Here is a 57671-nt window from a genome sequence, read left to right on the forward strand (position 1 = left end):
GACGTATATTATCTCAAAACAAGGAAAAGTGGTTTATAAAAAGGAGGGCATTGCCGATTACAGTTCGACTAATTTTGCCCAGTGGATGATCGATCTGGCTGAACAATAATTAGTAGGGGTTACCTTTCTTGCGGACCCTATCATCTTAAAATTACTTAAAACCAGCGTCGCACTTCGGCTTTATACTTTTGATATTCATCCCCGAATTTTTCGTCCATCACTTGTTCTTCGGGAGCAATCTGATAGCGATTCATATATGCTACAAATATCGGGATCATCACAAACACCAACACATTGCCAAGGTAAAAACCAAAGCCCACTAATATCAGCAATAATCCTGCGTACATAGGATTTCGGGAGATGCTATAAATACCGTTTGTCACCAAACTACTGGTATTATCCGGTTTATGTGGATTGATGGACGTGGATTCTTTGTAAAATTCGACCAGCCCCAATAACCCAAAAGCTCCACCCAGACCTAAAAAGAAAACCGTTCCCCACCATTTGGTATCAAAAACCGCCCAACTCAAATCAAGATACAATGCAATCCACCACATGGCGGCAGCAATAATCAGGGCATTAGCTACAGGTGGAATCTTTAACTCTAATTTCATGAGTTATTCATCTAATTTTTCTTAACTACCTGTGATACTAACTTAATAAAAAAGCCTGATTCAAACAGCACTAACATTTAGCGCAAAACAGATTCAAAACCAATAACCATCAATAATCATGCGAACTGCACAAGAGGCCAAGCAATTTTGGGACGATCGTTATTCAAGTGGAAACTATATTTACGGCACGCAACCTAATCGCTTTTTCAAAGAACAAATTGACCAATTAGAACCGGGTCGATTACTCTTACCGGCTGAGGGCGAAGGTCGGAATGCTATTTACGCCGCTCGCGAGGGTTGGCGGGTTGATGCTTTTGACATCAGCGAAAAGGGCCGTAAGAAAGCCCTGGAGTTGGCAAAACGTAATCACGTGACCATTAATTACACCATCTGCAAATTTAACGACTTTGAAGTAGAAGCAGAATCCTATGATAGCATTGCCCTTATTTATGCACATCTGCATACATCTCAAAGAAGAGAGATTCACCAAAAGCTTATTGAGGGGTTAAAACCGGGCGGACACTTACTACTGGAAGCTTTCTCAAAAGACCAACTTGGCAATGATTCTGGAGGCCCGAAAAATCTCGAAATGCTTTACGATTTATATGAACTGCTTGAAGATTTCAAAGCCCTGCAAATTAATCTTGCTGAGGCTACTGAAATAGATCTGGAAGAAGGGAAACACCACGAAGGTACCGCCGATGTTATTCGTATCCTTGCCCAAAAGTCAAAAGCGTAGAATTCTCCTTAAGCCATAACTAAACGATAAAAATAGGGAGCCCATCTGTATTGAGCTCCCTATTCCAAATTTCGCAATCAATTCGGCGGGAAGTTGTTATTTCTTGCTTTCTACGCCTGCATCTACCAATTCCTGGAAACCGCCAATATTATATACATTCTCAAATCCGTTTTTCTTCATCAGCTCCGTGGCCTGTCCACTTCGATTACCTGTTCGGCAGTAAAGATAATACGTTTCCCCTTTATCAAGGGAATCCAAGGAAGCCTCAAAATCACCATTGAGCAAATTAAATTGGTGATCGACGTTGGCCAGATGACCCTCGTCGTATTCTTCTTGGGTACGCACATCAATAACTACCCCGGGCGTTTCTTTAACTTTTTCCTGAAATTCCGTGGCACTTATTCGTGAACTATCAGCATCACTTTGCGCACAAGCCTGAAATGCAAGCAAAGCCATTAATACCGACAAACTAACTGTAAATATCCGTTTCATCATATCATTTAAATTTTAAGCTAAAATTTGTTATTCCTTCTCAAATCCTGCACTTACAAGACTCTGTATTCCACCTATATTATACACATTTTCGAAGCCGTTTCGTTTCATAATCTGTGTAGCGCGTCCACTGCGTGCTCCGGATCGACAGTACAGAAAATAGTTTTTACCTTTGTCGAGCTTTTGGAGATTCTGCTCAAAATTAGCAGAGGACAAATCGTAATTATAATCTGTCTTTTTAATATGACCATTTTGGTATTCTCCCTTCGTTCGCACGTCAATAATAACGCCCGACTCTTCGTTTAGCAATTCTTTAAATTTCTGTGGTGGTATCATGTTTTTTGAGTTTTTCAGTTTATTGAGATAAAAAAGTGCCACTGCAACACCTATTAGTATAATTATTGTTAATGCATCCATTATTCGATGGTTAAATTGTGTTTTAAATATTCATAAAGATGATGTAGCCCCCCATCAACACTAAAAAAACGGCAAATCCTTTCTTCAATCGTTCATTTGATATTTTACCCGCCACTTTGTTACCGATTAAACTGCCAACGGCACCAATCAAACTAAAAACCAATACCAATTGCCAATTTATACTCAACCCCAATCCATCAAGAACATCAATATATTTATAAAATCCACTGAAGCTCTTTAGCGCAATAATCAAAAGACTTGTACCTACCGCTAATCCCATCGGGAGACCACCCAGTAACACCAGTGCCGGTACAATCAGGAAGCCGCCACCGACCCCAACAAGTCCCGTTAACACTCCAACAGCCAAGCCTTCGAGTACAATCTTCCACCAGGCATGTGATATTTCAATTGCACCAGCCGATTTCAAATTGTTCTTATCACGAAACATCATGACGGCTGCCACCAGCATCACGACCGCAAAAAGAAGCAATTGAAAAGTGCCCGATACAAACTCAGCAACTACGGCTCCGCCGTAGGTTCCCGCCATGCCGGGCAGTCCAAATAAAATGACACTGCGCCAGTGTACTTTCTGCTTTAACGCATAAGGAATAAATCCCGCGAAGCTAATAGTGCCAACGATGCCGAGTGATTCGGCAATGGCTACTTTTTCTTGCTCTCCCGCCAGATAAATAAGCACCGGTACTGTCAATATTGAGCCGCCCGATCCCAACAGACCTAACGAAAGGCCAACCAATAAAGCCCCAATCCATGGTAATATCATAATAAACCTAATATACAATTAATTCGGATGGCCGGCTATCAACCGACCATCCGCAGGTTAGGGGATCTATCAAAAACAGAAGTATCTATCTTTGTGGTTAACTTTCTGCTTGTACATGGGAAATTCTTGCTCTTATAGCACAGAAACTGCCCCAAAACCCATTCCATTACCTGAACAACAGATTAGCCTTTTGACTTTGCACCGGTTTGGGAATTTTCCTCCACCCCTATTCCCAGCTTGGCAAAGATCTGTTCGGCCAGGCACCAGTTTGTAAGAGATGACTGAAATAAATTTAATCCTACAAACAGGGTTAACAAAAACCAGTAGGGACTTACAAAATATCCCAATGCCAGACTTACCGTTACCATCGTACCGGCCAGCATTCGTATTGCTCGTTCCATGGGCCGCATTGTTGAACAACTTGGATTTTGATTACTCATAATATTGCTTTGTTAATTATTGAAATTTAAATCGTAATTATGCTGATTCTTCGACACTCAGCGAATAAGCGTGTATTGGGTTCTGTTTCTCAGCGCCCGTTTCTTTGTTATAGGCTTTTACTTCATCGATAACCCGCTTGACACACTCTCCATTTTGTATGGAAAAAAAGAGCGTGGAATACACACCGTGTTCATCCTTCGCAAACCAGTTAGAAATATCCGGCTGATACTCTTCAGTTTTAAAACCGTGCACATTCGTTTCGCTGTAAATCGGCACCTTTTGTCGTGCTAAAATTTTACGTACGTCATCGGTATATTCGTCGATACTAAGTATGATTAATAACTTCATAATGTGATGTTTTTTGATTATTGATAATCACGACCGGGCTCACAATCCCAATACCCGGCCGTGATACCTGCTTAACCTTACGTTTGCTCTCCTTTGAGCTCCTTCACTTTGTTCTCTACCATAAAATAGATCAACGGGATCATAATCAGTGTTAATGCTGTGGATGCTACCGCACCGCCCATCAGTGAAATTGCCAGACCCTGAAATATCGGATCAAACAATATCACGACTGCACCAATTACCACGGTACCGGCCGTCAACAGAATGGGCATACTACGTACGGCCCCCGCTTCGATGACCGCCTGCTTGAGCGACTCACCGTCATCAAGCCGTATGTTGATAAAGTCGATCAGCAAGACAGAGTTTCGCACCATAATACCGGCCAGGGCAATCATCCCAATCATTGAGGTCGCCGTAAAGAATGCGCCCAATAGCCAGTGCCCTACAATGATACCAACCAGCGAAAGCGGAATAGCGATCATCATAATGATAGGCACTTTGAAATCCTGGAACCATCCAATAATTAACATATAGATGATCACCAGCACAACGGCAAAAGCAATTCCAAGATCACGGAATACTTCGTAGGTAATCTGCCATTCACCGTCCCATTTAAGGGTATAATCGTCCGTCATAAACGGCTGTCCCGCAAAGATCTGGGAGAGGTTGTAGCCCTCGGGCATTTCAATATTGTCGATCTCTTCCCCGGTGTCGAGCAGAGCATAAACCGGACTTTCGATTTCGCCGGCTACCTCAGCCAGCACATAGGTTACGCGCCGCTGGTTTTTGCGGTGGATACTGGTTTTAAGAGTATCCTCAGTTACCGTCACTAAATCAGCAACGGGTATCATTGCCCCTGATGCCGACTTCATGTGCACTTGCTGGAGCTTTTTGATATCAGAGCGACCGGCTTTGGGTAACTTCACCGTAATAGGCACATCGTTCAATTCTTTCTCGCTGTAAAGACGTGACACATCTTTTCCGCGAAGCGCCATCGTTACAGTCTGTACCACTTGCTTCGATGAGATACCCGACATCATTGCCTTTTCGGTATTCACATCCAACTTATATTTGGTCTGCGGTGCTTCGATCATCCAATCTACATCGACAATGCCTTCCGTTTTTTCAAAGATGTCTTTCACCTCTCCACCGACCCGCTTACGCTCATCGGTATCGGGACCGTAAACCTCAGCTACAATCGTGGACTGTACCGGAGGTCCGGGCGGTACCTCTACAACTTTAACATTGGCATTATACTTTTCGCCTACCTTTTGCACCATGGGGCGCAGACGTTTGGCAATAGCGTGACTTTGATCACTACGTTCGCCTTTGTCAATCAGATTCAGCTGGATATCCGCCACATTGGGACCTTTTCGCAAGTCGTAATGTCGCACAAGTCCATTAAAATTAATGGGTGCATTGTTACCGGCATAAATCTGGTAATCTTTAATTTCAGGCACATCCTTCAAACTCAGGCCTACCTCACGAGCAACCGCATTGGTCCGCTCTAACGTTGTACCTTCGGGCATATCAATAATAAGCTGCACCTCATTTTTGTTATCGAACGGAAGCATTTTTACCTCGACCATTCGGAACACAAACATCAATGTTGAGGCCAAAAGCAATACTGTTACCCCAATAATGAACGCCCACCGTTTAAACGTACTTTCGAGCAGGGGTTCCATGGTACGTTCGTACCATTTATATATAAAGGTTTCTTTAAGATCATATTTCTTCTCTTCCCCACTTTCATCTTTCTCAGAATTACCGTGAGGCAATAGAATATATGCCAGCCAGGGGGTGATGACCAACGCTACAATCAGGGAGAAAATCATGGCCAGCGAAGCACCTATCGGCATAGGACTCATATAAGGCCCCATCAATCCCGATACAAAAGCCATCGGCAGTACCGCCGAAATTACGGTAAACGTTGCCAGAATAGTTGGGTTACCAACCTCACTGATGGAGGCGATAGCAGCCTGCTTAAGTGGTAGTTTCTTCATCTTAAAGTGCCTGTGCATGTTCTCGGCAATAATAATCGAGTCATCAACCACAATACCCGTCACAAAAACCAGCGCAAAGAGCGTAATCCGGTTCAGGGTATAGCCAAACATGTAGTATAAGAAGAGGGTAAGCGCAAAGGTCACCGGTACCGACAGAAACACCACCAGTCCACCCCGCCAACCCAAAGCAAGAGACACCACAAAAGTCACGGCCAGGATAGCTACCAGCAAGTGCTCAAGGAGTGAAAATACCTTAGCTGAAGCGGTTTCTCCATAATTACGTGTAGTAGTAACATTTACATCGGCCGGGATTAAGCTACCGTCAAGCTTGTCTACTTTCCGTTGAATTTGTTCAGCAATCGCCATCGCATCCGCGCCGGAGCGCTTGGCTACCGAAATCGTTACTGCAGGATACGACTCACCCGCATTTAAGCCAGCCTCCTGTGCTTTTTGATGCCCAACGCCATACGAAACATACTCAGAAGGCTCCTCCGGTCCGTCGCGAATCTCAGCAATGCTGTGCAAATAAATGGGATCACCATTTTGCACATCTATAACAACATTTCGTACCTCTTCGGCTGATTTAAAAAAGTCTCCGGTATTAACCAGGTACTCGGTATCGTTATTGCTAAATGATCCAGACGAAAGCTCTTGGTTGGCCGCTTGTATTTGCCCCACCACCTGCATCGGATCGATGCCATAGGAGGACATTTTATTCTTGTCCAGATTCACCGAGACCTGTCGGGTACGCCCGCCGTGGATATCGGTCTGCGCCACATCTTCGATCTGTTTGATATCCAGCGCCAGTTCATCGGCCACGCGACGTAAATCAAAATCACTGTATTTATCGCTCCATAATGTCAATGTCATGATCGGGACGTCATCAATGGAACGGGTCTTTACCATGGGTTGGGTGGCCCCTTCGGGAAACCGATCCATGTTCTTCATGATCTCATTATAGAGCCGTACCAAACTGCGCTCTACATCTTCACCCACATAGAAGCGGGCAGATACCATCGCCTGATCGGGCATGGATGTAGAATACACATATTCCACCCCTTCTATATTTGAGAGTACCTTCTCCAGAGGGATCGCAATATTTTTTTCCACCTCCTCGGGCGTTGCTCCCGGATAGCCGACAAAAATATCGGCCATCGGCACATCAATTTGCGGCTCTTCTTCGCGCGGGGTCAAATACGTTCCGTAAAATCCCAGCGCCAGAAATACAATCATTAACAAGGGCGTTAACTTTGAGTCAATAAACCCTTGCGCTATTTTTCCTGCAATTCCAGTCTTCATAATGATATATCTAAATAATTTCTATTTACTGCGTACTTACTTTGCGGCCTTCGCGTAGCGGCTGATCAACCGAAGCCACAAACAATTCGCCTTGCGACAAGCCGGATAAGATTTCTACACCATCGGCACTTTCATCGCCAAGGCGAACCCAGCGAAGCACAATTTCAGAGTTATCATTCAGCGTATATAAACCGGTTAGCTGTCCGCGCTCAATAATGGCAGACTTAGGCACCACGATCGAGCGATCACTCTCCGTAATCAAGCCGACCTGTGCGAACATTCCCGATTTTACGCCTGAATTCTTTTCCAGCTCGGGCAACATCACTTCAACAGCAAACTGTCGGCTGCCGCGATTTCCAGCCTGATTAATATTCCTGACTACCCCAATACCATCTTTATAGCCAGCAGCCTTTATATCCACCGAAACGGTATCATTATAATTAAACAGCGAAATGTTGCTTTCGGGAACGGTTATATTCACTTTCATGATGCCTTCTTGCTCAAGCGCAATAATAGGCTGTCCCGGTGCGGCCATATCTCCTTCGGTAGCCATCTTCGATACCACATATCCGTTAAAAGGGGCCGTCAACCTGGTATAATCGAGCATATCTTCCACTTCCTGAAGTTTGCTCTCCAAGGTTTTCACTTTGGCTTTGGCCATCTCGTACTGAGTGCTCATATCATCCAGCTCCTTTTTAGTGGCGCTTTCCTGCTCATACAAATTTTTGATACGGGTATAATTGGTCTCCGCATTTTGCAAAGCAGCCTTGGCCTCTATCAAACTCGATTCAACCTGATTCTTCTGCGCCTGCAGGTTATCATCTTGAATCTGAATCAATACATCACCCTTGCTGACGTATTCCCCTTCTTCAAGATCAAGTTGGGTGATTCGTCCCATCACTTTCGTACTCATATTGACCGTACGATCACTACTTACGGTACCGGAGAAACGGTGTGATGCCGTTCCCTGCACGTATTCTGCGGTTTGAGTATTTACCGTTATGGGCTGATCATCTGCGGGCTGCTCACTTTCAGTAGAGCTGCATGAGATCCCCACCAGCATTAGCACTGCAAGTGCAGATAATAGTCTTCCTGATATGTTCATGATGCTATATTTCATTGTTCTATTTGTTTTGTTATTAAAATCTTTTTGGAAAATTAGTAAGGCATTTCACGCTCAAGCAGCAACTCCAGTGTTGCCACACTTAAATTATATTGATAGAGCGCATTGAGTCGCTGCAGCTTACTTTGGAGCAACTGGGTTTCTGCCTGTAGCAGATCCGTCGTTTTTTCCATGCCTTGCTCAAAGCGATTATTGCGAATGCGAAAATCTTCATCCGCCTGCTCTACTGATGCCTCAGCAAACTGAAGTTGTTCTTTTGCCTGATTAAGTGAGCGTTGAGCCTGCTGTATTTCCATCTTGTTCTTGAAAAGACTGCTTTCGTAAGCCAACTCTGCCTTTTTTAACTGGGCTTTTGATTCCATTACCTTGCCCACATTTTTAAATCCTTTAAACAGATCCCACTTGAGCGTTGCCCCTATCATATAACTGTCACCCTGCGTTCCGAATGGCACTTCGTCATTAAATTCGTAGCTGCCAAACAGGTTTATACTGGGAATAAAATTGAACTTTGAGGATCGCTGCATCTCTTTCGCCGCCGACATCCGGTATTTCATGGCTTCCAATTTAGCGTTCGTGGAATTCTCGGCGTCAATCATCTCATCCGAAATTCCGGGGCGCATCTGCAGGCTATCCGTAGCCTCAATAGCGATCTCCTCATCAATATTTAGCAAGTAGCGAAAATTATCCTGCACCGTCTGCAGTTGATCACGAACTTTTGACTGTCGACTTTTGAGCTCCAGCACACGTACCTTGGCTGCAAGATAATCGGCCTTGTTGATCATATCCTGCTCATAGTAGTTCTTGGCCTGACGTTCATTTTCGCGTGCAACTTCAAGCGACTTCGTAATAACCTGCTCCTGCTTCTCCATCAGTTGAAGCTGATAATAGGTATCCTTCACCTGGTAGCGGACATGCTGAATAGTCCCCTCCATCTGTTTTTTGGCGGCTTCCAGCTGGTTTTTTACCGCTCGGCGCTGAAAAATCGCATCCGCATTAAAAAGCGGCTGCTGTGCCTTAAAAGCAGTAGTAAAGTTATCGTAGGCATCAGGATCATTTAAACGCGTTGGATTAAAATCAGCCTGTGTTACCGCTTCCTGCTTTAATTTAAAGCCAAAAACATTCAGCGGATCATTCGTTGAAACGCCCGTCTCTTCTATCGAAAGTTGCGGTAAAAATGTAGCATTAGTTTGCCGATACTGCGAGCGGACCTTCTCCATATCGGCCTCAGCCATTCGAATTTCGAAACTGGCCTCTTCAGTAATGGCAAGCGCCTCTTGAAGGCTCATCTCTCGAACATCCGTCGTGTCAGTCGCAATCGTCTGTGCCAGTATGGGCTGGAACGAAAACACCATCACCCCGGCCAAAAGCACTAATATTTTGTTTCTTATCTTGTCAATAATTTGCATTGTATTCGATCTTATTTAATGATTTCTAACCCTGAAAATTTCAGGGAGCATTCCTATCAGAATATTGATTTACAGCTGGTTGATTACTTTTTGCAACTTTGATCGCACTTCATTTGCAATGGGATGCAATTCCTCATTCTCAACCGCCTGCATCGAGGCTACCGGATCTACGGCCGAAACCTCAACCTGTCCGTCCTCATGTTCTTCCACAATTACATTGCAAGGTAGCATGACTCCAATTTTATCTTCGGAAGTAAGCGCCTTATGCGCAAAATGTGGATTGCAGGCTCCCAGAATTCGATACTTCTTAAAATCCACATCCAGCTTTTTCTTCAGCGTCTCAGTAACATCAATTTCGGTAAGTACCCCAAACCCTTCTTCTTTAAGCAGGGCTGTCACCGTTTCAATAGCTTCGTCAAATGATTGATCGGTTGTTGCAGAGTAAAAGTATTTCATAACACTGTTGGTTTGATTGTTTTTTGTCATGCATGAATATAGGGACAGAATCTATGGTTGTCAATACAAGTAAATACATATATTCAATTGTACTGATATATTTCCTCTATAAGCGTATTTTAAAGCTTTATACAGCTTATAAGCTTACAGATACCTGGCAATACAATCAAATAAACTTGTATTAACAGGTATTTGATTTAATCCTAATTTTGATTAATTTCTGATGCGAACAATTTAATAAGCATGCAATTATGGACTTAAAGGACGGAATAGCACTCCACAAGCAGATCAGTGACTGGCTAAAACAGCAAATTGAAACAGGAGCACTGGCATCAGATGAAAAATTGCCCTCGGAAAATGAGTTGAGCAAAAAATTTGATGTGAGTCGCGTAACGGTTCGGCGGGCTCTGCAAACTTTGGAAAACGAGCAGTTGATTTATCGCTGTCAGGGATTGGGTTCGTTTGTTACTGATCAGCGCACGCATCAGTCGTTTTCGATTCTTAATGATTTTACCGAAGAATTGGAAGGGTCTGGTTTGGAAGCGAGCTCGAAACTGATATCATTTGAACAAGTCGATATTAGTGATCAAAAAAATCTGCTCTCTTATCTCGATATCGAAAACAAGAAAATAGCAGTTCAAATAGAGCGTGTTCGACTGGGCGACGGCGAACCGATTGCTTACGATATCACCTGGATGCCCATATTTTATGGACAGCTTATTGAGGGATATGACCTTGAAGAAACAACGATCTTTACAATCCTGGAAGAGGAGTTTGATATCCCCATTGAAAAGGGATGCTATCGCATTGAGGCATCGATGGCCGACGAAAAGTTAGCAAAACATTTAAATATTGATCCCCAAACACCCCTGCTGTTAATGAATCGCATCTCCTATACGATTGGGGAGAAACCGGTGTATTATCAAAAGAGATATTACCGGAACGATAAAATGGTGTTTGAACTTATGGCTGAACGAAGAAACTCTAATTCTGAGAGTGATGAGGAACTTCCTTTTAAAGAAATGATTCCCGTTTTTAGAGATAACACCTAACTATTTGTATTAATCCCAACCAAAAAGAGTTCATATTATGAAAAAGAACATGGGAACACTTGATCGCACTATTCGAACGCTACTCGCTATACTGGTAGGTATTTTATACTTTCTGGATGTCATTTCGGGAACAACGGCCATCATACTGGGAGTATTTGCAATTATCTTTTTAGTCACCAGTTTAGTAAGCAGTTGTCCACTTTACATGCCGTTTGGGATATCCACCCGGAAACAAAAGTAACCTGAAATTCAACTTAGAAGCAGTTAAACCAATAAGGCGATCTTCAAAGGTCGCCTTATTTTATTTTACCAATCTTTTTTTTGGGCGTATAAACCTATCTCTTCTATCCATTCTGCTTATAATGAATTAACCTATAAAATTACCAAAAAATCTTGTACACTTGTTTGTTAGGTAGAGATAAATCTTTGTTAAAAAAGTATTTAAGGCTTGGATAAAAATGATCCGGAAATATCGCTTTCTCCTCTCAATATAGTAGTCATTTACCTTATCGTTGCCGGAATCTGGATCGCCTTTACCGACCGAATGCTCGAATCATGGGTTACTGATCCCCATGCGCTATCCATTTTACAAACCTATAAAGGCTGGTTCTATGTGTTGCTTACAGGTGCCGGCTTATATTGGCTGATTAAGAAACACGACCAGCAGCTTCAAAAAAAGGAAGTTCGACTCGAAAATTTGCTGGGCGAAGTCCAATCCGAAAAAGAGCTCAAGGACGTTTTATTTGAACGGATTCCCATTCTTATTACCATTTACGACCCCGATCTGGAACAGTTCGAAGTCAACAGGGAATTTGAGAAAGTAATCGGATGGACAAATGAAGAAATTAAAGAAAAGAATATTGATTTATTAAAAGAAGTCTATCCCGATTTAGGAACCCGAAAAAATGCCGTTCAGTTTATGAACAATCCGGGTCTCGGCTGGAAAGAATTTACCATAACAACAAAAAACGGGCATCAAATACCAACAAGCTGGACTCAGATTCGATTAACGGATAACACCTCGGTGGGCATCGGTATCGACATGACCGACATTAAGGCTTCACAGGCTAAAATTCGGGAATCACGGGAACTGCTCAAAAAGATTTTCGAAAGCCTGGAGTCGAGCCTTATTGTTGTTGATCCCCAAGACAGAACTATTGTTGACTGCAATAGTGCCACAGAAAAAATCTTCGGATACAGCCAAGACAAGCTTCTCGGAAGCTCCACAAAAATGCTTCACGTTGATGAGGAGAGTTACCAGAAATTTGATGAGATGAGTGCTCAACCCCTTGCAAATAAAGGCGTTTTCCAAACCGAGTTCCAAATGCAAAAGAAGGACGGTACCGTTTTTTATTCCGATCATACGGTAACACTGGTTTATGACGAGGATGGAGAAGTCAACAAAGTTGTTAGTGTGGTTAGAGATATTACCGAACGAAAAAAATCAGAAAAAGAACTTCAAAAACGAAAAGAGTTCATTGAAAAAACGATTCAGAATTTACCTATTGGCGTTGCAGTCAATAATATTGATAATGGAAAAGTTACATTAATTAATAAAAAGTTCACGGAAATTTACGGCTGGCCTCAGAAAACACTGAAAGATTTCGAGTCCTTTTTTAAGAAAGTTTATCCTGAGGAGGAATATAGACAACAAGTATTCGATATGGTTAATGCCGATATTGCTTCAGGAAATCCAGACCGTATGCAATGGAAGGGCATGCGAGTTACTACCCAAGAAGGGAAAGAACGGATTGTAAACGCTAAAAACATTCCCCTTTATGATCAAAACCTAATGATCTCTACCGTAGTTGATGTTACCGAACAAAAAGAACTTGAACAAGAATTAAAGAAAGAAAAACAGCGCTTTCAGCTTGTAGCAGAAACTACGAGCGATATTATCTGGGATCTGGATTTCAAGACTGAGGAATTATGGTGGAGTGAAGGATTTGAAGAAGTCTTGGGATATGAACGTCATTCCCTAAAAGAAAATTATCAAAAATGGAGTGCTTACATCCACCCTGATGACAAGGATAAAATTACTGAAAGCTCGGAACAAGCGCTCAACTCCGCCTCCCGTAAGTGGAAAGAAGAATACCGCCTCATCAAAGCCGACGGCTCTATTGCCCACATGGTCGATCGGGCCATCATAATTCGGGATAACAATGGTAAAGCCATCCGCATGGTGGGAACGATGGATGACATAACTGAGCGGCGCAAGGCTCAGAAAAAACTACGGGAATCCGAAGAAAAATACCGGCACCTGTTTGAGAACAATCCCGAGCCCATGTGGATTTATAATCCCGAAACACTGGAGTTTATAGAGGTAAACAAATCTGCAATAAATCACTATGGATATACAGAAGAGGAATTCTTGAAGATGACTCTGCTTGATATTCGCCCCGAAGAAGATGCAGATGCCCTCAGAAAAAATGTGGAGCAAAATAAAGGTGAAAAATCCTACTCAGAAGAATGGGTTCACTTAAAAAAGGACGGAAGTCCTATTACAGTAGAACTCTCGGCCGCAGATGTTCAATATGGTAACCAAACCTACCGGTTAGTTCTGGTAAATGATATAACCCAACAAAAACAAATGCAGGAAAAAATCATCCAGTCGCTTATTGAGGGCGAAGATCGGGAACGTAAACGTATTGCGCACGAACTACACGACGGCCTTGGACAATACCTGGTAGCCGCCAGCATGAACCTGCAATCCGCCAAAGCTGATATCGAAGAATTAAGCAATAAACGGCAAAACCAGTTTAAAACAGGCCTTTCGTTGCTGAAAAGTGCTCTTTCTGAAACCCGTAGCATTGCTCATAACTTAATGCCTAAAGCTATTGCGGATTACGGGCTTACCGCTGCCCTTGAAAACTTGGTTAATAACTTCAAGAAAAGCACTGATATTGAATTTAGCCTTACCCATAACTGTGATCAGCTAAAACTAAACAATCAGACTGAAATTAACATCTACCGTATTTTCCAGGAAATTATTACAAATGCCATCCGACATGCAGAATGCACAAAAATAGATATTCGATTGCAACTGAAAGACGATTCACTTACACTGATAATCAAAGATAATGGGATTGGGGCAAAACTGGATGAACAGGATGAGGAAACGGGCTTGGGATTACGAAGTATAAAAACAAGAGTTCGCAGCCTGAAAGGATCCCTTGATATTCATTCAGAGCCTGGCAAAGGGATGAAAACATGCATCACCATTCCAGAAATTGATAATCTAAAATCTAACAAAACGGATCATGGCTGATATCAAAATTTTGATAGCGGATGACCATGACATTGTTCGCGATGGGATAAAAATGTTACTTGAGGATGAAGTAGGATTTTCTATTGTTGCCGAAGCTGAAAATGGCGTTAAAGCTATTGAATCCTGCGAAAAAGACGATGTCGATCTTATCATTATGGATATTAACATGCCCGAGATGAATGGTATTAAGGCGACCCAAAAAATCAAAGAATCGTTTCCGGAAGTTAAAGTTTTGGCGCTCACCATGATGGATGAAGATCAACATATTCGCCAAATGATTGAGGCCGGAGCATCGGGCTATATCCTTAAGAGTTCCGACAAAATTGAACTTGTTGATGCCATTAAAACAATATTAGATGGCAAACACTATTTCAGTGAAGATGCCACCCAAAGTGTGATGATGGACCTTGTAAAAGGTACAACAAAAAAAGACCATACTGATCCCGGAAATATTACCGATCGAGAAAAAGAAGTACTTGAACTGATTGTAGAACAGTATACCAATCAAGAAATTGCCGATGAACTTTTTATAAGCTCACGGACGGTTGATGCCCATCGCCGAAACCTGCTGCAAAAAACGGGTGCTAAGAATACGGCCGGCCTTGTTACCTATGCCATCAAACATGATTTGGTAGACATCCAATAGATTTCGCTATCTGGGTGTGGTACGCTCGCACACACCCTTTGTACCATTCCCTTCCATATCTATTTTTCCTTCCTTTATATAGGCTTTTTCACCTATATCAAAAATAGGCTTTTTAAGTCATACCCATACCCTGTGAAAAATAGTAGGTTTAGCTATATCATCTAAAACACAACGGCATGCAGATATTACTCGTTGGCAAAACATCTTCTATTACTACTACTATAAAATCGATGCTCAAATCGATGGATAATTGGTCGGTACAGCTACATTCAGACTTAAATACCTTGGATAGATACGAAGAAGAAAAATCTGAATTTGACCTTCTCATTACCAATTTGGAGGATTTTGACAAAGCTTCTACCAAAATTGTTGCTCAAATTCGTACCCATTTCCCCGAAACCCCATTACTTGTCATTCACTCATACCTTGACAATATGCTTATTAAGCCGATAATTAATGCTGGGGCTACGGGCTACATCCGTAACAATCTTTCGGAAGATCAGCTAATTGAAGTAACACAGAAAGTCGCCTCAGGTACTAAGTACATCATTGCGAAAACTACCTAAAACGCAATACGTCTTAAAAGGTATTTAAAATTTAGGCTTTTTAGGTGTTTTGCAGGCACTTAGAAATGATGATTTTATTGCCGCATATTCATTCATCCCAAATATTATGGCTGATTCAAATTTCTCAGACGTCAATATAACAACAACATTTCTTGATAGCCTGCTTGCACATGTTGCTATTGTTGATGGGAGTGGCATTGTTATAGATTATAATGAAGCATGGCAAAATTTTGATGATGCATCTACCGTAATTAAGCGTCCCGATACTGGCGTAAATTATTTTGAAATTCTGCAGAAGGCGATCGAGATGGGAGATGACTATGCCCTCAAATTTCTATTGGGATTAAAGAAAGTTTTAAATGGAGACACAAAGTCTTTTTCGCTGACCTATCCCCTAAAGACTGATACAAATTCGTTTTGGTTTAACGTGACCATTCGTCCCTGCAACGATAATCATTCGCATTTTTTGATGATGCACGAGGATATCACCGCCTCAATGCACGCCAAATACGAAAAAAAGGAGCATGAAGATCGCTTTCAGGTCAAATTCAAGCAAAGCCTTGATGGTATATTTATCACGGATGCCGAGGGGAATATTTTGGAAGCCAATCAAATGGCCTGTGATATGTTAAAATGGAACCAGCATGAGCTTGTCGAACGTTCTCTTGAATCAGTAATAAATAGTCAAGATCCTAATTACCGATCAGCTTTAGAACAGCGAAAAAAATCTGGGACCTATGCCCTGGAGCTGGATTTTATTGATAAACAAGGCAATATTATTCCTACCGAAACAACCTCGAGGACGTATAGAAACCCCGAAGGTAAGCTGCGCGCTATTATCACCTTTCGTGATATTAGCCGTCGCAAAGAAATAGAACGTGATCTCATCAAAACCGAACAATTTGCTAAATCTGCCTTAAACAGCATCCCAGGCATATTTTTTGTAATTGATCGAAGGGGCAATTTCATGCGGTGGAATGAAAACATGATAACAACTCTGGGATATAGTGCTGAGGAATTAAGCCGTTTGAAAGCTTCTGATTTTGTTATTGATGACTATAAAGAACAAGTACCTTTAATGATCCAGCACTGTATTGAGGAAGGGGAAATATCTATTGAAACAAAATTAATTGGTAAAAATGAACATATAAAAGACTATTCCATTTTTGCCAAACGCTTTGTTGAAGATGGTACAGTATATATTGCAGCTACCGGCATTGATATTACCGACCGCAAAAAGATAGAACGCGAAAATCGCCGCCATCAAATTATGATGGAACAGCTTTTTGATAATGCTCCGGTGGGCATTACCATCGTCGATAATAACAACAACATCCAAAAAGTTAACAATAGCTTTGAAAATATCTTTGGATACACTCAGAAAGAGTCTCTTGGGCAAGATATCGATACCCTGTTGGCTCCCAAAAACATGCAGGATGAAGCCAATGCATTATCAATAGCAACTCAAAAGGGAGAAAGTCTGCAAACGGAGACAATTCGAATTAATAAGTCGGGAGAAGAAGTTCCGGTGTTAATCGGTAGCGTTCCCGTTAAGTTGGAAGATGATATTATTGCCATCTACGGCATGTATGTCGATGTTTCTACCCAGCACAACTACCGCGAAAGAATTAAACAAACCCTACAAGAAAAAGAAGCCCTTCTCGCAGAGTTACATCACCGGGTCAAAAACAACTTGGCCCTCATCAACAGCCTGGTAGAGCTTCAACTTTTTGAAGCAAACAGCAAAAGGTTGAAAGAAGAACTGCAGGATATTAAAAATCGCATTATGGCGATTGCTACTACCCACGAGGTGCTGTATCAGAATGGGAGTTTAACAAGAATTCCCTTTAACAACTTTCTGCAAGAATTTGTGAATACCCGATTCGTTCAACACCAAAAAGATGCTAATAATGTTGTAATTAATTCACCCACTCAAGAACTCTTCCTAAACATTAACCAATCTATTCCAATCGGATTGTTGTTTAATGAGCTCTTTACACTAATATGTAATTTTTCTGACGAAGGCGAACGTTGCTCCATCGATATCCGGTTACGCGAATACGGTAAAAAAGTACATCTGATTATTGAAGGAATCCAAATCATCAACTGCCCCGAAGAAGTTAAAAACAACAAATCACTACATAATATCCTGATAGATACACTGGTTATGCAACTTGGTGGTACGCTTATTTGGCCCAACCCGGGAAGTGAATATCAAAAATTCGAGTTTATCTTTACCAAAGAAAATAGCTCCAGTCCGGCAAGTGAATACCTCGAAGTAGCTGAATAGCAATTTTTTTTAACACACTATGGATATATTCTGATCTACAGTCTATTACAATGGCTCACACAATCCCCATTAAAGGCAGATCTAACCAAAGGTCTGCCTTTTAATTTTGATTGAAAACGATCAATATCTCATTTCTCAATAAATATTTATCACAAATGGGTTTTTGTCGGTCAATGTTTATCATAAACCTGATGAATGAATTTATCCAAAGAGTTTGGCAATCAACCCTTGTTCGTTCTACCTGGCGACGAGTAATCCATCTCTGGAAGCCAATGTTAGCGTGGACTATACTCGTATGGGGCATCATTGCTATTATTTTAGCCCCTGCTTCGTCTGCCGTATTAGGCCTGGATTTTTTTCGCAGCGGGCAACTTGTAGTCGGTAATGAACAACTCCTTTCCTGGATGCTATCACCCGTTGGTGCAAGCTATATACTGTTGGGAGCTGCCCTCACCCTCACCGGATGGATTCTTTGGTTTGTAGGGCTTTTCCAGATTGTGGCCGATGACATTAATAAGCAAACTGTGGATTTTCGAAATATTATATATCGTATCCTCAGCAAAACGTATCAATTATTCCGGTTGTGCTTGTTTATTGTAGCAATAGGCTTACTCCTTTTATTACCACTGGCGGGAGGCTTAGCATTAGTTTATGAACTACTATTGGATAACTATGATATTAACTACTACCTCTCGGCAACTCCGGTTGAATGGCACATTACGATCATTACATCTGTTGTATGGTTTTTAATCTGGCTATCGGGCATTATTTATCTGGCCGGTCGATTTCTGTTTGCGCTGCCCATGTATCTGCACAGTCAAAAATCCATTAGAGAATCATTAAGGTACGTCTGGGAAACTGGTGCCCAAAAAGCTAACAAACGGCTGAAATCCATTCTTGCTACCATCAGCTTTTGGGTGCTGATTCGATTTATAGCAGATGCCGTTCTTTTGGCTGCATCCTTTTGGATAATCAGTTGGATAAGCGACTTCGCAAATGAGGTGCGCATCATCGCACTTGCAACAGGCATCTATCTTATGGCTTCGCTATTGCTCGATACCCTGCTCTCATTTCTGGGATTTTCGTACGTATCAACACTTATCACAAAACTATACTTTCAGGATTTTCAACAGCTCAACGGTCCTTCGGCCCCACGTTCTCGATACAAATTCAGAAGACTTGGCTCCAAGATAAAAAAGGTCTTCCGTCCCCAATTTCTTTTACCGTTGGTGGGTGGTATTGCTTTTATCAGCTTTTTTTTCAGCGGATATTTGATCGAACAGATCCCAAAAACAAACAGCAGCCAGGTTAACATAGCAGCTCACCGTGCCGGTCCGTCACCAGCGCCCGAGAATACGCTACAAGCCCTTGAGTTAACCATGCAAACCAAAGCTGAATGGGCCGAGATCGATGTTCAGCTAAGCCGCGACAGCGTCGTTGTGGTGGCACACGACGTTGACCTTATGCGTATTGCCGGTAATCCGGTCACTATCTCAGAAACGGACTATAAGCACTTGCAGAAAATTCTTGGGAAGGCCTATGCTCACGATAGAAGTATCCAGCAGAGGATACATACACTGGATGATTTCTTAGCTGCAAGCCATGGCAATATTGGACTGATGATTGAGCTAAAGCAAACTACAGAAGTCTTAGCTCATAAAGTTATTGAGGCTATAAATGACCATGGGATGGAGAGTAAAGTCATGATTATGTCTCTGGACCTGGATACTATTCGGCTTATACAAAAAATAGCACCTGATATTACCATAGGCTATGTTTCCGCTATTTCGATAGGTGACAAAAGTCAACTCCCCGTAGATCTATTGGCCATAAACCATAGAGCAATTACAACTTCACTCATCAATAAAACAAAACAACAAGGAATAAAAGTCTATGCTTGGACGGTCAATCGTGCCAATATTATGGCAAAAATGATTGAATATAATGTAGATGGCATCATTACTGACAAACCGAAACTTGCTGTCCAGATACGAGAAGAACTGCAAAACTTATCTGCGACCGAACGGCTTCTGCTACAATTCAATCAGCTAATAGATGTAAAAATAGACTAGCATATCAAAACACTAATAGTAATCGTTTTTCTCCAGTAATATACCCTCCAAAAATTACTGATTTTTACGTTCCTGTATTTGATTCTGTTTGAAATCTCTTACATAATGGGGTTTATAAAGATAATTATGTTTTAAAAGTATATTCATCAGCCAAAAAGCTACTCGCACTTTAAATAAACCATCATATTATGAAAAAACTACTCTTCACCGTTGGACTCATATGTTTACTTTTTTCTACATCACTTGCCCAATCAGATGAACCATTTGCCCGATTTCCGTCAATAAGTCCTGACGGCTCTACGATTGCATTTTCTTATCAAGGCGATATATGGACCGTTCCTGCTGAAGGGGGACGCGCCTGGCGGCTTACCCTGCACGAAGCCTATGAGGCTTATCCCAAATGGAGCCCTGCCGGGAGTCAAATTGCATTTACGAGTAATCGTCACGGGAATGATGATGTTTTTGTAATGAATAGCAATGGGGCCCAGATTAGTCAGCTTACCCATCATTCAACCGATGATGAATTAACAGGCTGGACACCGGGCAACAGTATTATTTTTACCAGCAATCGACTATTTAATCAAGTGGAATGGGAGCCTGAAATACATACCGTTGGTGCTGAAGGCGGTACCCCCACTCGCTTTTTTGATTCTTTCGGGATGATGGCCGAAATGAGTCCTGATGGACGTTTTATGGTTTTTGTACGAGGATATAACAGAGAGTTTCGCAAACGCTATCGCGGATCGGCAAACAAAGATCTTTGGCTCTATGATCTGGAAAATGACTCCTATCATCAACTTACCGATTTTAAGGGCAATGACATGTACCCCACTTTTACCGACAGTCGCACTCTTTACTTTTTAAGTGAGCGTAACGGGGCACATAATATCCACAAAGTTAAAATTAATGACGACGGCAGCCCAAACTATACGCCTATCGCCGTAACTGATTACAAAGATGATGGTATCCGTTATTTCGATATTGATGATGATGAACAGCGTATTGTTTACGAGCGCAAAACTGGTCTTTATACGCTCAATCCGCAACAAGGAAACAGTCAGCGCTTGAATCTGGATGTGTCCCAAGATCAGCGATTTTATAATATTGAACAGAAAACCTTCACCGAAGATGCCCAGGAGTTTGCTGTATCACCAAGCGGAGATTGGCTGGCATTTGTAATATCCGGTGAAATATTTGTCAAACATAACGATCCGGCAAAACAACGCTCGGTTAAAGTAACTGATCATCCCTATCGCGATCGGGATGTAGCGTTTTTGAATGACTCAACCCTCATTTTCGCCAGTGATCGCCATGGACAATACGACCTGTTTTCTGTCCGTCCATCGCAAAAAGAGGTCAACGACCTATTTGAAAGTCTCCAGTTTCAAACCAAGCAACTTACCGATACCGAACTCAGCGAACGCAATCCAGTTGTTTCACCTGATGGTAAAAATGTGGCTTTTAATCGTGGTCGCGGACAATTGGTCGTTACTGGAATTTCAGGCCGAGATAACCTACAAGAAGAAACCATCTTAGTTGATAATGGATGGGCAGAAGCCAGCGATGTGGCCTGGAGTCCGGACAATAAATGGCTCGCATACTCCATGCCTGATCTCAACTTCAACCACGAAGTTTATATCCATCCCGTAGATAATTCAAAAGAACCGGTAAATATCAGCAAGCATCCCCGTCCGGATACCGATCCGGTTTGGAGTCCTGATGGAAGCAAGCTCGCATTTCTTTCTAATCGTAATAATGGGGATGATGATGTCTGGTTTGCCTGGCTCAACAAACGCGATTGGCAGCGTACCAAACTTGATTGGGAAAAGAGTGAACAACCTGAAGTAGTCTCTGCCAAAGATACGGTGGGTATTGATGTCTCAATTAATTTTGACGGACTATACAAACGTTTAGATCAAGTAACCTCTATGCCCGGTGATGAATCAAATATCGCCATCTCCAAGGACGGACAAACATTCTATTTTGTAGGCGACGATGCTGATGAAGACCTTTATCAAGCAAAATGGGATGGCAGCCAAATCACTGCCCTCACCGAAAGTGGTGTAAACCCAAATGATGTTCGCTTAAATACTGATTTGAATAGCCTCTACTTTATGCAGGCTGGCGGTACCATGGGTCGTTTCAACCTGGATAAAAACGAACTTGAGCAACTGCCTTATCAAGCAAGTATGAAAATAAATCACAATAAGCAACGAGAGCAAATTTTTGATGAGGCATGGAGGCTGCTAAACGTCAACTTCTACGATCCCGACTTTCACGGGCAAAACTGGAACCAGCTGAAAAAACATTACAAGCCTTGGGCTATGCAAGCATCAAACGATCGTGATTTTGAAGATGTCGTAAACATGATGCTTGGCGAATTGAATGCCAGTCACATGGGTTTTTACGGATCAGACCGTGCCGAAACACAAGATACCCAGACCGGACGTATTGGTACCGAGGTTGAACCTGTTACAAACGGAGTGAAGGTGGTTCGGGTAGTTCCTAACTCTCCGGCCGATCGTGAAGTAAGCATGTTAAATGTTGGGGATATTATCACCGCTGTTGGTGATCAACAAGTTGCTGAGGTAGAAAACTTTTACCGTTTGTTATCCGATAGAGTTGATACTCCAACCTTGCTCCAGGTTCAAAATTCTGAAGGAGACACACGTGAAGTTGTTATTGAGCCTACCGGTAGTCTCAGCGATCAACTTTATAACCAATGGGTTGAGAAGCGGAAAGAACTTACCGAAAAATATTCTAACGGACGCTTGGGCTACATCCATGTTGAGGGAATGAACTGGCCCAGCTTCGAGCGTTTTGAACGAGAGCTGGTGGCAACCGGAGAAGGCAAAGACGGCATTGTCATCGACGTACGATACAACGGCGGGGGCTGGACTACTGATTACCTGCTAACAGTACTTAAATACCGTCAACATGCCTATACCATTCCGCGCGGAGCTACTGCAAATATTTCAAAAAACAAAACTAACTTCCGCGAACACTATCCCTTTGGTGAACGACTGCCACTCTCAAGCTGGAACAATGCTTCCATTACGCTTGCCAATCAAAACAGTTACTCAAATGCAGAGATCTTTTCTCATGCCTATAAACAGCTGGATCTGGGTACGTTAGTTGGAGAACCAACCTTTGGAGCAGTTATATCTACCGGCGGTGCCGGATTGATGGGAGGCTCCTATGTTCGACTCCCATTTCGAGGTTGGTTTGTAAAAAATACGGATACCAATATGGACCGTGTTCCGGCTGTACCTGATATTGAGGTGATCAATCCTCCCGATTATAGATCAGGTGAAGACAAGCAGCTTAAAAGAGCAGTTAACGAATTGCTCAATCAAATCGATAATTAATGACATTTTGATTGATTCTTGGCTTAAGAAAAGCACCGGCTTTAAAAGGCTGGTGCTTTTTTTATGTACTGATGCGAATTCGTTCCAAAACTATATTGCACCATTGCAACACTTTTTTGCACATCCTAAACAGGGTATTAAAAATTCAAATAAAGTAGGCTTTCCTATCCACGAAATGCCCTTTTAATAAACTTAGGTTAAGAACTTTTCTGGCATATCAATTGCATATACTAAAAGGTAGAAAAAGTAATCACGCATCCCGTAAAACATTTATGAAGATGCTCTCCAACCAAAGATGAGAGGTACCCACTATGAAAGCACTCGTTTATCATGGCCCCGGCAATCGTAAATATGAAGAGAAGCCCAAGCCAACCATTCAAGAAACAACTGACGCTGTCATCAAGATTAAAAAAACCACTATTTGTGGTACTGATCTCCACATTATGAAAGGAGATGTACCTGCTGTTAAAGATGGCACTACACTCGGCCACGAGGGCGTAGGTATTATCGAAGAAGTGGGTGAAGGGGTATCAAATTTTAAAAAGGGCGATCATGTACTTATAAGTTGTATCACCGCTTGCGGAAAGTGTGATAACTGTAAACGCCAGATGTATTCTCACTGCGAAGACGGAGGCTGGATTCTTGGTCACCTCATCGATGGTACGCAGGCCGAATACGTTCGCATTCCGCATGCAGACACAAGCCTGTACCATATACCCGAAGATGCTGACGAGGAAGCATTAGTTATGCTTAGCGATATTTTACCCACTGGTTTTGAGGTAGGCGTACTCAACGGCAAAGTAAAGCCGGGTGATGTTGTGGCTATCGTTGGAGCCGGTCCCATCGGTTTGGCAGCCCTACTAACTGCTCAGTTTTATTCCCCGGCCGAAATCATTATGATTGATCTGGATAATAATCGCTTGGAAGTTTCAAAAGAGTTTGGCGCCACCGACACCATAAATAGTGGTGAAGAAAATGCCCTCGAAAAAATAATGGAACTCACTGATGATAAAGGAGTAGATGTTGCCATTGAAGCGGTTGGCGTTCCCGCAACATTTGATATCTGTCAGGATATCATTAAGGCTGGGGGCCATGTTGCAGTGGTTGGTGTGCACGGTACCAGCGTAGACTTAAAGCTGGAAGAATTGTGGATCAAAAATATTACTATGACCACAGGTTTGGTTGACACCTATACCATCCCTATGCTGATGAAAACAGTAGGATCCGGTAAGCTGGAACCCGAGCAGCTGATTACCCACCACTTCAAATTGGATGAAATAATGGAGGCTTATGATACCTTTGGCAATGCAGCTGAAGAAAAAGCCTTGAAAATTATTCTCGAAAACAAATAACTCACTCTTCAATCTATCTTAACTAAGAAGCCCGCATCCGCTGTGCGGGCTTTTTTTATTTGAAATTACTCCTTCGTTAAGAACGGTTAATCGACTTTTTAGACTTGCTCGGCAAAGAAAGTTGGTTCTATGCCACAAAAATATTCTTGGCCACGTCATTACCGATTACCTGCTCATCGTTCTCAACAAGTATGGTGACAGGCCCATCAAAAGGGGCTTTTTTCATTATCTTCACTTTTATGCCAGGCAGCAAACCGATCTTCTCAAGATAACGCAACAACTCTGGATCCTGATCTTTTACCCGACTCACTATATACTCCCTATCAGTTTCCCCATCAACAAGAGGCTCAGCATCCATCTCGGGTATGAGTCCATCCTTAGTAGGAATGGGATCACCGTGGGGGTCGTGGGTTGGATCGTCAAGCAACTGCGCTATTTTATCTTCAAATCGTTCTGAAATATGATGCTCGAGCTTCTCGGCCTCATCATGAACCTCATCCCACGAATAGCCCATGACCTCAAGCAGATATAACTCAAGCAGGCGATGGTGGCGTATAATTTCGAGCGCAATTTTCTTCCCTGAATCAGTCAGCCGGGCTCCTTTATATGACTCGTAATCAACTAAGCCCATCTGATCAAGCCGCTTAATCATATTGGTCGCCGATGCCGATGACACATCCAATGAATCAGCAATTTTAGTGGTCGATGCTCCTTTCTGATCTGTCTCAAGCGTATATATCGCTTTTAAATAATCCTCAACAGCCTGACTTAATACCATACTGAATACATTATTTGCTCCTTTGTTCTATTGCCACAATATATGAAATATCCCCACTCTGTTATATCCGTCCATTATCGACGAATATCAATTCCATGTTTCTTTAAGTATTTTTCAAACGACTCTTTTCCCGTTAAATCAGCCCCTACAAATGCAACAAGTTTATCAAAAATATGGGGCGGCAAAAATCCCGGTTGTCTACCAATAGTTTTGCCATTCTGGTCCAGGAAAATGAAGGTAGGTGTAGAACTCACCCTGAATTGACGTGCTAATTCCCGTTCCGTAATGGAGCCGCCATTAAAAATAACTTTTTTATCGGACTCGAGATCAACTTTTACCGGGTAAAAATATTTATGCAAACTATCTTGCACGGCTTGCTGGGGAAAGACTTCCGCATACATTTTTTTGCAATATCCGCACCATGTAGCCTCGGCAAACAGCATTACCTTTTTGTCATTCTCTTTCGCTAATTCCTGGGCTTCCGAAAGTGATTTCCAATTCACCTCCGACTGGGCTTGAACGGGAACTATCCCAATAAATAAGATGAATAAACCTATAACTAACCCTTTTAAACCCATTACAAAACTCATGAAAATCTATTTTTTATATCTTTCAATTTCATAACCATTATTGTCATATCATCGTGCTGTTTTGCCTTGCCAATAAATGAGTTTACATCTTGTGCTAACAAATCCAAGATTTCTTTTGCTGACTTACTGACATTGCGCTTTATCATTTTGTTTAATCGTTTAGTGCCATAAAAGTTTTGCGATTCACTCAACGCCTCAACGATTCCATCGGTATAAAGAACAAGTATATTATCATCTTCTAAGGATAATTCTACTTCTTCTAAATGCTCATCAAAATGATCCTTTGATAACCCAATACCGATACCTTTAGGTTTTAACTCTTCTAAATTTGAATTTCTATCCACTCTCAATATTGGGTTATGACCGGCACGAGCAAACGTAAACGTCTGCTTTTCGAGATCTATTATTCCATAAACCAATGAAATAAATGTCCCCCGCTGAGCATTGTCATAAAATAAGCGGTTAACCCTTTTAAGTACTTCGGCCGGGGAATCAATTTCATGGCAGAGGCTTTGTAATATTCCTTTAATAAAAGTCATATAAAATGCTGCCTGAAATCCCTTGCCGCTTACATCTCCAATAGTTACAGCCAAGCGATTTTCATCCAGCTGAATAAAATCGTAGTAATCGCCTCCTGTCTCATAAGCAGGCTTGCAGATAGCTGCTAAATCAAGTTTTTCAAAGTTTGGCCTCGTAATGGGTAAAAAAGATTGTTGTACTTCACGCGCAATTTGAAGCTCCTGTTTTATGCGCTCTTCCTGCGCCAGGGCTTCTACATATTGAGGGACATACCGTGTTAATAAATTTTCTTTTTTACCCTTTGCTATGGCAACAAATCCGATCCCTAAAAATATCGACATTAGTACAACTAAAGATACAAACAGGTATAAATCCGGTGAGTTTCCAATAAACCAGCCTTGAGCTGTATCTAACAACCCCAGAAAAAAGAAATGGGATAACAACAATGTTAGAAAATCCCACTGTAAATAAATGAGCATCATTCCTAATCCCAATACACCTGCAATTAGAAACTCAAAACTCCCCGGGCCATAACTTCCCGATACGGGAATGATGATGCCACAGCTAATAACCATCAGCACGCTGCTCAAAAGTTTATTCTTGAATTGGCCATATAGTTGGCTACCCAGCCCCACAAACACGGCAAGCACCACTCCCATTGAATATACCCCATCACTTAACGTGATATATGCCGGAGCCCAAAGAGCACGTTCCTGAACAAAAACATTTTCGATACTCATCCAAATATTGGGAAAGAGCCAAAGTAAGAACGTCCATAAACCCGCCAGTATAAAAGCCAGGGCAATCGAGCGAACCAGCATAAGCCCGATAGGTTTATTAAAAAGCATACCCTGTCGCAAATAGTCATAAGTATCTAATTTTTGCGGCCAATATTGACGAGTAACTGAATCACCAATCGAAAAGAGTACAAAAAAGGCTAATGCCGTACCAGCTCCTGATAAACCTGCGCCTACTAATGCCATTGCTATTTGGGGCCATCCTCCGACTTCTCCCAAAAATTCATTGGAAGAAAAAATTATCAGTAACACCACAACCGAAATAGCCAACCCACAAATAGTGGAAACCACCAGGGCCGGTTTAGTATCAATAGCCCGTTCTCGAATCCTAAAAAAGAAAATGATAACCGCTCCAAGTCCGAATAAGAATATGAACGTTGTCTGGACAACTTCCCACACCCCATTTTCATTGTTGGTGTTCAAAGCATCCCCATAATCAGACCGAATACTTAACAACCCACCAGTAGGAGTAAGTTCAACATCTACGGAAAGCGCAACTCCTAATGTAGAATCAGAAGAATTGAAACTGGCCGTCGCAAAGTTATAACTGTCTTCTCGATTAATTTCTACGGTATCCGGATTCAGCTTTGCAAAGTTCCAGCCGGATTGCTTCAGATAAAAGGAAGCCATACTATAAAAATCTTGCTTGATAAGTTGAATTTTTTCGCCGGTGTTCAGGGCCTCTATCAAATTACCCGTTCGATCCGGCCTTTTTTGGGCTACTTGTTTCCAATTGGGTTGTAAATTGACATTCAATCGTGAATATATTGTCTCATCATTATAAGAGGATAGAAAAGTCAGCACACTATCCTGCGGAAGATCAAATATTGACGCAATCGCATTCCTATTTACTTGCTTAAGCGGCTTTATGTTAGATTGATTGATCAATTCTATAGGATTGCCATCAGGATTTAACCGCAGAATAAGAGCATTATTATAAACAGGATTTTGTCGGCCGTTCTGATTTTCTACGGTGATCTGTTGATCATCATCTTCCTTTGGACGGAAAATGGTCTCCCAATAAAAAGGAACCATATTGGGATAATCCGATGCCCGAAGGCGTTCAATCATTTTATCCCTGCCCAAAAACTTTTGCACGGTATCAATTAAACCTTGGTTGGAACTGAATGAAGTATTGCCATTAAACCGTTGTATTGGATAGCCCCAATTACTAAGAACTTGATTGGCTTTATCTTCGGCAGTATGATTATTCAGTTTCATGTCATCAATTACTGCTCGGGGATCTTGAGAAGGATATCCCACAAAGAACCAAACCCCGGCAAGCAAAAAAAGAGCAATAAAACTATATTCCCGAAAAGATAAACTCACAAATTGATCAAACTTTAGTTACCATTCGTTGGCATTACACGTGGAATATGTGAAATAGTTATCAAAATTAATATAATGGCAGCGCTTACTCATTGATGTTTGGCCACTTTAAAAAAGTATTATGTGTCTCATTGTTTTTTCGTACAAACAACATGCCCAATACCCGTTAATTTTTGCCGCTAACCGGGATGAGCACTATGGTCGCCCTTCCCGATCCGCACGGTTTTGGGATGATAACCCAACAATTTTAGCCGGCAAAGATTTAGAAGCCGGTGGCACATGGTTGGGCATCAACAAATATGGAGATTTTTCGGCCATAACCAATTATCGCGATCCCAATATCCAAAAAGAACATCCGCCCAGCCGGGGACAGTTGGTGCTCGATTTCTTAAAAAATGACTCTGCCCCATCAACGTACCTTAACGAACTTCAATCCCGAGCAGACAAATTTATGGGATTTAATTTGTTAACCGGCTCTCTGGATGAGCTTGGCTATTACTCAAATCAGCAGAATAAAATTTTATTTCTGGATAAAGGCCTATACGGGCTCAGCAATCATCTTTTAGAGACTCCCTGGCCCAAAGTTAGGCGCGCAAAAGACAGCATGCGTGCACTTATTGCAGATAATAAAATTGCTCCCAAACCTCTTTTTGATTTATTGGCTGATGATCGAGAAGCTCCTGAAGAAGAGCTTCCTGACACCGGCATACCAAAGGAAATAGAAAAGAAAGTTTCTCCGATCTTTATCAAAAGTGATGGCTATGGTACCCGCTGTTCTACGGTGATACTAATAGATCACAATGGTGACGTTACCTTTGCAGAGCGACGATTCAAACCGGGAACAATGCAAGTTGAAGAAGAGAATCAATACGAATTTCTTATTGAAAAATAGTTTTGGTCCGTAGCTTTGCTGCGAAACCAGAAAAAATGATTTGTATTAACTTTTTAAAAAGTATCTATCCTTGATAGAGCCAAATAGTAATGCCATTGTGTAAAAGTCCGCTCTTGCTAACTTATTACTACATTCTATGAATTTAGTCCAACGAAGTGCTGGCTGCTTCTTTACCCTCAGGAGTATACTCTTCGGGATCGGGAATTTTACCAAATTGAAAGATGATAGCTACAATAATCAATACGCCAGTCGGGTAGATAATCCATGCCGGGACTCCAAGCACCATGATTGAAATTAGGCTTATAACGCTAATTGTCCCAACTATCATTGCATAGGGCAATTGCGTATTTACGTGCTCCACGTGATCGCACTGAGTCGCAATAGAGCTGAGAATAGTCGTATCCGAAATAGGCGAACAGTGATCCCCCCAGACCGAACCGGCCAACACCGAACTGACGCTTGCATAAATTATCTCGTGCGTCATTTCAAAAGGTAGGCCGGTATTATTGCCAATTTCCCAAGCAAGCGGCACAACAAGCGGCATCAAAATTCCCATTGTCCCCCAGCTGGAACCTGTTGCAAAAGCTGTTAATGCCGATAGTACAAATACAATAGCGGGTAACCAGAAAGGATTCAATGTTTCACCAAACACATTCATCAAATAATCAGCGGTGCCAAGCTCTACCGTTATAGCACTAAGTGCCCATGCCAAAACCAAAATAAGCAATCCATCAAACATCGTATGCATGCCCTCCATCATGCCTTCGAGCATATCTTCTATATCGAGCAGATTTCGATATAACGTCATAATAATAGCTATGGTGATCGAAATGAGGGACCCCCAGAGCAATGCCTTATACGAATCTGCTGTTTCGATAATAGACTGTATGGTATCACCCGAACCCGTAATAAATAATCCACCAATAGTTCCGAAGATAAGTGTCACAATTGGAATAGCCGCATTTGTCCAATGCGAAACCTTCTTCGTTTCCTCATCATCCTCGATCTTATCCTTCCACAAGTTATACGTATCAAGTTCAGGATCATGCTTTGCCTTGTAAAGATTGATACGAGAGGTGAGCATGGTCGCAAAATCACGTCCCGACCACGCGATTAAAATCACAAATAGAATGGTAAAAAAGGCATAGAAGTTATAAGGCAGCGAACCTATAAAAACGGCATACGCCGACTCATTGAAATTGGGCATCTTTGATTCCGCATCAGCAATAAAACCGACCATGGCCCCAATCCATGTACTCACTAAAGCTATTGTCGCCACCGGTGCTGCCGTGGCATCTACCAGGTAAGCAAGTTTAGCCCGAGAAATTCGCAGCCTATCCGTAAGTGGACGCATGGTATTGCCCACCACCATGGTGTTGGCATAATCATCAAAAAAAACAACGAAGCCCATTAAAGCGGTCATCAATTGACCGTGTACTTTTGTACGAACAAATTTTGTAACCCTCGCAATTACTCCTCGCGTGCCGCCGTTGTCGGTAATAATTCCAACCATCCCGCCTATCAGAATGGTAAAGATGATAATACTCATGTGACTTTCATCAGCTGTAGCAGGTACGATGTATCCATCAAGTGTCGCAAAAAAACTGGTGAAAACACCACCGAAAGAGAGATCCCCAGCCAAAAAAGCGCCACACCAAATTCCCAGAAACAGAGCAAAAAGCACCTGCCGAAAAATAAGCGCAATTCCGATAGCAACCAGGGGTGGTAAAATGCTAAGCCAACTACCGGTTTCGATACCTGTGTTAACCGCTTCTTCAGCAGCTTGGGCGGCATCGGGTGAAGCATATCCAAAATTGATTAACAGTAATACTGAAAATAGTCCGGCAATAACAAACAGTGCTTTCCGCTTCATTGAATCAATTTTTGTTTAGCTTTCTTTGATCTGTACCGAGCACACAATTGATCATGAAAATACAATCTCTGAAATAATTTGCCAGATTTTTTTTCATCCCAATTAAATTTCATTCCAAATATAAAACCCCAAGGGTCTTTAAAACCCTCAGGGTTTGAAATAAGCTACTATATTTCAAGCACTGACGCTTAAAATAGCTTTTAACCTAACTTTTCGATCGCTGTCGTAATACGACGAATAGTTGTTTCCTTACCAAGCAGTTCAATAGTTGGCGTTAAGTCGGGACCGTAGCCCATACCCGATACAGCCACACGCAATGGCATCATAACCGGCCCAAAGCCAACATCGTATTCTTCAATCACTTCTTTAATCTTATCTTTCAGCGTTTTGGCCTCGAATTTATCTTCATCGAGATCTTCTATTTTCTCGACATAGGCTTCAAGAAGCTCGGCACTATTATCCTTCCATTTTTTTACAGCCTTATCTTCGTATTCTTCGGGATCTTCAAAGAAAAAACGTCCCATCGTGACGAAGTCCTCAACCTTACTCACACGATCTTTCATCAGCGGAATAATCTGCTTCATATACTTCTCATCGGGATCGAGACCGTGCTCTTTGGCAATCTCCTGTACACGTGGCCAAAGTTCGTCAGCAGGCTTTTCACGCAGGTAGTGCTCATTATACCAGATTAGCTTTTTGTAATCGAAGACGGCCCCGCCTTTGCTTACGCGATCCAGCGAGAACATATCGCAAAGCTCATCAAGTGAGTGAATCTCCGAATCGTCGCCAGGGCTCCATCCCAGATAGGCCAGAAAATTCACTAAGGCTTCCGGTTCAAAATCCTGATCAATATAGTCTTTGGTGTTAATGGGAATACCTTCAGTTTCAGCTTTGCGCTTGGAAAGCTTCCCTCCACTGGGTGACATAATCAACGGCAGGTGTGCCATCTTGGGCGGCTCCCAGCCGAAATATTCGTACATCAATATGTGCTTTGGCGTACTGCTGAGCCACTCTTCCCCCCGAATAACATGTGAAATCTTCATCAGGTGATCATCCACCACATTGGCCAGATGGTAAGTCGGCATGCCGTCAGACTTGAGCAGCACCTGGTCGTCAAGCCCCTTGCTTTCAAAGGACACAAATCCACGTACTTCGTCTTCAAAACGAATGGTTTCGCGACGTGGCACTTTCAATCGAATTACGTATTCTTCGCCTTCTTCCAGCTTGCGTTCAACTTCCTCTTCAGGAAGAGTCAGGCTATTTTTCATCGACATGCGGGTAATCGCATCGTACTTGGGCGATGGATTCCCGGATTTTTTCAATCGCTCCCGCATCTGGTCAAGTTCTTCTGTGGTATCAAAAGCATAGTACGCATTGCCTTGCTCCACAAGCTGTTCGGCATATTGCGCATACATATCTTTGCGCTCACTCTGGCGATACGGACCTGCATCACCCGGATTTTCGGGTCCTTCATCGACTTGCATACCCGCCCAGTTCAACGACTGTTTAATATCTTCTTCAGCTCCTTCCACATAACGAGCTTGATCAGTATCTTCAATACGGAGCACAAAAGTCCCGTCGTTGCCCTTAGCAAATAAATAATTATAGAGTGCCGTACGGAGCCCACCGATATGTAGCATTCCGGTTGGGGACGGCGCAAAACGTACACGTACACTACCTTCCATAAATCTGGATAATTGGTTTAAAATAATTCCTGTTCAATGCGTCGAAAAATAAGGCTTATAGGGCACTTGTGCTAATACGAACAAGTAATGAATTAACAGATAGAGAGTAATTTTAAATTCTTATTTTTAATTCTTAATTCCTTACTATCAAAAAAACTGAATTGGCTTCGATAGCCTCTTAATTTATGAAGCTTGCTCTTTTAACGCCTCAATTTGCTCCCAATCTCTATGATTTATCCATCATGCTGCAGGCGAACCGTGTTATTTTGCAGGATGTAGAGCGCTGGTCGCGGAAAAGCCGAACTCACCGTGCCCAAATTCGCACGCCAGAAGGCACGCAGTGGATCAACATCCCCATCCGCACCGAAGACCGAAAGAAAGCTATTAAAGATGTCCGCATGGATCATTCCGAGGACTGGGTCTCTCCCTTGTTACGCACGCTTGATTACAACTACCGCAACAGCATTTATTACGATTTTTATGAGCCGGAAATCAAAGCCGACTGGGAATCTGCTTATGATTATACCTACTTGATGAAGTTTATGCTCTACATTCAAAAGCGGCTGTTTCGATTTATGGATATCAATATTGACTACGAGATGGCCAGTACACTTCCGGAGTATAATTCCAATCCTAATCTACTTTCGCGAAAGTTAGGTGCAGATACCCTATACCAAGAACATGATAGTCGACACTATCTGCGGCAGGCCGAACAAAAAAGTACTCCTGACTTCGAGCACCCCGAATATCATCAACATTTTGAAGGCTTCGAACCGTGGTGCTGTATTTTAGATGTGCTCTTTCAGTTTGGACCGGAAAGTTTTCGGATAACGGATCAACTTGTTGAAAAAGTTGAAGGTTGAACGTTAAAAGTTTACTCTTAAAACCTTCAATATTTAACTTTCTAACATTCAACATTAAGATGGATTGTCAAAAACATCTTTTTTCTCTTCCCGAGGATCGTCATTACATTAATTGCTCCTTTCTTTCTCCCTTGTTGAAATCGGTGGAAGAGGCCGGTATACGCGGTATTAAAACAAAAAACCGTCCATGGGAAACAACACCCCATCACTTTTTTGAGGACAGCAACACCCTTCGATCACTTTTTGCCCGACTCGTAAGTGCTCCCAACGCTTCGGATATTGCAATCATGCCGGCCGTTTCGTACGGATTGGCGACTGTAGCAAAAAATATCGATCCCCGTAAAGGAAATACGATTGTAATTGCCGGAGAACAGTTCCCAAGCAATGTGTATGCATGGAAACGATTTTGCAAAGAGCGCAATTGTCAGCTTAAGGTTATTGATCCTCCGAAAGGATTTAGTAATCGGGGGCAACAGTGGAATGAACGCATCTTAGATACTATTGATGAGGATACGTTATTGGTAGCCCTCGGCAATGTACATTGGACGGACGGCACATGGTTTGATTTAAAAGCTATCGGATCAAAAGCATGGGATAATGATGCTTATTTTATAATTGACGGTACGCAGTCAGTGGGAGCTTTGCCGATTGACGTACAAGAAATTCAGGCGGATGCCCTGATCTGTGCTGGCTATAAATGGCTGATGGGGCCGTATGCCATATCACTCGGATATTTTGGTCCAAGATTGCAAAACGGTATTCCTCTTGAAGAAGGATGGATTGTACGGAAAGACAGCGAGGATTTCAGCGGACTGGTGGATTATGAGGATGAATACCAGCCGGGCGCTATACGATTTGATATGGGGGAACGCAGTAATTTTATTTTAGTCCCCATGATGATTGAAGCGCTTAAACAAATTTTGGAATGGGACCCTGCAAATATCCAAGCATATTGCAAGCAACTCACTAAAGAACTGGTAGAAGGTTTACCCGACTACGGTTATCAGATTGAGGATCTGGAGTGGCGAGCGGGGCACATGTTTGGTATACGGCTGCCGGCGTCTGTATCCCTAAAAAAACTACAGCAACAGTTGAATGAACATAATATTTATGTATCGGTTCGGGGCTCGGCGGTGCGCATTTCACCGAATGTGTATAATGATGACGCAGATATTACTATGTTATATGATGTGCTTAAAAACGTTACGGGTGATGCTTAACGTAAACCCTTTGAATTGGAGATAAGTTATGGCAGAGAAAAAAACAGAGGAATCAAGCCCAAACTACTGGCCTGTCTTCTTTATGGGACTTGCCTACATCTTACTGCTGGGGCTGTTTACGTACTTCTTTAATTTCCCCATTTAATCGCTATGCACTGGATTGACTGGCTTGTTCTTGTTGCATTTTTAGGGTATACCATCTGGGACGGTACCCGGCATGGCAAGGAAAGCGAAAATATTGAGGGCTTTTTTCTTGCCAATCGCTCAATGCCATGGTGGGCAATGGGCCTTTCGGTGATGGCTACCCAAGCCTCGGCAATTACGTTTATCGGTACCACCGGCCAAGCTTACGTCGAAGATATGAAATTTGTGCAGATCTATCTGGCGGTTCCTTTTGCCATGATCATTCTGTGCATGACGCTGGTTCCATTTTTTAATAAACTTCAGAATTTTAGTGCTTATGAGGTACTTGAGGAACGGTTTGGCCTTTCCACCCGGCTTTTTACCAGTTTCCTTTTTCTGATGTCGCGCGGGCTGGGTTTGGGGATTATTATTGCGGCACCGTCGTATGTGCTTGCTGTACTGCTCAATCTTCCGCTCTCAACCACGATTTTGATTATTGGAATCACTGCCACTCTTTATACAATGGTTGGCGGTATCAGCGGGGTTATTCGCACTGATGTAAAACAGATGGCCGTAATGATGTTCGGACTTGCTTTCTGTTTTTTCTGGATTCATTATCAGCTTCCTCCGGAGGTGAATTTTAGTGATTCGCTTTACCTTGCCGGGACTTTGGGCAAGTTAGATGCATTGGATATCAGCTTTGATATCAGTGAGAAATATAACATCTGGACCGGTGTTTTTGCTGCGCTCTTTTTAATGCTTTCCTATTTTGGGACAGACCAAAGCCAGGTACAGCGATATCTTACGGCCAAATCACTGAATGATGCCCGTAAATCGTTACTGCTTTCAGCCTATGCCAAAGTGCCCATGCAATTTTTTATTTTGCTGTTGGGCGTAATGCTCTATGTGTTCTATATTTTTGGGCCGGCCCCGATAACCTTTCACAGCACCGATCCTGTAGCCGAAGGAGAGCAAACACAGATCGCGGGCGAAATGCTCCAGAAGGAATATGAAACCACGTATCTTAACCGAAAAGAAGCGGCTCTTGCTTTACTTGATAATCAAACATCAGAAAATGCCCAGGCTTTTCGCAAAGCGGACCGACGCCTTAATGAAGTACGTGAATCGGAATTGGAACGGCAGGAAAAAATCACTGAATCCAGTCGCAACGATACCAATTATATCCTGCCCTATTTTATTCTCCATGAAATTCCTATTGGAATTATCGGCCTTATTGTAGCCGGTATCTTTGCCGCTGCCCTCTCAAGCATCGACAGTGAGCTTAATGCACTTGCTACCATCTCTATTGTCGATTGGTATAAACGATTAGACTCTGAAGATCGGAGTGCAAAATGGTATCTCAGATCCTCACGCTTTACAACCGTTCTGTGGGGATTACTGGCCACCGGAGCGGCTTTGGCTCTTGGTGAAACGCGTTCAATTATTGAACTCGTAAATAAGATCGGCAGTTATTTTTATGGCTCCATTCTGGGTGTTTTTGTCTTGTTACTCTGGGTTAAAAGAGCCAATGGCGTTGGGGCTTTAACGGGGCTCATCTCCGGCATGGTTACCGTCTTTTTGTTTGATCGCTTTTTCGAACATCCCGAAACTGGCAGCTGGCAGCTCATTTTGCCCTGGCAGGAAACCCCTGAAGGATTTACCAAAGCTATTGAATATCTGTGGTTGAATCCGGTGGGCACGACGGTCGTGGTAATAGTGGGCGTAACTGTTAGCATGTTTTGGGATCAAATTAGTGACAAATCTTTACGCTAATCTCCACAGATACCCAACGTTGTCCTAATAAAAAAGCCCCGGCTATAAACCGAGGCTTTAAAACAATTATCCAATTACTTGTACTTTTTAATTGTCCGGATTAAGGATGTTTTCAATTCGTACTTCCACATCAGCTAAGTGTGCACCTGTAGCACGATCACTTACACGATTTTTGGTGTTCTGAACATCATCTAACAATATCTGTAGCTGATTTCGAACAATGGGTCGAATATCAGACTGACTGACATTAACATCGGTCCACCCAAGGAAATCCTTAAAGGCATCGGGGATGCTTGGCAGCTCTTCCGTCATCAGGTACTCCATACGTTCGAGATAGGCGCGCTGTAGGTTCCGTCGATGCACGTTGATAGCGCTATTGTTATCGAGCTCAGACCAGATACCGTTACGAACATCATCCATCATTTCGAAGGCATCATACGTATCTTCTGATGACCGGGCATCAAACTCGATGAGTCGAGCTATTCGCTGCGGATCGGTAAGATCGTTAAGCACTCTCACTTGAGCGCTTCGCATATCATCGACGACAGTAGATTGATTGACGAGATCAAGAATATCTTCTTGCAACAACCAGTCAGGAGTCATAAATCCATAGTCGATAAGGAAATCCATTGCCCGTTGTTGGGTTTCTTCCGACACAAAAGTATAAACAGGACCTTCCTGATTATAGGTTTTATGATCTTCATATACACCACCTACGTTTTTGGTGACGTGTCCCATATAACGGTTCCACTGCCCAACAACATTGTTATAAAGCTCTTCGAGCTCAGCAAAGTTTTCTCCATCGCGCTCGGTCCATTCAACCAAGTTTGAGGTAATACGCTTCAAGTTTGCAATACCAAGCTCACTGGCTTTCATTGCGTCATTTCCGAGATCTTCATTTTGCGAACGCGGATCAATTTTGTTACCGGTTTGCTGCCCATAGAAGTAACGGGGATCATCGGCTCGTTCTCTTGTCCACTCGTTAAGTTTGGCAACCTTTTCCTCTTCACTCATATACTCGGGAAACCAGGTATAACCCCATTTTATAGACCATTTATCATATTCACCGACAGCGGGATGGAACTCCTCTACCCCATCATCGGGCTGTGCAATGTAATTGAAACGGGCGTAATCCATAATTGATGGAGCCGTGCCGTGTTTCTCGGTAAATGTTGGAGACCGAAGCGAATCGACCGGATACGCATAGCTTGATCCATAGTTGTGGGGCAAGCCAATGGTGTGTCCAACCTCGTGGGAAGAAACAAACCGAATGAGTTCGCCCATTACTTCGTCCTTAAACTGTACAGCACGTGCATCGGGATTGGCCGCAGCAGTTTGTACAAAGTACCAATTACGAAGCAGATTCATAACGTTATGATACCAACCAATATCACTTTCCAAAATTTGTCCTGTACGAGGGTCGTGCACATGAGGTCCGTATGCATTTTGGATATCCGAAGCAAAATATCGGATTACTGAGTAACGAACATCTTCGGGACTCCATTCGGGATTTTCTTCCTTAGAGGGCGGATCTTTTGCAATAATCGCATTTTTAAACCCAGCCGCCTCAAAGGCTTTTTGCCAATCTTCAACTCCCTGCTTTAAATAGGGGCGCCATTTCTTTGGCGTTGCGGGATCGATATAGTAAACAATTGGATTTTCCGGCTCCACAAGCTCTCCATTCAGATAAGCTTCTTTATCACTGGGCACCAGCTTGTAGCGAGTAATATACTGCAATTCGTTTGCTTTGTGTCGCTCAGTACCGTAATCAGTTTGCTGAACGCTGAAATATCCTACCCGCTGATCATAGGAACGAGTTTCCCATTTCTTGGCTGGCAATAGAACCATGCTGTGATTGATTTTCAACGAAATTGTTCCGGTTGAAGAACTGGAAGGGGGATTAGAAGCTTCATAGGTCATCCAGTTTCGCGCTTCAATATTCTCCGGATAACTATTGATGTGCTCAATAAACGAACGGTCGGTGTCTAATCGACGTACACGATATTCTTCCCGTTCATCGCTTTGCAAGCCGAGTGCCGGAATATCACTGGCATATAATTTTGTGACATCAATAACCACACCGGCCGAATCTTTTCCAAGTGATTCGACATCAAAGGACGCAATAATAGGTTCAAAGTTTGAGTTTTGAACCGCCTCGTAAACCGGTAAAGAATCGTTGGCTACATTTTCGTAAGAAACGTGACGCAGCAACACTTTATCGTCTTTCTTTTGCCAGCGTACAACTTGGGTATTTAACTTTTCACCGCCGTAGCCTATTTCGTCTTGTGTTTCGGCTATACGCGAAACAAGCAACATTTCACGACTTAATAAGGTATCAGGAATCTCGTAAAAGTAATCTTTGTCAACTTTATGGACATCAAATAATCCGGCATCGGTTTCAGCCTCGTCAGTGATAACTTCACTGTACGGCTTAATACCATTATCTGATTCAGGTGATGGAGGGCCGCCATTTTTTGATTTGTCTTGAGCACTTTGAGTACTGGCGCATGCCCCTAACAAACCGGCACACAATACCATGATACTCAAACGCTTCAAATCCTTTAAGATAGAGTAACGCATAGATGGTTTTTTAAATTTAATGTTGGTTAACAAGAACTGATAAAGTCAGTGCTGTAATGAAATGAATCAACTATAAACAGGTGATTAGATGTAAAAAGATATTTCAACGTAATGTTTACAAACGTTTATTAATTTACAAAACAAATATTACCATAATTCCACATGCACTGATTAGTCAATTTGCCTAAGCTTTATTACCTTTATTAACTACTCAGTAATCAAAAAAATTTCATTGGAACACCTATTTTACTTTTTAAAAGACTTAAAGCGAGTAGGAGCAGTTGCTCCCAGTTCTAAGTTTTTAGCCAAAGATCTTGTGGCTCAGCTAAAGACTAAACTTGCTGATGCCGACTGTAAACCGTTAAATATTCTGGAAATTGGAGCTGGAACGGGGTCACTGACCAAACAAATTGCAAAGAATCTTCGCCCCCAGGATTCTTTAGACATCGTTGAGATCCACAAAAAGTTTTATCAAATCATTGGTTCAAAATATCGTCTCAATGATAACATCCGTATTCATCATGCTGATATCTTAAACTTCCATCCCCAGAAAAAATATAATTTTATATTTTCAAGTCTTCCCTACGAAAATATGCCCGAGGAAATAACCAAGCAGATCTGGGAGAAGAAATTAAAACTTTGCTCACAAAAAGCGTATATCAGCTATTTCAAGTACTTGAAATTCCGTGATTTTAAAAGCGACTTTGAGGAAAATATTGTCAATACCTACAAACATGACAAAAAGATTGTCTTTTTAAATATTCCTCCCGCCAAAATTTACACCCTCGAAATTAATAAGACTGATAAAAAGCAAACCGCCTTCAAAAGCTCTAACGTGGCATAATTAGAAAAATCCTAAATTCAGCAACGCCAGCAGCAGACTAAAAAGAAACGCCCAGCCAAAGCTTTTAATTTTCATTCCCTCCACGAGCTCGTCAACTAACATCAGCATAAGGGCATTAATTACCAGGAGAAATAACCCAAAGGTAATGATGGTGACGGGCAGCGTTAGAAAAACTAAAATTGGTTTAACTAATGTATTAAGAATTGCCAGAAGAATGGCAACCCCAACTGCTGTGAAGAAGCTTTTAATCTGTACCCCTTTGAGGATATAGCCTATCACAAAAATTCCGACGCTGTTTACTAATAATGACCAAATCATATTAATTATCCGTTTGGTGAGAATTTGTGTGCAATACGGATAATCCTCCCAAAGGTTATAGCCGTTATTCTCTTAATGCTTCAATTTTAGCAGATAATTCATCCAAGGCTTGATGAGACAGCTTACAGAACTCTGATATCTTTTCTTGCAGCTTATCCGATATCTCTCCTGTTTTGGCCTTCTTCTCAATATCAAGAATTAGTTCGTGGGCCCGTTCCATCCCCATATATTTTAGATTGGGCTTAATTTGATGGGCTTGCTTGGAGAGTTGTTGCCAGTCTTCATCCTTAACATACTGCTGGATATTTTCAAGAGCACTTGGCATATCTTCAAGAAATGCTTCGGTAGTTTCTATCACAATGGAATCATCACCCATTGCAATCTCACGCAAATAAGACAGGTCGGTTACTGATTTATTATCCACAGAAAAACGCTTTTGAATTTAACATTTTGGCATGCAGATTACTGCATACCAAATACGCATTTCTGCTATTGCAATACAAATTAAACTTTGTAACTAAGCCGTCTTATTTCTTATCCTGTCAGCATTACAATGCCCACAAGCACCAAGAATGTAATTTTCAAGATTAATGCCTTCCAATCTTTCATTACGGTGTCTCCAAATTTTACTATTACACTTTGTCGGAAAAGCAACTGAGAAATAATAAATCCATCTTTTAATATCAAGTTATCAACAATGATATATCTATAAATAATCGCTTATCACTTTCCGTTTCTGCATTCAAGAGATATAGGCAGGCATTTTGTTACAGATTTCCTCAGCAAATAAAAATAAGTAAGTTTTCCACATAATTATCCACATACTTCTAATTAACTTGTGGAAAGGTCAGCTTTTTGCAGGCGCCTGGAGTTAAACACCACATTAATAGAGCTAAATGCCATGGCTGCTTCGGCCAGTACCGGATGCATCATCCCCATGATGGCAAGGGGTATCATCACGACATTGTAAAAGAATGCCCAAAACAGATTTTGTTTTATCTTTTTAAACGTGGCCTCACTTAGCTTTATCGCTTGCACCACTGACTTCAGTTCTCCTTTTACAAGCACAATATCACCGGACTCTATCGCTACGTCGGTGCCCGTGCCAATAGCAATGCCTACATCAGCCTGTGTCAGGGCGGGGGCATCATTAATACCGTCTCCCACCATAATAACCTTTTTGCCGTTTGATTGAAGACGCTTGATCTCATTGGATTTTTGATCAGGAAGTACATCCGCAATCACCTGTTCAATACCAACTTCTTTTGCCACTGCGCGCGCTGTTCGCTCGTTATCACCAGTCATCATTACCGGCGTAAAACCCATCTCCTTAAATGTCAAAATAGCTTCTTTACTGTCTTCTTTGATGGGATCGGCAATTGCAATAATTCCAACCAATATCTCATCAATACCAACCAAGACTGTTGTTTTAGCCTGTTTCTCATAGGTTTCAATTTCGGTCGCAGTGTCTTCTGAAATATTGATGTTTCGCTCTTCAAAAAGAGCTTTTTTTCCAATAATGACTTGCTGTCCATCCACATCAGCTATTACTCCTTTTCCGGACAACGCCTCAAACCCGGAAATATCCCAGAGAGTAACTTCATGCTCCTCGGCGTAGTTAACGATCGCTTGTCCCAATGGATGCTCAGAACCTTTCTCGGCTGATGCCGCATATTGTAACATCGTCTGTGCATTAAGATCTGAAGTAGTAACCAAATCAGTAACTGAAGGTTCTCCCTTAGTAATCGTACCCGTCTTATCAAGCACAATCACATCCGTTTCGCGCAAAAGCTCAACAGCTTTACCTTTGCGAATTAAGATTCCGTTTTCCGCTCCAAGACCAGTCCCCACCATCAGAGCTGTGGGTGTCGCCAATCCCAGCGCACAGGGACAGGCAATAACCAGCACGGCAATAGCTGCATAAAATGCCAGGGCTACCGAACCCATATTCGGATTTATCCATGGAATGAAGCTTGAGGCCCACACCGCAATTTGGCCAAAAAATTCCGGAAAGATCATCCACGCCACCCACGTAGTAATCGCCAATCCGATAATCACCGGCACAAAAACCGCGGTAATACGATCGGCAAACTCCTGAATAGGCACTTTTGACCCCTGAGCCTCTTCGACCATGCGAATAATTTGATTAAGGAACGTCTCACTGCCCACCTTTGTGGCCTGCACTTTAAGCGTACCATTTTTGTTAATCGTCGATCCGATTACTTCATCGCCTTTCTCCTTCTGCACCGGCATCGACTCTCCCGTAGCAAGGGATTCATCCACACTACTTTCTCCGTCAATGACTTTGCCATCGGTCGGTATCTTTTCTCCCGGACGGACAATCATCACATCATCCACCTGCAGATCTTTTACCGGGATGGTCATCTCCTTACCATTGCGAATGATTGTCGCTTCTTTTGCTTCCAGCGTCATTAAATTCTTTATCGCCTCGGAAGCACGACCTTTCGCTTTGGTTTCGACGTAGCGCCCCGTAAGATGAAAAGCCATAATCATACCGGCAATACCCGCGAAGCTGTGGAAGGGCGGTCCCATCCCAAAAGTATGCAATAAAGCTACAAATCCTGTTCCCAGTGCTGCCAACGAACCCATAGCAATAAGCACATCCATGTTGGGCGATCCGTTAATTGCTGACTTCCACGCTCCCCTTAGGGTTTCCAAGCCGGGATAAAAGATCACGACCGAAGAAAGACCAATCATCATCAGCTGATATACCAATTCCCCGCCGAGCGCATAGCCGGCAAACATTTCGGGAATCATCAGCAAAATAATGGGGATGGTCAGTGCCCACGACCACCACATCTTATGGTAAGCTACATCAAGTTTTTTTTTACCGGTTATATCCGGATCCTCTTTTTCGTCCTCATCTTTAACATCGTAACCGGCATTTTGGACGGCCTCTTTTAACTTTTCACGAGTAATCTCACCGTTTTCAAACTCAACCAGCGCTTTTTCCGTAGCCAGATTAACGGAGGCCTTACTTACTCCTTCCACTTGGGAAAGGGCTTTTTCTACGCTGTTGGCGCATCCGGCACAGTGCATGCCTTCGATTTTCAGTGATTCTTTCATAGCTGTTTCTTCTAAATTCTAAATTACATCCAAGTATAACAGCTTTTAAGAAGCTACCTCTTACACTGCGTCAAAAGAAATGTGTAAAATTTTTGGATGGTTTGGACTTATATCGCATCCAACGACTGGCGACTATTCTCATCAATGTGACTGCGAAAAGAACTGACCGTTTCCCCGGTCACTTTTTTAAACTGGTTGGAAAGATATTGTACACTGCTATAGTTTAGCTTCCATGCTATCTCGCTGAGCGTTAACTCATCATATGAGAGCAACTCTTTGACCCGCTCAATCTTTAGGTTAATAAGATATTTTTCGATGGTGACTCCACTATGATCTGAAAAATATTTACTCAGATAACTATAATTATAATGCAAATTACGCTCTAAAAATGCAGACACCTTGTCGGAGTCTTCTGCGTCTTCGAGATGTTTGAGATAATCAATAAGTTGAACCTTTATCTGTTCAAGAAGTGCTTTATCATTCTTTTTGATGAGCTCGAATCCTTTATCGACCAATTCTTCGCTTATTTTTTCCAGATCTTCAGATACCAGATCTTCGGCCAAAATAACTTTGCCAAGTGCAATAGATTCGATCTCAAAATCCAAATCTTGTAACACTTGCTGCACCGTCATTATGCAACGGTCACACACCATATTTTTAATTTGTAATGTGGTCATAGATTAATAAAACGAACTAACTTTTGATATCATTTATTACCACCTTTCCAAAAATAGAAAAAGGCAAAGCTTCTCCTGCTCTGCCCTTTAAACATCCTAAAAAAGAATTTGGTTGCACTTACTCCACTGTCACACTTTTAGCCAGGTTTCGAGGCTGATCCACATTACAACCGCGATTTACGGCAATATAATATGAGAGCAGTTGCAGCGGAATTGATGTTAACAACGGAGACAGGCAATCTTCCGTCTCGGGAATGGGACAAGAAAATTCAGAGAGGTCAATAACCTCATCATTATCTTCTCCGGTAATCGAAATAATGCGTCCGTCACGCGCTTTTACTTCTTCAATATTGCTGATCATCTTCTCATTGGTATGATCGGTAGCAGCAATGACCACCACAGGCATCATTTCATCAATAAGCGCAATGGGCCCGTGTTTCATTTCTGCAGCCGGATACCCTTCCGCATGGATATAAGAAATTTCTTTCAGCTTTAGGGCCCCTTCAAGTGCAACGGGGAAATTGTACGTACGTCCTAAATACAGGAAGTTAGGCGCATAGGTAAACAGCTTGGCCATATCTTTGATAGGTTCACTGTTATCTAAAATTTCCTGTACTTTTTCGGGGATACGATCAAGCTCTTCGATCAATCGGGCCGCATAATCTTCGTCAAGCACGCCTCGTCTTTGTCCCAACATAATAGCCATCATGGCCAGTACCGAAACCTGCGTGGTAAAGGCTTTGGTAGATGCCACTCCAATTTCCGGTCCGGCATGCGTATAAACGCCGGCATCCGTATCTCGAGCAATCGTTGATCCCACTACATTGCAAACCCCAAGTGTAAGTGCTCCACGCTCTTTGGCCGTACGCAAGGCCGCCAAGGTATCTGCCGTTTCACCACTCTGTGAAATCACCAACATCACATCATCCTCATCAATAAGTGCTTCGCGGTAGCGGAATTCAGAAGCGTACTCAACCTCTACTGAAAGCTTTGCCAGATGTTCAAACAGATACTCAGCAACCAATCCGGCATGCCAGCTGGTACCACAGGCAGCAATAATCAACCGTTTGGCGTTCACCAGCTTATCGAGCACATCGGCAATACCCCCCAGCTGTATAGAATGATCTTCTACGTTGATTCGACCACGGAGGCAATCAGAAATGGCACGCGGCTGCTCGAAAATCTCTTTAAGCATAAAGTGCGGATAACCACCCTTTTCAATCTCTTCAATGCTCATCGCCAACTCGTGGACTTTCTTTGTAAGCGGCTCATCCTTGATGGTCTTTACTTCATACCCATCTTTGGTAACAATAGCCATCTCACCGTCATCAAGATAGACAACCTTTTTGGTATGCTCCACGATGGGCGATGCATCCGAAGCCACAAACATTTCATCTTCACCAATACCCAACAACAGGGGCGATCCTTTACGAGCCACGAGGATACGATTGGGTTCTTCAACATTCAAAATGGCCAGCCCGTAGGTTCCAACTACTTGCTGCAATGCCATTTGCACAGCTTGCTCAAACGTAACTTCTTCTCCATTCCCGTTTTCATAGATCTCCTCAATAAGCTGAGCAATAACCTCTGTATCAGTGTCGGTCTTGAAAGTACGACCTTTATTCTTCAGTTCTTTTTTTAAACTGTTATAATTCTCTATAATCCCATTATGAACCAGCGCAATCTTTCCCGATTCACTTACATGGGGATGAGAATTCACATCGTTTGGAGCCCCATGCGTAGCCCAGCGCGTATGACCAATACCGACCACACTCTCATTGGGATCGGCATTAACTTTTTTCTTGAGGTTCTGAACCTTTCCCTTTCCTTTCCTAATATCAAGCTGACCATTAAGCAAGGCAATACCGGCAGAGTCATAACCGCGATACTCAAGGCGCTCAAGCCCTTTTACAATGATATCGCTCGCTTGTTTATTTCCAATATATCCTACAATTCCGCACATAGATGTCTTGTATTATTGAATTTCTTTGCTGATTCTTATACTGTCTCTCTGACTGAGATTTGAACAGTACTAAAGTTATCATTCTGGTGGATATTTTGAAACAATTATAATTAATCAATTAATAGTCTCATCCATGCAACTTTGTTTCTTTGAAGATAAAAAATCAGACACCTTTCTTCCTCTCACATTAACACGTCCCACGGACGACTTGCGCATTGGGATCTTAACCATTTCCGAAAAATGGGATCAGGCCCTAAATCCTCGAAAAATTGCAAGAACATTACGCCCGGCGTTATCAGGGGTGTTTAATAAGGGAGATATTTCAACGGATGAGAACTGTATCTGGATTAACAGCCGATACCTGCCTACCCAAACGTTGATTAGGCAAATCAATGATTTAAGCGAAGGACAGTACCTAAAATTCGGTGATACCGTTATTGCTGCTAATGTTGAAGGATCAATTTCGAAGCAGTGGCTTGAAAAAGGCGAACCCGACTTTAACACTCTTTTTGTGCTAGAATCCAATAATTTTCTATCCATCAATAACCTCTGGGATCTGTTTCAGCTGAATGGCAAAGAAATTGTTCGTGATATTGAATTATTGGAAACCAATAACAATGTAAGTGACACCGTTTCGGACCATGCCGTACTCGAAGATAAAGACAATATCTATATCCAAGATGGGGCTACCATCGAAGCGGGATCTGTTCTTAATGCGTCAAAGGGTCCCATTTTTATTGGCAAAAATGCCACGGTCATGTCGGGATCTCATATCCGTGGACCTGTAGCCATCTGCGAAAATGCTACGGTTAAAATGGGAGCAAAAATTTATGAAGAAACCAGCATTGGCCCGGTATGTAAGGTGGGCGGAGAAGTCAACAATTCTATATTCCATTCTTATTCTAACAAGGCTCACGATGGATTTATGGGCAACTCTATTGTTGGTCAGTGGTGTAATTTCGGAGCTGATACAAACACATCAAACCTCAAAAATAATTACAGCACTGTACGTATTCCCGACTGGTCTGATAACCAGGAAATTGAAACAAATCAACAGTTTTTCGGGACCGTAATGGGTGATCATTCCAAAACCGCCATCAATACGCAGCTAAATACGGGGACTATTTGCGGAGTGAGCTGCAATATTTTTTCCAATGACTTCCCGCCCAAACTTCTACCCTCATTCAGCTGGGTGGGATCAAACGTCATTCAAACATATCGACTGGATAAAGCCTTTGAAGCAATGGAAGCGGTGATGGCACGTCGCGATGTAAAGATGTCTGAAAGCTACCGCAAAATGATGGAAACAATTTCCAAAAACAGTCAACACCCATCTCGTTAACCCCACAAATTACAGCCTTTAATTAATCCATTCGGGAAGTACACCAACCTCGATACCAAACACATAATTCATCAACGTAAAAGTACCTACCGTCAAAAGCAGTACAAATACAAGGTTTAACCAAAGCCCGGCCTTTGACATTTCCGGGATACTTATTTTACCACTGCTATAGACGATGGCATTGGGAGGGGTAGCTACGGGTAACATAAATGCGCAACTTGCACCCAGGGCTGCAGGAATAGCCAAAAGCATGGGATTTTCTCCAAGCCCAATTGCCACCGAAGCCAAAATAGGTAAAAAGGCTGCTGTAGTAGCCGTATTGCTCGTAATTTCTGTTAAAAAGATAATCAATAGTACGACAACTCCGACTAACAAAATTATTGGCCAGCTACCTACAACACCAACTCCCTGGCCGATCCATTCAGCAAGTCCGGTACTGCTGATGGCGGAAGCCAGACTTAATCCTCCTCCAAATAAAATGAGCACTCCCCACGGCAACTCTTCGGCATCAGACCAGGAAAGTAAAAACTCTCCCTCTCTCAAATTAACAGGAATGATAAACAGTGATACTCCCGCCATAATAGCGATGCCCGCATCAGATAAACCCGGAATGTAAGTACTCAATAAAGGACGCGTAATCCATAACACGGCTGCCCCAATAAAAACAAAAGCTACTTTTTTCTCGGCGTTGTTTATAGCCCCCAAGTTACCCAACTGCGATTCTATTATTTTTTTACCCCCCGGCAACTCTTCTAACTTTATGGGATAAATGACTTTCACCAATAAAAAGTACAAAATGGGCAATGACACCAGCATAAGCGGTACGCCCACCATCATCCACTGGGCAAATCCTATTTCATATCCATAATTTTCGCTCATAAATCCAGCCAGCAACGCATTGGGCGGTGTTCCGATAATAGTTCCCATTCCGCCCACATTACAGCCGTAAGCGATACTCAATACCAAAACAATTTCGAAGTTCAATTTGTCGGCAGTTTCTTTTTGATTTTCTACCAGCTTTAATACTGATAGAGCAATAGGCAGCATCATCAAAGCGGTGGCCGTATTACTGACCCACATGCTTAGGAAAGCCGACGCAATGATAAATCCCATAATTATAGAAGAGGGCTTTATTCCTACAAAGCTGACGATATTCAGTGCTATTCTTTTATGAAGATCCCATCGCTCCATCGCCTGTGCTATTATAAATCCACCCATAAAAAGGAATATCAAGGGATTAGCATAAGGAGCTGTGGCCTCATCAATGGTTGAAATATTCAGGACGGGCAACAACACGATCGGCAAAAGCGCTGTAACTGGAATAGGAAGGGCTTCGGTAATCCACCAGATTGCCATTAACATCGCTACTGCAGCGGTATGCCAGCCTTCGAGGGATAACCCTTCTGGCGCAGGAATTAAATATGGGATCAAGAAGACCACAATGCCAGCTATAAAACCTAATTGTTTTTTCCTTTCAAATTGACCATCACTCATGATCCCAATAGCTAATTATAAAATTTGAATTCTATCGCCCCACAGCGAATTTCTGACCATCCAATATAGTAGATACTAAATATTAAAAGATATGTATTCACCCAAATGGTCGTAATTCCCACCATCAAATTCACCAATATATTTAAGTTGTAAAAAAATAAATAGGTATTGTCCTCAAATAATCCTACTTTGGATCGTTATATTTAATTACCCACCCAGTAAGTTACTTCTTTGAAACGACGCGTTAACTCAACTCCTTTCATCAGATAGAGCAGACAGGTGTACACAAAGACACAGTTATAGTTATGAAACAAGGAAAAATAAAGTTTTTCGACACTAAAAAAGGATTTGGATTTATTGCACCTGATGAAGGCGGCGATGATATTTTTGTCCACAGAAACAATGTCGAGAACCTCGATTACAACCAAGGACTTGAAGACGGCGAAGCCGTTGAGTTCGAGGTAGAAGAAACTCCCAAAGGCTTAAGCGCTACAAACGTTACCAGTCTGGATTACAAATAAGTCCGAAGATTTTTATTGGATTTTAAAAGCCCGCTTTTTAGCGGGCTTTTTTGTTTTACGCCCTTTCTTTTTCCAAGCCAAGCATCCCATTTTTCTCCCCCTCAGCTTGATGATCCTTATTCTTCAATAACCCATCAATTCGTAAGTTGTAGCTTTTAATCCAATGTGGTTCGTTCGCTAATAAATCATGTGATACATTCATCTACAAACATTCACTTAAAAGCCCTCTCCCATTCGTATATAATCGGATGTATTTTCTTAATCGAAAGCATATTGATAAAAATTGGTCAAGATCATTAACGAAGGGGATATCGTCATGTGCCACAATCAGGGAGCAATAAAAACCATTTGCAATTATTTCAAAAGCATCCTCATTACTACAGGCGCCCTTGCAATATTAATAGCAGCAGGCTGTAATGAATCACAACTGCCCGGACTTGGCGAATCACTGGAAGAAACCCCATCTCCCGTACAAGTAATAGAAACACACCCCCCGGATAATGCCCAAAACGTCGAACTGAATCACCAAATACAAGCCAGTTTCAACACTGCTATCGATTCGGCTACCATTAATGAGTCCACTTTTATTATCCGCGAAGATACCTCCACCATAGCCGGATCCTTCTCATACAGCGACAGTATTGTTACCTTTATCCCTTCAAAAGAATTCAATAGAAATAAAGTCATCAATACGACTATATCCTCCGAGATCGCTGACACCCAAGGCAACAGTATGGCACAAGATTATGAGTGGAGCTTTGCCACCCGTCCACCAACTACTGAAGAGCTCACCCCGCCATCTGTAGCAGATACAGATCCAAAGCACCGCGCCAAAGACATTTCCATCAGCACTAATATATCCGCACGCTTCAGCAAAGCTCTGAATCCAGAAACGATAAATAGCAACACATTTTACCTGCAAAGTAACAGCAGCATCGTTTCTGGCTCGGTCAGCTATACCGACTCCACCGCAACGTTTAATCCATCCGGAATGCTCCGCAACGGCACTGAATATACCGCTACCATCACCAGTACTATTCAAGACCTTTTCGGAAATACCCTTACTGACAATTATCAATGGAGGTTCACAACCAAAGAACGAGATAGAACTTCGCCGCGTGTTCTTTCAACGAATCCCCGAGACGATGACCGTAACGTCGAAGTTGATACTGAAATTACCGCTACCTTTAATGAAGCCATGGACCCGGCAACGATCAACGACGAAACATTTTTACTCTACGAGCGTCGGCGCAGTGGATTTCGACAAATATCGGGATCGGTAAGCTACTCAGGAAATACTGCTCGTTTCACACCAAACAGAAATCTGCGTGACAAAAAAGACTATGTTGCAGCTATCAGTGCTTCCGTGACCGACCTTGCCGGCAATTCGCTGACCGAAAGATACCGTTGGAATTTTGAAACTGAAGACGATTAATAACATCGGCGTTCAAAGCAAGCCTACTGCCAAGTAAACTCCAAATAAAAATCTGGAGGCGTGTTTCAATTTAGTAAGGAAAACCCCTATATTTGTCACGCTAAAATTAGTCGGCATTTGCCCAAGTGGCGGAATTGGTAGACGCGCATGCTTCAGGAGCATGTGGGGATCTTCCCCGTGAAGGTTCGAGTCCTTTCTTGGGCACTATAAGAGCTTCATTTATAACCATAACCCGTTGGCGCTCAACGTGCTAATGAGTTACGACTTTTCTTTTGGTAGAATATTGGTAGAACAAAATGGTTTTAAGGTCTGACTCTCCCCTCTCATACTTTAAAAAAGTCTCGGAAACTTAATCCATCATTAGCATTATTCTTGTGGGAACTAGTAATTCCCCCAAGACTAATTTCTGGCTCCCATCGTATTTGTCACTACCTCCCAACGCTCTGCTATCTCTTCAAGGGAATAATAACTGAGCCTTCTGAGTGATTCACAGGATAAAATCATTTGAAGTACGAGAGCATACAGAAAAAGGGATACGGAATAATCCGCATCCCTTTTCTAATTTTTACTCGATCTTCTCCCTAAATTTCTTTGGCTTCGTCTACAGAAGCTTTCTTGTAGGGAGTCAACAACTTCTTCAAATTATTGGCAGCCTTCCTGGCTCTACGACCAGCAGCTTTATTATCCTTTTGATCGAAGTCTTCGTGGTTTTCTTCTAACTTTTCCCACTCTTCTTTCATTTTGTTGAAGAGACTAACTGTACTTTCATCCATAATGATGTATTGTTTATTTGTTTTTGCTTTAAGTAAATGATCGAAAAAAGTATATACGAAAAGTTAAGGAGAGTATACAAATAGTAAACTATCAAAAATATGTATCGTGTAAATTTTGAAGAATACGATCTTCCAGCATAATACTCAGCATTTCTCCCGAATTTTCAATCCTATCGGTCCAGGTCTGGTTAGACCTGGAAGGGGTAATATTTCCTGAAGGATGATTATGGGCAACAATAATTGATCTCCCATTGGCAAGTAGCCTATCTGAAAATCGCAGAAGGGTCAACGATAGTTGCAGTTGATCCGCCAAAACTTATTTTACTCCATCCGATACAATACTTGTCATTATTCAGTAGTAACATTAAAAACTCCTCCTTTAGCTGAATATGATCGCTATTCCAAACCTAACGAAGGACTTTTACAGCCTCATCAGGACTTGTCACCTGAGGAAAAGATTCAGGTGATTGCTCATACCCCTATTTCCCTCTTCCCAAAATTGTAGTACCTTACCCCGTTATCAAAAAACCAATTCTTGGCTATGAGAATTATCGGCATCAGTCTTATTGCAATTTTGTTATCATCCTGCGCTTCGTCGCTACCGCCGGCGGAACCGTCAACCAACATGATGGACAAAGCGGACACCATTATCCTTACTACCGATGAAGCCCCCTCCAAAGCCTACCAACATTTTGAAATGCACCTGGGCAACATGGGCTTTACGGTCCTCCGATCCAACGAGCAACCCATGACGCTCGAAACGAAGTGCAAACAATTTGATCCCACAATATTCGGCCTTTTTGGCAGCTTCTCGATGAGAATAAACGCCTCGATGCAAGATTCCGCCCTCCACATAACGGGCACCTTGGCCAGCGGGACAAATGTGGAAAATGCAGGTGGCAAAAACAGTCCCGTTAAAAGTGGCTGGAACCAATTGGTATCCATAGCCCAAGAATTTCCACATCGGCAAATCTATTACAGCCGCGATTAATGATTTCCGGAAACTATATTTTTATCTGCCAGATCTCGGGATAAATCCAACAGGGTATCTTGCAATGGTTGGTCGGTAGCCACTTTCACATAACGGCTTTTATCTATCTCCAGAGGCGGTTCGTATTTATCTTTTAGCAGCTTATAATCCTCAATCCGGGCATCCGACACTACTCCCTCCTTCTCATCTCGCTCGCGGAGCCGTTCTTTGATCACCGTTTCGGGGGCCGTTGTCTCAATAAAAAGATAATCGGCATTCAGCTTATCTAATCGATTCACTAAACGTTCTCGGGACTTCCTGCTGTTGAAGGTAGCATCCAGAATAACCGGGCGTTTATTTCCCAAGGTCTTTTCCATCTCATCCATTAGTTTTTGATAGGTTTGCTCCGATATCAACTGGGAATATAACTTTTCGCGTTGCTCTGTCGGAGTTCGTTTTTGCAAGATAAGTCCGGCCATGGATTTACGAATGCGATCAGAGGAAAATCGCTCAATATTAAGTTTTTCCTCGAAATGTCTGGCCAATGTGGTCTTGCCTGTCCCCACCCCACCCATAAAGATCAGGACTTTGGGCTGAGATCCCAGCAAGGCATACCGCAGTGAGAGATCAAAATACCGTCTTGCCGTTTGGCATACTTGTTCCCGTTTCTCTTTTGGCACCTCCGGTTCTCTACTTTGCAGGCTCTTCACCTTTCCCTTTACATAAGCACGGTAACATTTATAAAAGTCGATCATCTCAGGCAGATCGTGATCATCCAGCTTCTCCGTCATCTGATCAACAAAATATCGCTCTTCCTGCCATCGATTATTAAAGTCCAAATCCATGGCAAGAAATGCTAAATCTGCAGCAATATCCCCATAACGAAAGCGATCATTGAACTCGATACAGTCATAAATCTGTACTTTCTCCGGAGTAATATGAATATGCTCAAGATGCAAATCACCGTGTCCGTCAACGATACGTTTTTGCTCAACTCGTCGCTCAAAAAGATCAGCTCTTTGTTTAAAATACCGATTGGTAAAATATTGGATCGCCTTGTATCCATATTCTTCTATCGTTTCTCCCACAAAATCATGGGTCTGTTCAAAGTTTTCATCGGTATTAACCTTAATACTCTCGATCTTACCGTACTGTAACACCCGTTCAGTCGGATGCTGTCCGTTATAAAAGTTCGCTAACTTCTCCGCCACGCGATCCAGATGTACTTTCCTGAGCTTGTCATTTTCAATATAAGTATGCAGAAAATATTCCTCCGGCAACTGCTTCATCTTTACCGCGTATTCGACTATGGAATCAGAATCTAAAACTTCATTTGATATCTGAAAAGCGTCATCCTTTTTAATAACCGATACTACTCCCAGATAAATATCATCAGAAAGCCTTCTGTTTAGCTCAACCTCTTGATGACAAAACTTCTTGCGTTTGTCAAGCGAACTATAATCCAAAAAACCGAAATCGACGGGCTTTTTAAATTTATATACGTAGGGAGAAGCGATAAATACATGCGAAATATGGGTCTGAATATGGGATACCCCTTCCGGATTATGAGGATAGGAATCAGGGGATTTAAGAAAAGCTAACAGCTTGGGATCCATAGCAGTATCCGTGTATTAATGCTGATAATTACAATATTTTTTGGGTTGATATCACAAAGTACAAAATCACCCATTCAAAATTCAGCCCTTCCTTTTCAATAAGAATAGGAGAAATAATTTTCTTGTAAGTAACTATTTTTACTACAGTTAATGTATGTATTTTGTAGATTATAGTAATGGACAGTAAAAATTAACGGAGAGCATCATGAAAATTCTATCAGGATTACTTATTGCATTACTATTGACAACTTGGAGTATTGACGCAAATGCACAGTTGTTAAACCGACTAAAGAAAAAAGCAAAACAGGCCGCGGAACAGAAAGCCGAAGAAAAACTGGCCGAACAGGTTCAACTATTAGCCGAACGAGCCGTAGAGAAATCATGGAATTCAATTTTTGGAGAATGGGACGCTGACAGTAGTGGCGGGATACACGTTCCGTTCACAATGAGCAGCAATATCAAAACCGAAGACCGTTACTCCTTCCAGACAATAACGACGATGGAAGTACGATCGAGCGATAAAAATGGCCGGGAAGAACCGCCAATGAACGTCGATATGCACTTTAGTGATGACGGCACTTATACGGGCACCAGATTCCGTTCCCAGGAAATGGAAAAACAGGAGGGCAATCTTTTTATTATTTACGACTTGACCAATGAAGCCATGCTTATGCTAATGGAAAATGAGGGCAATAAATTTTCATTTGGCTATAAGTGGGATCAACAGATCACTGAAAATGACAGCCTATCCGATGAAGAGGCCAACTGGGACGAGCTGGAAGAGTGGCGCGGGTATGAAAAGATCGGCAGCAAGAATATATTAGGTTATGGTTGTGATGGATATCGATCTGAAACTGATGAAGAAACCATGGAAATTTGGGTGACCCGCGACGAGGATTTGGGAATGACACAACTCTTTAAAGCGCAGGCAAACGCCAAACAGATGAGAGGTAAAATTCCCGACGAATATCCTTCCGGCATGATTATGGAAATGAAAAATGAGAATAAAAAAACCGGTGAGCAGGTGACTATGAGGGTGACCAACATCAAGAAAAATGAAAATATCTCGTATGTCATGGCCGACTATCCACCCATGAGTTTGGGCAAAACATCATCTAATAAATAACCCATATTTTTATTGATATAAATGGCAGGCATCCCTATCCTCATTGACGCAAAATGTAAGGCTCAAAGAGCGAACTGATATTATGGATGAATTAAAAGTAAAAGGTGAAGTTGCCCAAATTCTGGAAGAACAATCCGGCACGGGTAAAAACGGGGAATGGCGCAAACAGGACTTTATTCTGGAGACGCCGGGAAAGTATCCCAAGAAAATTTGTATTACTCAGTGGGGCGATAAAATTGATCAATTTAATGTTCAGGAAGGCGAAGAAGTGACCGTATATGTGGATCTGCAAAGCCGAGAATACAAAGGCAACTGGTATACCGATGTAAAAGCCTGGAAAGTGGAGCGCGGAGATGGCGACTCACAGGATAATCCCGATGAAAACGTCATTGATATGTCAGATATGGATCACGATGTACCCTTTTAATAACGCTACATAATAGACATTATCAGGTAGATACTGATTCCCATTGCCGAGGTGATAAATAAAATAACACCATAGGCTTCAACGGTACTGCTTCCATTTCTTTTCATAGCGGTGACCGTATTTTGCACTGGACCTTTCCAAAGCCAAATCAAGAGAGCTAAACCCAAGCCGACCACCAACAGAATAAGTACCATTTATGTGTCGCTATTCCTTGTCTTGTGCTTGAAGAACCCTAATGCAAAAGCTAAACTTGCAACTTTTAAGGATTCTTCTATTCTTAGTCATGTTAATTCTATTAGGGGTACACAAAAATACAAAAATAAAACAAGGAGAGCTTATGGAATGGTATATCAAAGTACTAAAAAACTATGCAGAGTTTGAGGGCCGTGCTCGTCGTAAAGAGTACTGGATGTTTACGCTGGTTAACTTTTTAATTTATGCAGCGCTACAAACTCTTATGTTTATGCTCGCAGGAATGAATCCAGAATCAAGTGTTGGATTGGTTCTTATGGGTATTTTGGGGCTGTATTCTTTAGCTGTTTTCATTCCCAGTTTAGCAGTAGGCGTCCGCCGCCTCCACGACACGGGACGTAGCGGCTGGTGGCTGCTTATTAGTTTAGTGCCAATAATTGGAGCTATTGTTATAATCGTGTTTTTGGTACAAGATAGTCAGGCGGGCACCAACCAGTACGGTGAAAATCCTAAAGAAATGGGATCGGCAGCCGTCGCTTAAATTATTTCGGTACTTAAAAAAGCCGAGCTTGCTAAGTTAATTAGCAGCTCGGTTTTTCTATTTTGGATCAAATTCTATCAAATTACTTTTTAATCCTATCCGCTTCTTCTACTAATTCGGGGTACTTGAACCAGCTTTCGGTCTTAGATTCATTATCAGGACCAATTTTCCCTTTCACCTGCTCTAACAAGTTTTGAGGATTATAAACCTTGCCCGATTTCATCACCAACTGCATATTACGCGTATTGGTAATGTCTTCCAAAGGATTCCCTTTCACCACATACAAATCTGCCAGCTTACCGGTCTCCACAGACCCGAGCAAACTGCTTTTGCCAAGAGCCTTTGCACTATTTAAAGTCCCAGCCTTGAGTGCTGCCTGCTCGGGCAATCCAGCCATCACCATCGTATGCATTTCGCGGTGCGCACTAAAACCCGCCAGGTAATAACCATGACTTGGAGCATCAGTTCCCAATGTAATTAAGTCACCACCCCCTGCTTCGTAAAATGCTTTCGTTGATCGCTTCATAGCCTCATAAAGACCGTCCATCAACTCACTGGCTTCTTGCTCTTCGCGGGGTGGAAGCTGCTTG

At 42.3% G+C, this 57671-nt stretch carries 49 protein-coding genes, 1 tRNA gene and 1 pseudogene (2 of these 51 cut by a window edge); 24 read left to right on the top strand and 27 right to left on the bottom strand.

Going from position 1 to position 57671, the window contains the following annotated elements:
• Window positions 1-109, top strand: partial view of a TlpA family protein disulfide reductase gene (locus tag ACQ76V_RS06780; RefSeq protein ID WP_440999730.1) — the end only. It extends 512 nt beyond the left edge of the window; 109 of the gene's 621 nt are visible here — the last part of the coding sequence; its start codon lies off the left edge, out of view; the stop codon is at window positions 107-109.
• 46 nt (window positions 110-155) lie between these two features.
• Here ACQ76V_RS06780 and ACQ76V_RS06785 read toward each other — a convergent pair whose 3' ends face one another.
• Window positions 156-614 carry a methyltransferase family protein gene (locus ACQ76V_RS06785; RefSeq protein ID WP_440999731.1) on the bottom strand — a complete coding sequence of 153 codons (459 nt, stop codon included), beginning with the start codon at window positions 612-614 and terminating at the stop codon, window positions 156-158.
• Between the two features lie 118 nt (window positions 615-732).
• Between ACQ76V_RS06785 and ACQ76V_RS06790 the strand changes: the two genes are divergently transcribed.
• Window positions 733-1353 carry a class I SAM-dependent methyltransferase gene (locus tag ACQ76V_RS06790; RefSeq protein ID WP_440999732.1) on the top strand — a complete coding sequence of 207 codons (621 nt, stop codon included), beginning with the start codon at window positions 733-735 and terminating at the stop codon, window positions 1351-1353.
• A gap of 96 nt (window positions 1354-1449) precedes the next feature.
• Here ACQ76V_RS06790 and ACQ76V_RS06795 read toward each other — a convergent pair whose 3' ends face one another.
• From ACQ76V_RS06795 to ACQ76V_RS06835, 9 genes are all read right to left on the bottom strand, one after another.
• The gene (locus ACQ76V_RS06795) at window positions 1450-1848 is read right to left on the bottom strand and encodes a rhodanese-like domain-containing protein (RefSeq protein ID WP_440999733.1); all 399 of its coding nucleotides are present in this window, start codon (window positions 1846-1848) and stop codon (window positions 1450-1452) included.
• Between the two features lie 27 nt (window positions 1849-1875).
• A complete protein-coding gene (locus ACQ76V_RS06800; protein ID WP_440999734.1) occupies window positions 1876-2181 on the bottom strand; it encodes a rhodanese-like domain-containing protein in 306 nt (101 codons plus the stop codon).
• Between the two features lie 103 nt (window positions 2182-2284).
• Window positions 2285-3043 carry a sulfite exporter TauE/SafE family protein gene (locus ACQ76V_RS06805; RefSeq protein WP_440999735.1) on the bottom strand — a complete coding sequence of 253 codons (759 nt, stop codon included), beginning with the start codon at window positions 3041-3043 and terminating at the stop codon, window positions 2285-2287.
• Window positions 3044-3225: 182 nt separating this feature from the next.
• On the bottom strand, window positions 3226-3483 hold the full coding sequence (locus ACQ76V_RS06810) for a YgaP family membrane protein (RefSeq protein WP_440999736.1): 258 nt from the start codon (window positions 3481-3483) through the stop codon (window positions 3226-3228).
• Between the two features lie 37 nt (window positions 3484-3520).
• A complete protein-coding gene (locus ACQ76V_RS06815) occupies window positions 3521-3832 on the bottom strand; it encodes a hypothetical protein (protein WP_440999737.1) in 312 nt (103 codons plus the stop codon).
• 77 nt (window positions 3833-3909) lie between these two features.
• Window positions 3910-7134: an efflux RND transporter permease subunit gene (locus ACQ76V_RS06820; protein WP_440999738.1), complete on the bottom strand. Its 3225-nt coding sequence runs from the start codon at window positions 7132-7134 to the stop codon at window positions 3910-3912.
• A 25-nt stretch (window positions 7135-7159) separates the two neighbouring features.
• Window positions 7160-8254, bottom strand: coding sequence for an efflux RND transporter periplasmic adaptor subunit (locus tag ACQ76V_RS06825; protein ID WP_440999739.1), 1095 nt, complete (start codon window positions 8252-8254; stop codon window positions 7160-7162).
• 38 nt (window positions 8255-8292) lie between these two features.
• Complete coding sequence (locus tag ACQ76V_RS06830) at window positions 8293-9663, bottom strand: TolC family protein (protein ID WP_440999740.1); 1371 nt, start codon at window positions 9661-9663, stop codon at window positions 8293-8295.
• 69 nt (window positions 9664-9732) lie between these two features.
• Window positions 9733-10119, bottom strand: coding sequence for a DUF302 domain-containing protein (locus ACQ76V_RS06835; protein WP_440999741.1), 387 nt, complete (start codon window positions 10117-10119; stop codon window positions 9733-9735).
• Window positions 10120-10370: 251 nt separating this feature from the next.
• Here ACQ76V_RS06835 and ACQ76V_RS06840 point away from each other — a divergent pair, with 251 nt between their 5' ends.
• From ACQ76V_RS06840 to ACQ76V_RS06880, 9 genes are all read left to right on the top strand, one after another.
• Window positions 10371-11171, top strand: a complete 801-nt coding sequence (locus tag ACQ76V_RS06840) for a GntR family transcriptional regulator (RefSeq protein ID WP_440999742.1) — start codon at window positions 10371-10373, stop codon at window positions 11169-11171.
• Window positions 11172-11208: 37 nt separating this feature from the next.
• A complete protein-coding gene (locus tag ACQ76V_RS06845; RefSeq protein WP_440999743.1) occupies window positions 11209-11412 on the top strand; it encodes a YgaP family membrane protein in 204 nt (67 codons plus the stop codon).
• A 207-nt stretch (window positions 11413-11619) separates the two neighbouring features.
• Entirely contained in the window at window positions 11620-14439 is a 2820-nt protein-coding gene (locus ACQ76V_RS06850; protein WP_440999744.1) for a PAS domain S-box protein, read from the top strand.
• Window positions 14432-15085 (top strand): response regulator, encoded by a 654-nt coding sequence (locus tag ACQ76V_RS06855; RefSeq protein ID WP_440999745.1) that lies wholly within the window; start codon window positions 14432-14434, stop codon window positions 15083-15085. Before ACQ76V_RS06850 ends, ACQ76V_RS06855 begins: the two co-directional genes overlap by 8 nt.
• A gap of 176 nt (window positions 15086-15261) precedes the next feature.
• The gene (locus ACQ76V_RS06860; protein WP_440999746.1) at window positions 15262-15651 is read left to right on the top strand and encodes a hypothetical protein; all 390 of its coding nucleotides are present in this window, start codon (window positions 15262-15264) and stop codon (window positions 15649-15651) included.
• A 106-nt stretch (window positions 15652-15757) separates the two neighbouring features.
• Window positions 15758-17941 (top strand): PAS domain-containing sensor histidine kinase, encoded by a 2184-nt coding sequence (locus ACQ76V_RS06865; RefSeq protein WP_440999747.1) that lies wholly within the window; start codon window positions 15758-15760, stop codon window positions 17939-17941.
• 173 nt (window positions 17942-18114) lie between these two features.
• Window positions 18115-20013, top strand: coding sequence for a glycerophosphodiester phosphodiesterase family protein (locus tag ACQ76V_RS06870; RefSeq protein ID WP_440999748.1), 1899 nt, complete (start codon window positions 18115-18117; stop codon window positions 20011-20013).
• A gap of 188 nt (window positions 20014-20201) precedes the next feature.
• Window positions 20202-23381, top strand: a complete 3180-nt coding sequence (locus tag ACQ76V_RS06875; RefSeq protein ID WP_440999749.1) for a S41 family peptidase — start codon at window positions 20202-20204, stop codon at window positions 23379-23381.
• A 311-nt stretch (window positions 23382-23692) separates the two neighbouring features.
• Window positions 23693-24733 carry a zinc-dependent alcohol dehydrogenase family protein gene (locus ACQ76V_RS06880; protein ID WP_440999750.1) on the top strand — a complete coding sequence of 347 codons (1041 nt, stop codon included), beginning with the start codon at window positions 23693-23695 and terminating at the stop codon, window positions 24731-24733.
• Between the two features lie 127 nt (window positions 24734-24860).
• Here ACQ76V_RS06880 and ACQ76V_RS06885 read toward each other — a convergent pair whose 3' ends face one another.
• The 3 genes from ACQ76V_RS06885 to ACQ76V_RS06895 form a co-directional block, all read right to left on the bottom strand.
• Window positions 24861-25511 carry a metal-dependent transcriptional regulator gene (locus tag ACQ76V_RS06885; RefSeq protein WP_440999751.1) on the bottom strand — a complete coding sequence of 217 codons (651 nt, stop codon included), beginning with the start codon at window positions 25509-25511 and terminating at the stop codon, window positions 24861-24863.
• A 74-nt stretch (window positions 25512-25585) separates the two neighbouring features.
• Complete coding sequence (locus tag ACQ76V_RS06890) at window positions 25586-26101, bottom strand: thioredoxin family protein (RefSeq protein ID WP_440999752.1); 516 nt, start codon at window positions 26099-26101, stop codon at window positions 25586-25588.
• Window positions 26098-28746: a PP2C family protein-serine/threonine phosphatase gene (locus tag ACQ76V_RS06895; protein WP_440999753.1), complete on the bottom strand. Its 2649-nt coding sequence runs from the start codon at window positions 28744-28746 to the stop codon at window positions 26098-26100. The genes ACQ76V_RS06890 and ACQ76V_RS06895 overlap by 4 nt, the downstream gene beginning before the upstream one ends.
• A gap of 121 nt (window positions 28747-28867) precedes the next feature.
• Here ACQ76V_RS06895 and ACQ76V_RS06900 point away from each other — a divergent pair, with 121 nt between their 5' ends.
• The gene (locus tag ACQ76V_RS06900; RefSeq protein WP_440999754.1) at window positions 28868-29638 is read left to right on the top strand and encodes an NRDE family protein; all 771 of its coding nucleotides are present in this window, start codon (window positions 28868-28870) and stop codon (window positions 29636-29638) included.
• A gap of 142 nt (window positions 29639-29780) precedes the next feature.
• Here the strand turns inward: ACQ76V_RS06900 and ACQ76V_RS06905 are convergent, their stop codons facing one another.
• Together ACQ76V_RS06905 and gltX are read right to left on the bottom strand one after the other, a co-directional pair.
• The gene (locus ACQ76V_RS06905) at window positions 29781-31511 is read right to left on the bottom strand and encodes a Na+/H+ antiporter NhaC family protein (protein WP_440999755.1); all 1731 of its coding nucleotides are present in this window, start codon (window positions 31509-31511) and stop codon (window positions 29781-29783) included.
• A gap of 200 nt (window positions 31512-31711) precedes the next feature.
• Window positions 31712-33196, bottom strand: coding sequence for a glutamate--tRNA ligase (gene gltX / locus ACQ76V_RS06910; RefSeq protein WP_440999756.1), 1485 nt, complete (start codon window positions 33194-33196; stop codon window positions 31712-31714).
• A 185-nt stretch (window positions 33197-33381) separates the two neighbouring features.
• Between gltX and ACQ76V_RS06915 the strand changes: the two genes are divergently transcribed.
• From ACQ76V_RS06915 to ACQ76V_RS06925, 3 genes are all read left to right on the top strand, one after another.
• Entirely contained in the window at window positions 33382-34059 is a 678-nt protein-coding gene (locus ACQ76V_RS06915) for a WbqC family protein (RefSeq protein WP_440999757.1), read from the top strand.
• A gap of 59 nt (window positions 34060-34118) precedes the next feature.
• On the top strand, window positions 34119-35279 hold the full coding sequence (locus ACQ76V_RS06920; RefSeq protein WP_440999758.1) for an aminotransferase class V-fold PLP-dependent enzyme: 1161 nt from the start codon (window positions 34119-34121) through the stop codon (window positions 35277-35279).
• A 150-nt stretch (window positions 35280-35429) separates the two neighbouring features.
• Entirely contained in the window at window positions 35430-37175 is a 1746-nt protein-coding gene (locus tag ACQ76V_RS06925; protein WP_440999759.1) for a sodium:solute symporter, read from the top strand.
• An 87-nt stretch (window positions 37176-37262) separates the two neighbouring features.
• On the opposite strand, the gene ACQ76V_RS06930 is transcribed toward ACQ76V_RS06925, so the two are convergent.
• A complete protein-coding gene (locus ACQ76V_RS06930) occupies window positions 37263-39755 on the bottom strand; it encodes a zinc-dependent metalloprotease (RefSeq protein WP_440999760.1) in 2493 nt (830 codons plus the stop codon).
• A 232-nt stretch (window positions 39756-39987) separates the two neighbouring features.
• On the opposite strand from ACQ76V_RS06930, the gene ACQ76V_RS06935 reads away from it, so the two are divergent.
• Window positions 39988-40599 carry a class I SAM-dependent methyltransferase gene (locus tag ACQ76V_RS06935; protein WP_440999761.1) on the top strand — a complete coding sequence of 204 codons (612 nt, stop codon included), beginning with the start codon at window positions 39988-39990 and terminating at the stop codon, window positions 40597-40599.
• Here ACQ76V_RS06935 and ACQ76V_RS06940 read toward each other — a convergent pair whose 3' ends face one another.
• The 5 genes from ACQ76V_RS06940 to glmS all read right to left on the bottom strand — a co-directional run bounded on the left by ACQ76V_RS06940 (window position 40600) and on the right by glmS (window position 46644).
• Entirely contained in the window at window positions 40600-40917 is a 318-nt protein-coding gene (locus ACQ76V_RS06940) for a phage holin family protein (protein ID WP_440999762.1), read from the bottom strand.
• A gap of 64 nt (window positions 40918-40981) precedes the next feature.
• A complete protein-coding gene (locus tag ACQ76V_RS06945) occupies window positions 40982-41341 on the bottom strand; it encodes an Hpt domain-containing protein (protein ID WP_440999763.1) in 360 nt (119 codons plus the stop codon).
• A gap of 407 nt (window positions 41342-41748) precedes the next feature.
• Entirely contained in the window at window positions 41749-44004 is a 2256-nt protein-coding gene (locus ACQ76V_RS06950) for a heavy metal translocating P-type ATPase (protein WP_440999764.1), read from the bottom strand.
• Between the two features lie 107 nt (window positions 44005-44111).
• A complete protein-coding gene (locus ACQ76V_RS06955; protein ID WP_440999765.1) occupies window positions 44112-44681 on the bottom strand; it encodes a helix-turn-helix domain-containing protein in 570 nt (189 codons plus the stop codon).
• Between the two features lie 118 nt (window positions 44682-44799).
• Entirely contained in the window at window positions 44800-46644 is a 1845-nt protein-coding gene (gene glmS, locus ACQ76V_RS06960; RefSeq protein WP_440999766.1) for a glutamine--fructose-6-phosphate transaminase (isomerizing), read from the bottom strand.
• Between the two features lie 133 nt (window positions 46645-46777).
• On the opposite strand from glmS, the gene ACQ76V_RS06965 reads away from it, so the two are divergent.
• A complete protein-coding gene (locus ACQ76V_RS06965) occupies window positions 46778-47986 on the top strand; it encodes a GlmU family protein (protein ID WP_440999767.1) in 1209 nt (402 codons plus the stop codon).
• Window positions 47987-48004: 18 nt separating this feature from the next.
• Here the strand turns inward: ACQ76V_RS06965 and ACQ76V_RS06970 are convergent, their stop codons facing one another.
• On the bottom strand, window positions 48005-49480 hold the full coding sequence (locus ACQ76V_RS06970; RefSeq protein ID WP_440999768.1) for an SLC13 family permease: 1476 nt from the start codon (window positions 49478-49480) through the stop codon (window positions 48005-48007).
• A 305-nt stretch (window positions 49481-49785) separates the two neighbouring features.
• Here ACQ76V_RS06970 and ACQ76V_RS06975 point away from each other — a divergent pair, with 305 nt between their 5' ends.
• The 3 genes from ACQ76V_RS06975 (at window position 49786) to ACQ76V_RS06985 (ending at window position 51640) form a co-directional block, all read left to right on the top strand.
• Window positions 49786-50001, top strand: coding sequence for a cold-shock protein (locus ACQ76V_RS06975; protein WP_095606012.1), 216 nt, complete (start codon window positions 49786-49788; stop codon window positions 49999-50001).
• Window positions 50002-50284: 283 nt separating this feature from the next.
• Window positions 50285-51436 carry an Ig-like domain-containing protein gene (locus ACQ76V_RS06980; protein ID WP_440999769.1) on the top strand — a complete coding sequence of 384 codons (1152 nt, stop codon included), beginning with the start codon at window positions 50285-50287 and terminating at the stop codon, window positions 51434-51436.
• 119 nt (window positions 51437-51555) lie between these two features.
• Window positions 51556-51640, top strand: a tRNA-Leu gene (locus ACQ76V_RS06985).
• A gap of 377 nt (window positions 51641-52017) precedes the next feature.
• Here ACQ76V_RS06985 and ACQ76V_RS06990 read toward each other — a convergent pair.
• Window positions 52018-52209 carry a histone H1 gene (locus ACQ76V_RS06990; protein ID WP_440999770.1) on the bottom strand — a complete coding sequence of 64 codons (192 nt, stop codon included), beginning with the start codon at window positions 52207-52209 and terminating at the stop codon, window positions 52018-52020.
• Window positions 52210-52300: 91 nt separating this feature from the next.
• A pseudogene (locus ACQ76V_RS06995) lies at window positions 52301-52598 on the bottom strand (JAB domain-containing protein).
• Window positions 52599-52750: 152 nt separating this feature from the next.
• Between ACQ76V_RS06995 and ACQ76V_RS07000 the strand changes: the two are divergent.
• Window positions 52751-53200, top strand: coding sequence for a hypothetical protein (locus tag ACQ76V_RS07000; RefSeq protein WP_440999771.1), 450 nt, complete (start codon window positions 52751-52753; stop codon window positions 53198-53200).
• Here ACQ76V_RS07000 and ACQ76V_RS07005 read toward each other — a convergent pair.
• Entirely contained in the window at window positions 53197-54795 is a 1599-nt protein-coding gene (locus ACQ76V_RS07005) for an AAA family ATPase (protein ID WP_440999772.1), read from the bottom strand. The two genes, ACQ76V_RS07000 and ACQ76V_RS07005, sit on opposite strands and share 4 nt — an antisense overlap.
• Before the next feature lie 205 nt (window positions 54796-55000).
• On the opposite strand from ACQ76V_RS07005, the gene ACQ76V_RS07010 reads away from it, so the two are divergent.
• Together ACQ76V_RS07010 and ACQ76V_RS07015 are read left to right on the top strand one after the other, a co-directional pair.
• Complete coding sequence (locus tag ACQ76V_RS07010; RefSeq protein ID WP_440999773.1) at window positions 55001-55921, top strand: DUF4412 domain-containing protein; 921 nt, start codon at window positions 55001-55003, stop codon at window positions 55919-55921.
• 82 nt (window positions 55922-56003) lie between these two features.
• Window positions 56004-56348: a DUF3127 domain-containing protein gene (locus tag ACQ76V_RS07015; RefSeq protein ID WP_095606019.1), complete on the top strand. Its 345-nt coding sequence runs from the start codon at window positions 56004-56006 to the stop codon at window positions 56346-56348.
• Between the two features lie 5 nt (window positions 56349-56353).
• Here ACQ76V_RS07015 and ACQ76V_RS07020 read toward each other — a convergent pair whose 3' ends face one another.
• Window positions 56354-56542, bottom strand: a complete 189-nt coding sequence (locus ACQ76V_RS07020; RefSeq protein WP_440999774.1) for a hypothetical protein — start codon at window positions 56540-56542, stop codon at window positions 56354-56356.
• A 143-nt stretch (window positions 56543-56685) separates the two neighbouring features.
• Between ACQ76V_RS07020 and ACQ76V_RS07025 the strand changes: the two genes are divergently transcribed.
• A complete protein-coding gene (locus ACQ76V_RS07025; protein ID WP_440999789.1) occupies window positions 56686-57081 on the top strand; it encodes a DUF805 domain-containing protein in 396 nt (131 codons plus the stop codon).
• Window positions 57082-57163: 82 nt separating this feature from the next.
• On the opposite strand, the gene ACQ76V_RS07030 is transcribed toward ACQ76V_RS07025, so the two are convergent.
• A protein-coding gene (locus tag ACQ76V_RS07030) for an amidohydrolase family protein (protein ID WP_440999775.1) crosses the window boundary here: on the bottom strand, window positions 57164-57671 show its final stretch. Its footprint extends 941 nt past the window's final position; 508 of the gene's 1449 nt are visible here — the last part of the coding sequence; the start codon falls outside the window, past its right edge; it ends in the stop codon at window positions 57164-57166.

This window comes from Fodinibius sp. SL11, assembly GCF_052060035.1.
Classification (GTDB): domain Bacteria; phylum Bacteroidota; class Rhodothermia; order Balneolales; family Balneolaceae; genus Fodinibius.

Bases quoted from the DNA above. Each gene is read 5' to 3' on its own strand.
- ACQ76V_RS06785 (WP_440999731.1), bottom strand. From the start codon at position 614: ATGAAATTAGAGTTAAAGATTCCACCTGTAGCTAATGCCCTGATTATT.
- ACQ76V_RS06790 (WP_440999732.1), top strand. From the start codon at position 733: ATGCGAACTGCACAAGAGGCCAAGCAATTTTGGGACGATCGTTATTCA.
- ACQ76V_RS06795 (WP_440999733.1), bottom strand. From the start codon at position 1,848: ATGATGAAACGGATATTTACAGTTAGTTTGTCGGTATTAATGGCTTTG.
- ACQ76V_RS06800 (WP_440999734.1), bottom strand. From the start codon at position 2,181: ATGATACCACCACAGAAATTTAAAGAATTGCTAAACGAAGAGTCGGGC.
- ACQ76V_RS06805 (WP_440999735.1), bottom strand. From the start codon at position 3,043: ATGATATTACCATGGATTGGGGCTTTATTGGTTGGCCTTTCGTTAGGT.
- ACQ76V_RS06810 (WP_440999736.1), bottom strand. From the start codon at position 3,483: ATGAGTAATCAAAATCCAAGTTGTTCAACAATGCGGCCCATGGAACGA.
- ACQ76V_RS06815 (WP_440999737.1), bottom strand. From the start codon at position 3,832: ATGAAGTTATTAATCATACTTAGTATCGACGAATATACCGATGACGTA.
- ACQ76V_RS06820 (WP_440999738.1), bottom strand. From the start codon at position 7,134: ATGAAGACTGGAATTGCAGGAAAAATAGCGCAAGGGTTTATTGACTCA.
- ACQ76V_RS06825 (WP_440999739.1), bottom strand. From the start codon at position 8,254: ATGAAATATAGCATCATGAACATATCAGGAAGACTATTATCTGCACTT.
- ACQ76V_RS06830 (WP_440999740.1), bottom strand. From the start codon at position 9,663: ATGCAAATTATTGACAAGATAAGAAACAAAATATTAGTGCTTTTGGCC.
- ACQ76V_RS06835 (WP_440999741.1), bottom strand. From the start codon at position 10,119: ATGAAATACTTTTACTCTGCAACAACCGATCAATCATTTGACGAAGCT.
- ACQ76V_RS06840 (WP_440999742.1), top strand. From the start codon at position 10,371: ATGGACTTAAAGGACGGAATAGCACTCCACAAGCAGATCAGTGACTGG.
- ACQ76V_RS06845 (WP_440999743.1), top strand. From the start codon at position 11,209: ATGAAAAAGAACATGGGAACACTTGATCGCACTATTCGAACGCTACTC.
- ACQ76V_RS06855 (WP_440999745.1), top strand. From the start codon at position 14,432: ATGGCTGATATCAAAATTTTGATAGCGGATGACCATGACATTGTTCGC.
- ACQ76V_RS06860 (WP_440999746.1), top strand. From the start codon at position 15,262: ATGCAGATATTACTCGTTGGCAAAACATCTTCTATTACTACTACTATA.
- ACQ76V_RS06865 (WP_440999747.1), top strand. From the start codon at position 15,758: ATGGCTGATTCAAATTTCTCAGACGTCAATATAACAACAACATTTCTT.
- ACQ76V_RS06870 (WP_440999748.1), top strand. From the start codon at position 18,115: ATGTTTATCATAAACCTGATGAATGAATTTATCCAAAGAGTTTGGCAA.
- ACQ76V_RS06875 (WP_440999749.1), top strand. From the start codon at position 20,202: ATGAAAAAACTACTCTTCACCGTTGGACTCATATGTTTACTTTTTTCT.
- ACQ76V_RS06880 (WP_440999750.1), top strand. From the start codon at position 23,693: ATGAAAGCACTCGTTTATCATGGCCCCGGCAATCGTAAATATGAAGAG.
- ACQ76V_RS06885 (WP_440999751.1), bottom strand. From the start codon at position 25,511: ATGGTATTAAGTCAGGCTGTTGAGGATTATTTAAAAGCGATATATACG.
- ACQ76V_RS06890 (WP_440999752.1), bottom strand. From the start codon at position 26,101: ATGAGTTTTGTAATGGGTTTAAAAGGGTTAGTTATAGGTTTATTCATC.
- ACQ76V_RS06900 (WP_440999754.1), top strand. From the start codon at position 28,868: ATGTGTCTCATTGTTTTTTCGTACAAACAACATGCCCAATACCCGTTA.
- ACQ76V_RS06905 (WP_440999755.1), bottom strand. From the start codon at position 31,511: ATGAAGCGGAAAGCACTGTTTGTTATTGCCGGACTATTTTCAGTATTA.
- gltX (WP_440999756.1), bottom strand. From the start codon at position 33,196: ATGGAAGGTAGTGTACGTGTACGTTTTGCGCCGTCCCCAACCGGAATG.
- ACQ76V_RS06915 (WP_440999757.1), top strand. From the start codon at position 33,382: ATGAAGCTTGCTCTTTTAACGCCTCAATTTGCTCCCAATCTCTATGAT.
- ACQ76V_RS06920 (WP_440999758.1), top strand. From the start codon at position 34,119: ATGGATTGTCAAAAACATCTTTTTTCTCTTCCCGAGGATCGTCATTAC.
- ACQ76V_RS06925 (WP_440999759.1), top strand. From the start codon at position 35,430: ATGCACTGGATTGACTGGCTTGTTCTTGTTGCATTTTTAGGGTATACC.
- ACQ76V_RS06930 (WP_440999760.1), bottom strand. From the start codon at position 39,755: ATGCGTTACTCTATCTTAAAGGATTTGAAGCGTTTGAGTATCATGGTA.
- ACQ76V_RS06940 (WP_440999762.1), bottom strand. From the start codon at position 40,917: ATGATTTGGTCATTATTAGTAAACAGCGTCGGAATTTTTGTGATAGGC.
- ACQ76V_RS06950 (WP_440999764.1), bottom strand. From the start codon at position 44,004: ATGAAAGAATCACTGAAAATCGAAGGCATGCACTGTGCCGGATGCGCC.
- ACQ76V_RS06955 (WP_440999765.1), bottom strand. From the start codon at position 44,681: ATGACCACATTACAAATTAAAAATATGGTGTGTGACCGTTGCATAATG.
- glmS (WP_440999766.1), bottom strand. From the start codon at position 46,644: ATGTGCGGAATTGTAGGATATATTGGAAATAAACAAGCGAGCGATATC.
- ACQ76V_RS06965 (WP_440999767.1), top strand. From the start codon at position 46,778: ATGCAACTTTGTTTCTTTGAAGATAAAAAATCAGACACCTTTCTTCCT.
- ACQ76V_RS06970 (WP_440999768.1), bottom strand. From the start codon at position 49,480: ATGAGTGATGGTCAATTTGAAAGGAAAAAACAATTAGGTTTTATAGCT.
- ACQ76V_RS06975 (WP_095606012.1), top strand. From the start codon at position 49,786: ATGAAACAAGGAAAAATAAAGTTTTTCGACACTAAAAAAGGATTTGGA.
- ACQ76V_RS06990 (WP_440999770.1), bottom strand. From the start codon at position 52,209: ATGGATGAAAGTACAGTTAGTCTCTTCAACAAAATGAAAGAAGAGTGG.
- ACQ76V_RS07000 (WP_440999771.1), top strand. From the start codon at position 52,751: ATGAGAATTATCGGCATCAGTCTTATTGCAATTTTGTTATCATCCTGC.
- ACQ76V_RS07005 (WP_440999772.1), bottom strand. From the start codon at position 54,795: ATGGATCCCAAGCTGTTAGCTTTTCTTAAATCCCCTGATTCCTATCCT.
- ACQ76V_RS07010 (WP_440999773.1), top strand. From the start codon at position 55,001: ATGAAAATTCTATCAGGATTACTTATTGCATTACTATTGACAACTTGG.
- ACQ76V_RS07015 (WP_095606019.1), top strand. From the start codon at position 56,004: ATGGATGAATTAAAAGTAAAAGGTGAAGTTGCCCAAATTCTGGAAGAA.
- ACQ76V_RS07020 (WP_440999774.1), bottom strand. From the start codon at position 56,542: ATGGTACTTATTCTGTTGGTGGTCGGCTTGGGTTTAGCTCTCTTGATT.
- ACQ76V_RS07025 (WP_440999789.1), top strand. From the start codon at position 56,686: ATGGAATGGTATATCAAAGTACTAAAAAACTATGCAGAGTTTGAGGGC.